The 55,759-nt window shown below is 60.8% G+C and carries 53 protein-coding genes, 8 tRNA genes and 1 riboswitch (1 of these 62 cut by a window edge); of the genes, 44 read left to right on the top strand and 17 right to left on the bottom strand.

Features of this window, described 5'->3' with window-relative positions:
- Positions 1-265 carry the 3' end of a membrane-targeted effector domain-containing toxin gene (locus A7D21_RS02215; protein WP_069550980.1) on the top strand. The gene continues 5,951 nt to the left of window position 1, outside the view, so the window shows 265 of its 6,216 coding nt (coding positions 5,952-6,216); its start codon lies beyond the left edge, outside the window; the stop codon is at positions 263-265.
- 47 nt (positions 266-312) lie between these two features.
- Here A7D21_RS02215 and A7D21_RS02210 read toward each other — a convergent pair whose 3' ends face one another.
- Positions 313-768 (bottom strand): VOC family protein, encoded by a 456-nt coding sequence (locus A7D21_RS02210; RefSeq protein ID WP_069550979.1) that lies wholly within the window; start codon positions 766-768, stop codon positions 313-315.
- A gap of 132 nt (positions 769-900) precedes the next feature.
- On the opposite strand from A7D21_RS02210, the gene A7D21_RS02205 reads away from it, so the two are divergent.
- Positions 901-1,644, top strand: a complete 744-nt coding sequence (locus A7D21_RS02205; RefSeq protein ID WP_069550978.1) for a BPL-N domain-containing protein — start codon at positions 901-903, stop codon at positions 1,642-1,644.
- A 60-nt stretch (positions 1,645-1,704) separates the two neighbouring features.
- Positions 1,705-2,163: a GNAT family N-acetyltransferase gene (locus A7D21_RS02200; RefSeq protein WP_069550977.1), complete on the top strand. Its 459-nt coding sequence runs from the start codon at positions 1,705-1,707 to the stop codon at positions 2,161-2,163.
- A gap of 392 nt (positions 2,164-2,555) precedes the next feature.
- Here A7D21_RS02200 and A7D21_RS02190 read toward each other — a convergent pair whose 3' ends face one another.
- The gene (locus A7D21_RS02190) at positions 2,556-3,425 is read right to left on the bottom strand and encodes a GyrI-like domain-containing protein (RefSeq protein ID WP_069550976.1); all 870 of its coding nucleotides are present in this window, start codon (positions 3,423-3,425) and stop codon (positions 2,556-2,558) included.
- Positions 3,426-3,548: 123 nt separating this feature from the next.
- Positions 3,549-4,094: a GNAT family N-acetyltransferase gene (locus A7D21_RS02185; protein WP_083272151.1), complete on the bottom strand. Its 546-nt coding sequence runs from the start codon at positions 4,092-4,094 to the stop codon at positions 3,549-3,551.
- A 417-nt stretch (positions 4,095-4,511) separates the two neighbouring features.
- Here A7D21_RS02185 and A7D21_RS02175 point away from each other — a divergent pair, with 417 nt between their 5' ends.
- From A7D21_RS02175 to A7D21_RS02160, 4 genes are all read left to right on the top strand, one after another.
- Positions 4,512-5,726 (top strand): aldose 1-epimerase family protein, encoded by a 1,215-nt coding sequence (locus tag A7D21_RS02175; RefSeq protein ID WP_053257118.1) that lies wholly within the window; start codon positions 4,512-4,514, stop codon positions 5,724-5,726.
- Between the two features lie 343 nt (positions 5,727-6,069).
- Positions 6,070-6,789 (top strand): SDR family oxidoreductase, encoded by a 720-nt coding sequence (locus tag A7D21_RS02170; protein ID WP_069550974.1) that lies wholly within the window; start codon positions 6,070-6,072, stop codon positions 6,787-6,789.
- 343 nt (positions 6,790-7,132) lie between these two features.
- Entirely contained in the window at positions 7,133-7,366 is a 234-nt protein-coding gene (locus tag A7D21_RS02165; RefSeq protein ID WP_053257116.1) for a hypothetical protein, read from the top strand.
- An 88-nt stretch (positions 7,367-7,454) separates the two neighbouring features.
- Positions 7,455-7,754 (top strand): hypothetical protein, encoded by a 300-nt coding sequence (locus A7D21_RS02160; RefSeq protein ID WP_053257115.1) that lies wholly within the window; start codon positions 7,455-7,457, stop codon positions 7,752-7,754.
- Positions 7,755-7,793: 39 nt separating this feature from the next.
- On the opposite strand, the gene A7D21_RS02155 is transcribed toward A7D21_RS02160, so the two are convergent.
- Positions 7,794-8,033, bottom strand: a complete 240-nt coding sequence (locus tag A7D21_RS02155; protein WP_053257114.1) for a DUF6124 family protein — start codon at positions 8,031-8,033, stop codon at positions 7,794-7,796.
- Between the two features lie 411 nt (positions 8,034-8,444).
- Between A7D21_RS02155 and A7D21_RS02150 the strand changes: the two genes are divergently transcribed.
- Positions 8,445-9,020, top strand: a complete 576-nt coding sequence (locus A7D21_RS02150) for a nucleotidyltransferase family protein (protein WP_069550973.1) — start codon at positions 8,445-8,447, stop codon at positions 9,018-9,020.
- Here the strand turns inward: A7D21_RS02150 and chrA are convergent.
- Complete coding sequence (gene chrA, locus A7D21_RS02145) at positions 9,007-10,218, bottom strand: chromate efflux transporter (protein WP_069550972.1); 1,212 nt, start codon at positions 10,216-10,218, stop codon at positions 9,007-9,009. The two genes, A7D21_RS02150 and chrA, sit on opposite strands and share 14 nt — an antisense overlap.
- Before the next feature lie 198 nt (positions 10,219-10,416).
- On the opposite strand from chrA, the gene A7D21_RS02140 reads away from it, so the two are divergent.
- From A7D21_RS02140 to A7D21_RS02125, 4 genes are read left to right on the top strand one after another with little or no spacing between them, the layout of a single operon-like run.
- Entirely contained in the window at positions 10,417-10,857 is a 441-nt protein-coding gene (locus A7D21_RS02140; RefSeq protein WP_053257111.1) for a TspO/MBR family protein, read from the top strand.
- On the top strand, positions 10,857-11,795 hold the full coding sequence (locus A7D21_RS02135) for an alpha/beta hydrolase (protein WP_069550971.1): 939 nt from the start codon (positions 10,857-10,859) through the stop codon (positions 11,793-11,795). Before A7D21_RS02140 ends, A7D21_RS02135 begins: the two co-directional genes overlap by 1 nt.
- Positions 11,796-11,852: 57 nt before the next feature.
- Positions 11,853-12,077 carry a hypothetical protein gene (locus A7D21_RS02130; RefSeq protein WP_053257109.1) on the top strand — a complete coding sequence of 75 codons (225 nt, stop codon included), beginning with the start codon at positions 11,853-11,855 and terminating at the stop codon, positions 12,075-12,077.
- Complete coding sequence (locus tag A7D21_RS02125) at positions 12,074-12,571, top strand: GNAT family N-acetyltransferase (protein WP_069550970.1); 498 nt, start codon at positions 12,074-12,076, stop codon at positions 12,569-12,571. Before A7D21_RS02130 ends, A7D21_RS02125 begins: the two co-directional genes overlap by 4 nt.
- A gap of 30 nt (positions 12,572-12,601) precedes the next feature.
- On the opposite strand, the gene A7D21_RS02120 is transcribed toward A7D21_RS02125, so the two are convergent.
- The 4 genes from A7D21_RS02120 to A7D21_RS02105 form a co-directional block, all read right to left on the bottom strand.
- Positions 12,602-13,366, bottom strand: a complete 765-nt coding sequence (locus A7D21_RS02120) for an ABC transporter ATP-binding protein (protein WP_069550969.1) — start codon at positions 13,364-13,366, stop codon at positions 12,602-12,604.
- Complete coding sequence (locus tag A7D21_RS02115) at positions 13,363-14,367, bottom strand: iron ABC transporter permease (protein WP_053257106.1); 1,005 nt, start codon at positions 14,365-14,367, stop codon at positions 13,363-13,365. Before A7D21_RS02115 ends, A7D21_RS02120 begins: the two co-directional genes overlap by 4 nt.
- Positions 14,364-15,374 (bottom strand): ABC transporter substrate-binding protein, encoded by a 1,011-nt coding sequence (locus A7D21_RS02110; protein WP_069550968.1) that lies wholly within the window; start codon positions 15,372-15,374, stop codon positions 14,364-14,366. The genes A7D21_RS02115 and A7D21_RS02110 overlap by 4 nt, the downstream gene beginning before the upstream one ends.
- A gap of 113 nt (positions 15,375-15,487) precedes the next feature.
- Positions 15,488-15,682, bottom strand: a riboswitch (cobalamin riboswitch).
- 187 nt (positions 15,683-15,869) lie between these two features.
- A complete protein-coding gene (locus tag A7D21_RS02105; protein WP_069550967.1) occupies positions 15,870-17,261 on the bottom strand; it encodes an aldehyde dehydrogenase family protein in 1,392 nt (463 codons plus the stop codon).
- Between the two features lie 103 nt (positions 17,262-17,364).
- On the opposite strand from A7D21_RS02105, the gene A7D21_RS02100 reads away from it, so the two are divergent.
- Positions 17,365-18,237 (top strand): LysR family transcriptional regulator, encoded by an 873-nt coding sequence (locus A7D21_RS02100; protein WP_053257103.1) that lies wholly within the window; start codon positions 17,365-17,367, stop codon positions 18,235-18,237.
- A gap of 106 nt (positions 18,238-18,343) precedes the next feature.
- Here the strand turns inward: A7D21_RS02100 and A7D21_RS02095 are convergent, their stop codons facing one another.
- Positions 18,344-18,553, bottom strand: coding sequence for a hypothetical protein (locus A7D21_RS02095; RefSeq protein WP_053257102.1), 210 nt, complete (start codon positions 18,551-18,553; stop codon positions 18,344-18,346).
- Between the two features lie 112 nt (positions 18,554-18,665).
- Complete coding sequence (locus A7D21_RS02090; protein ID WP_053257101.1) at positions 18,666-19,862, bottom strand: amino acid aminotransferase; 1,197 nt, start codon at positions 19,860-19,862, stop codon at positions 18,666-18,668.
- Positions 19,863-20,205: 343 nt separating this feature from the next.
- Here A7D21_RS02090 and uvrB point away from each other — a divergent pair, with 343 nt between their 5' ends.
- The 10 genes from uvrB (at position 20,206) to A7D21_RS02040 (ending at position 27,748) form a co-directional block, all read left to right on the top strand.
- Entirely contained in the window at positions 20,206-22,221 is a 2,016-nt protein-coding gene (gene uvrB / locus A7D21_RS02085; protein WP_053257100.1) for an excinuclease ABC subunit UvrB, read from the top strand.
- Positions 22,222-22,438: 217 nt separating this feature from the next.
- Complete coding sequence (gene gltX / locus A7D21_RS02080; protein ID WP_069550966.1) at positions 22,439-23,920, top strand: glutamate--tRNA ligase; 1,482 nt, start codon at positions 22,439-22,441, stop codon at positions 23,918-23,920.
- Between the two features lie 147 nt (positions 23,921-24,067).
- Positions 24,068-24,143, top strand: a tRNA-Ala gene (locus A7D21_RS02075).
- Positions 24,144-24,221: 78 nt separating this feature from the next.
- Positions 24,222-24,297 (top strand) — tRNA-Glu (locus A7D21_RS02070).
- Between the two features lie 50 nt (positions 24,298-24,347).
- Positions 24,348-24,423 (top strand) — tRNA-Ala (locus A7D21_RS02065).
- Between the two features lie 79 nt (positions 24,424-24,502).
- Positions 24,503-24,578: transfer RNA gene (locus tag A7D21_RS02060), tRNA-Glu, on the top strand.
- Positions 24,579-24,869: 291 nt separating this feature from the next.
- A complete protein-coding gene (locus tag A7D21_RS02055; RefSeq protein ID WP_053257098.1) occupies positions 24,870-25,409 on the top strand; it encodes a TetR/AcrR family transcriptional regulator in 540 nt (179 codons plus the stop codon).
- Between the two features lie 16 nt (positions 25,410-25,425).
- The gene (locus A7D21_RS02050) at positions 25,426-26,259 is read left to right on the top strand and encodes an alpha/beta hydrolase (RefSeq protein ID WP_053258010.1); all 834 of its coding nucleotides are present in this window, start codon (positions 25,426-25,428) and stop codon (positions 26,257-26,259) included.
- Positions 26,260-26,298: 39 nt separating this feature from the next.
- Positions 26,299-26,733 (top strand): thioesterase family protein, encoded by a 435-nt coding sequence (locus A7D21_RS02045; RefSeq protein ID WP_053257097.1) that lies wholly within the window; start codon positions 26,299-26,301, stop codon positions 26,731-26,733.
- A 55-nt stretch (positions 26,734-26,788) separates the two neighbouring features.
- Positions 26,789-27,748 (top strand): tRNA-dihydrouridine synthase, encoded by a 960-nt coding sequence (locus tag A7D21_RS02040; RefSeq protein ID WP_069550965.1) that lies wholly within the window; start codon positions 26,789-26,791, stop codon positions 27,746-27,748.
- A 50-nt stretch (positions 27,749-27,798) separates the two neighbouring features.
- On the opposite strand, the gene A7D21_RS02035 is transcribed toward A7D21_RS02040, so the two are convergent.
- Positions 27,799-31,077: an EAL domain-containing protein gene (locus A7D21_RS02035; protein ID WP_069550964.1), complete on the bottom strand. Its 3,279-nt coding sequence runs from the start codon at positions 31,075-31,077 to the stop codon at positions 27,799-27,801.
- Between the two features lie 66 nt (positions 31,078-31,143).
- Positions 31,144-32,034: a LysR family transcriptional regulator gene (locus A7D21_RS02030; protein ID WP_053257094.1), complete on the bottom strand. Its 891-nt coding sequence runs from the start codon at positions 32,032-32,034 to the stop codon at positions 31,144-31,146.
- 147 nt (positions 32,035-32,181) lie between these two features.
- Between A7D21_RS02030 and leuC the strand changes: the two genes are divergently transcribed.
- The 19 genes from leuC to A7D21_RS01935 all read left to right on the top strand — a co-directional run bounded on the left by leuC (position 32,182) and on the right by A7D21_RS01935 (position 51,197).
- Positions 32,182-33,600, top strand: coding sequence for a 3-isopropylmalate dehydratase large subunit (gene leuC / locus A7D21_RS02025; protein ID WP_053257093.1), 1,419 nt, complete (start codon positions 32,182-32,184; stop codon positions 33,598-33,600).
- A 10-nt stretch (positions 33,601-33,610) separates the two neighbouring features.
- Positions 33,611-34,255, top strand: coding sequence for a 3-isopropylmalate dehydratase small subunit (gene leuD / locus A7D21_RS02020; RefSeq protein WP_053257092.1), 645 nt, complete (start codon positions 33,611-33,613; stop codon positions 34,253-34,255).
- 147 nt (positions 34,256-34,402) lie between these two features.
- A complete protein-coding gene (locus tag A7D21_RS02015; RefSeq protein WP_069550963.1) occupies positions 34,403-35,167 on the top strand; it encodes a class I SAM-dependent methyltransferase in 765 nt (254 codons plus the stop codon).
- A gap of 52 nt (positions 35,168-35,219) precedes the next feature.
- Positions 35,220-36,302, top strand: a complete 1,083-nt coding sequence (gene leuB / locus A7D21_RS02010) for a 3-isopropylmalate dehydrogenase (protein ID WP_064453251.1) — start codon at positions 35,220-35,222, stop codon at positions 36,300-36,302.
- A gap of 64 nt (positions 36,303-36,366) precedes the next feature.
- Positions 36,367-37,479, top strand: a complete 1,113-nt coding sequence (gene asd, locus A7D21_RS02005) for an aspartate-semialdehyde dehydrogenase (protein ID WP_053257089.1) — start codon at positions 36,367-36,369, stop codon at positions 37,477-37,479.
- A gap of 248 nt (positions 37,480-37,727) precedes the next feature.
- On the top strand, positions 37,728-38,738 hold the full coding sequence (locus A7D21_RS02000; RefSeq protein ID WP_069550962.1) for an aspartate-semialdehyde dehydrogenase: 1,011 nt from the start codon (positions 37,728-37,730) through the stop codon (positions 38,736-38,738).
- 161 nt (positions 38,739-38,899) lie between these two features.
- Positions 38,900-41,506, top strand: a complete 2,607-nt coding sequence (locus A7D21_RS01995) for a FimV/HubP family polar landmark protein (protein WP_069550961.1) — start codon at positions 38,900-38,902, stop codon at positions 41,504-41,506.
- A gap of 157 nt (positions 41,507-41,663) precedes the next feature.
- Positions 41,664-42,488, top strand: a complete 825-nt coding sequence (gene truA / locus A7D21_RS01990; protein ID WP_053257086.1) for a tRNA pseudouridine(38-40) synthase TruA — start codon at positions 41,664-41,666, stop codon at positions 42,486-42,488.
- A gap of 63 nt (positions 42,489-42,551) precedes the next feature.
- Positions 42,552-43,184 carry a phosphoribosylanthranilate isomerase gene (locus A7D21_RS01985; RefSeq protein ID WP_053257085.1) on the top strand — a complete coding sequence of 211 codons (633 nt, stop codon included), beginning with the start codon at positions 42,552-42,554 and terminating at the stop codon, positions 43,182-43,184.
- Between the two features lie 245 nt (positions 43,185-43,429).
- Positions 43,430-44,350: an acetyl-CoA carboxylase, carboxyltransferase subunit beta gene (gene accD / locus A7D21_RS01980; RefSeq protein ID WP_053257084.1), complete on the top strand. Its 921-nt coding sequence runs from the start codon at positions 43,430-43,432 to the stop codon at positions 44,348-44,350.
- Positions 44,347-45,654: a bifunctional tetrahydrofolate synthase/dihydrofolate synthase gene (folC, locus tag A7D21_RS01975; protein WP_069550960.1), complete on the top strand. Its 1,308-nt coding sequence runs from the start codon at positions 44,347-44,349 to the stop codon at positions 45,652-45,654. Before accD ends, folC begins: the two co-directional genes overlap by 4 nt.
- Positions 45,638-46,294, top strand: a complete 657-nt coding sequence (locus A7D21_RS01970) for an SPOR domain-containing protein (protein ID WP_053257082.1) — start codon at positions 45,638-45,640, stop codon at positions 46,292-46,294. The genes folC and A7D21_RS01970 overlap by 17 nt, the downstream gene beginning before the upstream one ends.
- 248 nt (positions 46,295-46,542) lie before the next feature.
- Positions 46,543-47,100, top strand: coding sequence for a CvpA family protein (locus tag A7D21_RS01965; RefSeq protein ID WP_003212681.1), 558 nt, complete (start codon positions 46,543-46,545; stop codon positions 47,098-47,100).
- Between the two features lie 41 nt (positions 47,101-47,141).
- Positions 47,142-48,647: an amidophosphoribosyltransferase gene (purF, locus tag A7D21_RS01960; protein ID WP_053257081.1), complete on the top strand. Its 1,506-nt coding sequence runs from the start codon at positions 47,142-47,144 to the stop codon at positions 48,645-48,647.
- Positions 48,648-48,712: 65 nt separating this feature from the next.
- Positions 48,713-49,924: an O-succinylhomoserine sulfhydrylase gene (locus A7D21_RS01955; protein WP_053257080.1), complete on the top strand. Its 1,212-nt coding sequence runs from the start codon at positions 48,713-48,715 to the stop codon at positions 49,922-49,924.
- A gap of 11 nt (positions 49,925-49,935) precedes the next feature.
- Positions 49,936-50,700, top strand: coding sequence for an SDR family oxidoreductase (locus tag A7D21_RS01950; protein ID WP_069550959.1), 765 nt, complete (start codon positions 49,936-49,938; stop codon positions 50,698-50,700).
- Positions 50,701-50,807: 107 nt separating this feature from the next.
- Positions 50,808-50,883, top strand: a tRNA-Val gene (locus A7D21_RS01945).
- 55 nt (positions 50,884-50,938) lie between these two features.
- Positions 50,939-51,015, top strand: a tRNA-Asp gene (locus A7D21_RS01940).
- Between the two features lie 105 nt (positions 51,016-51,120).
- Positions 51,121-51,197: transfer RNA gene (locus A7D21_RS01935), tRNA-Asp, on the top strand.
- A 179-nt stretch (positions 51,198-51,376) separates the two neighbouring features.
- On the opposite strand, the gene A7D21_RS01930 is transcribed toward A7D21_RS01935, so the two are convergent.
- Positions 51,377-52,660, bottom strand: coding sequence for an FAD-binding oxidoreductase (locus tag A7D21_RS01930; RefSeq protein WP_053257078.1), 1,284 nt, complete (start codon positions 52,658-52,660; stop codon positions 51,377-51,379).
- Positions 52,661-52,844: 184 nt separating this feature from the next.
- Here A7D21_RS01930 and A7D21_RS01925 point away from each other — a divergent pair.
- Together A7D21_RS01925 and A7D21_RS01915 are read left to right on the top strand one after the other, a co-directional pair.
- A tRNA-Val gene (locus A7D21_RS01925) sits at positions 52,845-52,921 on the top strand.
- 203 nt (positions 52,922-53,124) lie between these two features.
- Positions 53,125-53,580, top strand: a complete 456-nt coding sequence (locus A7D21_RS01915) for a hypothetical protein (RefSeq protein WP_069550957.1) — start codon at positions 53,125-53,127, stop codon at positions 53,578-53,580.
- A 39-nt stretch (positions 53,581-53,619) separates the two neighbouring features.
- Here A7D21_RS01915 and A7D21_RS01910 read toward each other — a convergent pair whose 3' ends face one another.
- The 3 genes from A7D21_RS01910 to A7D21_RS01900 form a co-directional block, all read right to left on the bottom strand.
- Positions 53,620-53,844: a hypothetical protein gene (locus A7D21_RS01910; protein WP_069550956.1), complete on the bottom strand. Its 225-nt coding sequence runs from the start codon at positions 53,842-53,844 to the stop codon at positions 53,620-53,622.
- A 33-nt stretch (positions 53,845-53,877) separates the two neighbouring features.
- On the bottom strand, positions 53,878-54,594 hold the full coding sequence (locus A7D21_RS01905) for a hypothetical protein (protein WP_069550955.1): 717 nt from the start codon (positions 54,592-54,594) through the stop codon (positions 53,878-53,880).
- Between the two features lie 321 nt (positions 54,595-54,915).
- Positions 54,916-55,623, bottom strand: coding sequence for a recombinase family protein (locus A7D21_RS01900; protein ID WP_069550954.1), 708 nt, complete (start codon positions 55,621-55,623; stop codon positions 54,916-54,918).
- Between the last annotated feature and the right edge of the window lie 136 nt (positions 55,624-55,759).

Here is a 55,759-nt window from a genome sequence, read left to right as displayed (position 1 = left end):
CATGTCTGTTATTCCCACCAAGGCGCGGCAGCGTTCGCGGCTCAGAGAGAGCGGCGATTTTCTGATTGAGCGCATTTCATCGGGTCAATCCAACCTGCTGCACCGTTCCCGCAGTGGCGAAATTATTTCCACGCCGATTAAAGTTGACGCTGATGGGCAGTTGTTTATTGAGCGTTGGGACGATTTGAAAACGGCACGCTTCTCAAACCTTGGGCAATTGATCTTCGCCCTGAAGAGACAGAAGGGCATGTTGCCGGCCTTCTAATCCCACGATTCACGTTGGCCCTGCGCGCTGCAGGGCCAACGCGCCGCTCACGCAAACGCCGCCTCGATAAAGGCCTCCAACGCCTGCGCCTCCAGGATCTCGATAGAGAAATGCCCGAAGCGCTTGGGCAACCAGATAATGCGTTTGCCGGAGGGCGAACGCAGGTCCTCAAGTGTCAATGGCCGGCCGTTTTCATCCTCCGGCTGCACGCCGCAAGCGGCCAATTCGGCATAGGCCACCTCGATGTCCGGCGTCGTGTAGCAATGCCGATAAATCATCCCTTCGCCGTGGGCGTCCAACAGCTCGCGCAAGTTGCCTGCCAGTGGCTGTACCAACATGAAACGCTCCTGGCCCATCAACGCAATCGCAAAACGCACATGCAGGCCGCCGCGCTCCCACACCTGGGTGCTGGAGATGTTGGCGTTGAGGATCTTCGCGTAATACGCGCATGTCTCCTCAAGGTTGTTGACCAGCACGTCGACGTGGCTGAATTTCAGGTCCATTGCTTGCCCTCTGGCGGATGTGGGTACACGCGACAGTAGCCGATTTACAACTGTTAACGTATTCAAAACGGCATTCGATATACGCTCTGCCGGGTACAACCTGGATCAACCCTGTTTAACGAGCCCACGCCCATGCGCCTGCCTGTCACCACCGCTGTGCTGTTTGCGTTTGCCACCCTGCAAGCGTCGTTCGTCCACGCCGCTACGCCGATCACCCATGTCGCCATCTACCGTGGCCCAGCCGGCTGCGACGACTGTTCCGAGAGCGTGAAAAGCGCATTGCAGCGGCTCAGCCCGAACTATCAGATCGACTTCGTGGGCGCGGATGAACCCATCGACATCACGCCCCACACCCTGGCGCGCTATGACCTCTATGTGCAGCCGGGCGGCGGCCAGGATATCCCCGCGGCCCTCGACAGCCTGGGTAAGGCGCGCGCTGACGCCATTCGCGACTACGTCGCCAAGGGCGGGCGCTATTTGGGGCTGTGCATGGGCGCGTACCTGGCGGATAACAGCAACCTTGGCCTGATACCCCAGGACCTGGATTCCGAAGCCGGCAGGCCTGGGTTTGAAGTGGCGGGCATTGAGGATGCGGCGGTGCGGGTGGTGTGGGAAGGGAAGCCCGACCGTGTGTTTTATCAGGACGGGCCGTACTTTCCCAAAGCGCATGGGGCATCGCCTTACACAACCATTGCGACCTACCGCAACGGTGATGTGGCGGCGGCGCGGTATACGTATGAGAAGGGCGTGGTGGTGTTGAGCGGGCCGCATCCGGAGGCGGGGCAAAAGTGGTTTGAGGATGCTGGGATTGCGCTGAGTGAGAGGCCGCGCGGGGAGTTGTTTGGGGCGCTGATGCGTAGAGTGGGGCAGGAGTAGCGTTATCGCCGGCGCTGTCTCGGTGGTCGAAAGGTTAGATGATCCAAAGGAGCGTTACAGATGCTAAGCGTGGATTGGCTCGATAAACAAATGGACAAGTGCGACGTTATGGCCGAATGGCTTTATCGGGAATTCAGTTATGAATTTGCGCAGCAATCGCTGTCGAGTTGGCAACACGAGTTCTTTGATGGGCAGCGTGATGGCCGTTGGAAGTGTCTGATCGCAACGGAACAAGACCAGTTGCTAGGTGGCGCTACGCTTGCAGAAAACGACCTGCCCGAGCGGCCGGATCTAGGCCCGTGGCTTGCGTGTGTGTTCGTCACACCTGAAGCTCGAAAGAGAGGGCTCGCCGCGCAGTTGATCGAAGGCATCTGTGTTCATGCAAGGGACGCTGGGTTCACGGCCTTGTACTTGCACACCCACAGCCAGAGCGATTACTACACCAAGCTTGGCTGGAACGTCGTGGAGCGCTTTGAGGCGTGGGGGAAAGCGCAATACCTTATGTCACGGCGTTTATAGTCAACGCCGACTTCAAATTTCCGCGGTTTTTTTATGAGCGGCAAAACGCTGATTTGACGTCAGCGTTTTCACAGCTTGTCAGCTGATCTGAAAGATTTCAGAAATTGCACTCAGGGCTTTGTTGCCGTGAGATTCATACAGACCGTTCAGCCTCGTCTGGTCACTGAGGCAATGCAGTCGGAAGTGGTTGTAGAACGCCTGACCCAACCGCTGGTTGTTGAATTCACCTCTGTCCCAAAGCGCCAGGAACTCATCGTAGGCAGCCCGCTCAATGTTCGGTCTTATTGCACTGTCCAATGTGGCCCCCATTGACGGTGGGTGTTAGCAGGATCCTACAAAGGCAAAACGTCCTGTGCAAGGCACTCGACCCGGGTGACGTGTTCTTCGCCCCCTTACCGCAACGGAACATACACATCGGTTTCCCATCGGTCTTGCGGTGTGGGCGGATACACGCTCAGGTAGTGGAAGAACAGTGGCTGATCACGCAGTTCTTCACCACTGGCAGGCAGCCAATCGCGGTAGATCGGATAGATCGATTCGCCGATGTGGTCCGGCGACCCCACGTGCCGCCCGACGACGTAGCGTCCGCCAGCCATGAGCCGTTCGTGCACGCCGAACGCATTGGGTTCCACCGCCTCGTGAATCTCGCCGCAAATGGCGAAGCGGAATGCGTCTGCTGGCGTGGTGTCGGGGTTGCCGTAAGGGATGCCAAAGCTGCGACTCGATGCCACCGGCGACTGCCCGCTCTGCATGCGCCACTGGATGAACCTGCGCACGCTCTCACTGACAAGCCTGGGGGAGCCGCAATGTTCAAGCGCTGCGACGCGGACTTCGGGGACTTCGACGATTCGTACTTGCATGATGACAGTCCTGGAAAAGTGAGGGATGGCGAACACCGCATGCCAGACCTGCCAGTTCGGCGCCTTCCGGAACGCACTCGGCGTCATACCGACCGCTCGCTTGAACGCCCTGCAAAATGCCTCGGGACTGTCGAAACCGGCACCGAGTGCCGCCTCCAGTACCGAATGATCCGCAGCGGCAGCCAAGCGGTGGGCCGCGCGTCGTAGTCGCATGAGTTGCACATAACGTGAAACCGGCACGCCGACGAACGCGGTGAATTGGCGATGGAAGTGAAACGTCGAAAAATTCGCCACCTGGCTCAACGTCTTCAGCGACAGGTCACCTTCGAGATTCTCATCGATGTAGGTGAGTACGGCATTGAAGCGTTGTGTGTAAGCGACGTTGATCGGCGTGTCGGACACTGGCAAAAGCTCCTGGAGGTGGGGTCGGCAATAGAGTCGACGATCGCGACGGGAGCCTGCCTAGCCGGGTTTGCTCAACGTGGGTGTTGGGGTGGGCCTTGCATCGATAAGTGACCGCGCTTTTTACCCCGGCAACGTCTGCCAGTGAGCGCGCGTCAACCCGTAACACCTCGCCAAGGCCGGCGCGGCGGCTATTTTCAGTTCGGCGTCATACAAATGCACCGCGCCCAACTTCAGTATGGCCGTTTGCGAACGAATGTTCGTAGGCGCTATGTGGAAATAGACGCTGTCGTAAGCCCTGAATGCATGCGCCAGCATCAACTGCTTAAGCTCGCGGTTGGCTTCGCCACCCCACTTCGCACGCACCAGAAAGGTAAAGCCGATGGCAATGCTGTTCGGTAGATCCGGCGGCGTGTAGTAGCTTGACGTGCCAACGATATCCCCGCAGGCAATATCAACGACCGCGAGCGCCTTCTTCGTGGCGAGTAGAGAGGCGAAGTACGCCTCGAACACATCGCGTTTATAGCGATCCCTGGCGGGATGGCCGGCCCAGATGTGTGGATCAGCCGCTGCCTTAAACATACCTTCAAGATCACTGTCTTCCAGAGGTTTAAGCCTCAGGCTGCTACCGCGCAGATCGGGTTGGCAGTCGAAGTCGTCGGCAGTCATGGGGGGCTTTCCGAGTGGCCAGGGGGGTTGGCGCCAGTCTAGAGCGGCTGTTAGATAAAGAAAGATCCAATGTGACGGGTAATGAGGGGGCCATCGTTGTAGAAAAAAGGATGCCTTTATTTTCCGGTTGGAAAGCGCCCTCTGTGGGTCGGACGATGTTTAGTAAGCGTGTTCTGATCCCTGATTCCCGGATTTGGCGTCTGCATTTTCACACAGCCTCGGTTGAAAGCAGTCTGATGCGAGGGGCCGGTTTTGGCCGGTTGCTGCCTTTCGCGAAGCGCAGCTTAGGGGCGATTTTAGCCGGTCACAGAATGCAGAAATGGGCGATCAGCGACATCACCGTGTCTATCTTTTTAGCTTGCTGAAACGTTTCATCTTGTTTATAAAAATGGCACAACTCCAAGAAAGGCTGCCGCCATGACCCCGCTCAAACTTTTTGTTGCCATCAGCGCACTGTCCGCTGCCTCCCACGCCATGGCCTGGGATTACGTTCTGCTCGACACTGACAAAGCCGCCCAGAGCTGGCAAATCACCAGTCAGCACCTCGGAATAAAAACCGACAAACCCTTCAGCGTTACCTTGCGCACCTTGCACGGCGGTCGGCAGGAGGGCGTCAGCATCGTCGACATCGATAACGGCACGATGAAACTCTCGGTAGTGCCGACTCGCGGAATGAACGTCTTGCAGGCCTCAGTTGGCAATGTACGCATGGGCTGGGATTCGCCGGTCAAGGAAGTGGTCAATCCGTCTTTTATCGAACTCAATGGCCGTGGTGGTCTGGGCTGGTTGGAAGGTTTCAATGAGCTGGTCACCCGCTGCGGATACGAATGGGTCGGCCACCCCGGCATCGACAACGGCGAACTGCTGACCCTGCACGGTCGAGCCGCCAACATTCCTGCGAATAAAGTCACGCTGCATATCGATGAAAAACCACCGTACGCCATTACCCTGCGCGGCGAGCTCAAAGAGCAGGCGTTTAAAAAGGTCGACTTCTCGGTCGCGACCGAACTGGTGACCGAACCCGGCAGCGTTGTGTTCGCCCTCAACGACACGCTGACCAACAACGGCGACTATCCGAAGGAATACCAGGCGCTGTATCACAGCAACTTCAGCACCCCGTTCCTGGAGCAGGGCGCTCGTTTCGTCGCGCCGGTGAAACAGGTGTCGCCGTTCAACGACAAGGCCAAGGACGATCTGCCCGACTGGCAAACCTACCGCGCACCGACCAGGGACTACGACGAAACGGTGTACAACGTGGTGCCGTATGCCGATGCCAAGGGCGATACGTTGACCGTGTTGCATAACAAGGCCGGCAGCCTGGGCGTTTCGGTCGGCTTCAATACCCAGACACTGCCCGTGTTTTCCCTGTGGAAAAACACCGACACCGAAGGCCAGGGCTATGTCACAGGGCTGGAGCCGGGGACAAGTTTTTCCTACAACCGCCGTTATCAGCGGCCACTGAATCTCGTCCCTACCATTGGGCCCAAGGAACACAAGCAGTTCCGCATCAGCTATAGCGTGTTGGCGGATAAGGCGGCGGTGGATAGAGCCTTGAAGCAGGTTAGCGAGATTCAGGATGGGCGGGAGACTGAGGTGCGGCAGACGCCGTTGGTTGATCTTACCAAGGGTTGAAACGGGCTGGCGCATTGTTGGCCGATATTGCAGCCCCTCGGCCAAGTGTTCGCGTCTGATCCCGTCGGTTTGTTCAAGGTCCACCAGCGAGCGCGCGACTTTGAGCGGCGATGGGCTGCTCCCAACGATTAGGTCACTGTCCGCAGTTGGCCGAAAGCAGCCAGTCACGATTCACAGCTTTCGGCCATTTAGCGCGCGGTCGCTCTCCATCCGCCGCCGCCCAACCAAAATGACCGTCAGCTTTTTCCTACGAACATCAGGTAATAGTCTCTTTGTTGCTAAGCCATGAATCGTCTGCTTGCATACACGCCGCGCGGTCAGCATTCAGGTCAAGGAGACAATAATGAAAACCATGGTAGTCGGGGCAAGCAAGGGGTTGGGCAGAGCCCTGATTGACGGGTTGGGCGAGCATGGGGACACGTTGATTGGTGTCTCTCGTACCCGCCCCAAAGACCTTACGCATAACCCCGGCGTCGTTGTGAATTGGGTGGAGGCAGACCTTGGTGAACCCGTAAAGGCTGCTCGGATAATCGAGCAGGCCGTGGTGGAGGGCGGGCTTGATACCCTGATCTACAACTTAGGAATATGGGAGGCGTTTGCCTTTGATCCCGCCTACAACTTCCTCGCCGACAGCGACGACCAAGTGGAGGCTATCGTCAGCTGCAATATCACTTCGACCATCGTGCTGATAAAGCGGCTGCTTCCCGTTCTGCTCAGAAGTGCTCGCCCAAGGATCATATTGACCGGCTCGACTTCTGGCTTGCCGCAAAGTGGACGCTCAGAAGTCACCTTTGGAGCCTCCAAGTTCGCCCTGCGGGGTATCGCCGATGCTCTACGCGAAGGGTACAGGCAGCAACGCCTGGGCGTGACCTGTTTAAACTTGGGCTATCTGAATACCGAAGATCCAATGAGCACCCCGAGGGGGCTTGCCGAGCAGCGCGGTGAAGGCAACTCAATTCCTGTGCATGACGTCGTACAGGTAGTACGCATGGCCTTGAGCCTGTCTTCAGCAAGCTTCGTCAAGGAGCTTACCTTGCCCGCAATATTCGATGAGCGCTTCTGATGCCTGGCCAGTACATAAGCCTTAAGGTGACCAAAACCTACGCTCGGCTTACGTCTTTAGTGATGCTTGCACTGTCACACCCATGCTTGAAAAAGCCGGTTGGCAGAAAGGTGTTTGGCTAAGTTCGAATAAGGGGGGGGGCTGACCCCAATGTTTGCTATTGGTTTGAACGCCAGCGCTGATCATCTGCAGCGATTGGTCGAGCTCTGCCAAGCGTTAGAGGCAACAGGTCACGACCGTCTGCTTTTGACCGAAAGCCCCCCTTTCTGTGCCAACCGGTCTACCATGCCACCCCCGGCAGTGGTTCCACGCGCTACCGACCACTTTTCCTGAAGGTATCGCCATGTCCATCGACCAAATCTCCCTCCCCAAAGGCGTAGGCCCTCACGCCGCCAAGCTGCTCGACGCTATCACCGGCGCCTCTACCCACGAAGAGCTCAACCGCGCTGGCGGCAAGGCTGAAGGGTTTGTGTTGGGTCTGGAAGCCGCCAAAGCCATCAAAAGCCAAATCGCCGAGTCGCTGTATGTGGCTTATGACGATGCGGCGAGTAATCGGGCGGGTGAGTTGAAGGGCTGATCATTCGCTGGGCAGCGTGTTTCTCTGTGCGATTTTTTGCGCGCGGGTCGTTAGACTGGCGCCTCTGATTTCTCAGGATGAGGCTGTCATGTTTAAAGTTGCTCTGGCGTCAGTGTTGCTGACCTGTACCTTCTGCGCGTCGGCGGGTACGAGTGTTGATGTGTCGAAGATTTACGGCAATATCCAGTTCGTCGATAGCTACCCGGACTACAAGGTTCAGGTTGTCGATCACTACCCCGACCTCAAGGTGCAGAAGGTCGATCATTACCCGGACTCAGCGGGCAAATGGAAAACCGTCGATCACTACCCGGACTACAAAATCCAGATTGTCGATCACTACCCCGACTTCACTATTCAGTACGTGGATCACTACCCGGGCGCTAATTGAAGGCAGCGCCCTCGGCGGCGCTGCTTGAGGGGCGCCCACTCAGCCAGGGCAGGGCGCTTCGCGGTCGAGCAATTTGGCCGTGAGCAGCACGCCCAGTTCGCTCAGTTGGTGGATGGCCAGTGCGATGTCGCGGTGTTTGCCGCACAGGTCTTCGGACAGGTCGAGCAACAGCGTGCTGACGGAGGCGAAGGTTTCGTAGCTGTTGGTGATCAGGGTTTCGGTGCTGGCGTCGGGAACGACGCTGAAGAGGGCGGTTGAATCCGGTTTGACGTTAACCATAAAGATATCCTGGATTAGGCCGCCACCTGTCCGCTACTAAACGAATGGGTGGCAGCTGTGCGCAGGTTAGTAGACCGGTGGATATCTAAAGCCGGCGCGCCCGAGGGCGCCCTACGCACAGCCACCATCAAGTACAGACGCAATGTCTGATTGATGAAGCTCGCGCACTTACAGATACCCAGCTCAGGCTACTAAACCCGATCACTGAACAATTCAGCGACCGAGCCACCTTAGAGACGGCCACCCCAGCGCACAAGCCGGCGGATTCTGACGTAAGCGTAGGCAATGGAGCAAGGCGGCGACGTATCGTTGCGCACGCCAGAGCATTTGCCTACGCTGCGATTCATCATTCAGACTCCGCGCTGTTGTAAAGTCGGCCGCTGCAACCGGCCCGTTTCTCAAGGATTCAACATGACATTGACCGTCAAAACCCTGCTCGAAATCGCCATGGCCAACCCCATCAACGCCGAAATCACCGCGCGCCTGCCGGCCCTCGGCGTGGATCAGTGCATGCTGACCGCGGGCTGCCTGTTCCAGGCGGTGTGGAACCATCAATCCAACCGTCCGGTCGCTCAAGACGTGAAGGACTACGACGTTTTTTACTTCGATACGGACCTGTCCTACGAAGCAGAGGACCGGGTCATTGGCGCGGCCGAGCGGCTGTTTGAGGATTTGGGCGTCAACGTCGAGGTCAAGAACCAGGCGCGGGTTCATCTCTGGTATGGCGAGCGCTTTGGCCGGCCGTATCCGCAGTTGCACACAGCCAAGCAAGGCGTTGATCGCTACCTGGTGGCAGGCACGTGCATCGGGCTGGAGATTGCCACGGGCGAGGTGTACGCGCCCCATGGTTTGGCGGATGTGGAGCAGGGTGTGTTGCGGATCAATCCCCGGCACCCCGAGCCCGAGTTGTTTGAACAGAAGGCACGCAGTTATCAGGCGCGCTGGCCGTGGCTCAAAATCGTCGCGCCGGGGCCTAGCCCAGCGTAACGCTCAATAGCCACCCCACGCCGCCACTGCCGATCACCACCAGCCACGGCGGCAACTTCCACACCATCAACGCCACCAGTGCGAGCAGGGCCAGGCCGAAATCCCGCGCGCTGAAGATCGCGCTGGTCCATACCGGTTGGTACAGCGCGGCCAGCAACAGGCCGACCACCGCCGCGTTGACGCCCGCCAACGCGGCCTGGGTGCGGGCGCAGCGGCGCAGGGTTTGCCAGAAGGGCAGTGCGCCCATCACCAGTAAAAACGACGGCGCGAAGATCGCCAGCAGGCACAGTAGGCCGCCGAGCCAGCCCGTCGGGGCCGGCTGCATGGACGCGCCGAGGAACGCCGCGAAGGTGAACAACGGGCCGGGCATGGCTTGGGCGGCGCCGTAGCCGGCGAGGAATACATCGTTGCTCACCCAGTGAGTCGGCACGACCTTGGCTTGCAACAGCGGCAGCACCACGTGGCCGCCGCCAAACACCAATGAACCGGTGCGGTAGAACGCGTCGATCAGCGCCAGGCCTTGGCTGGGCGCCAGCTCGGCCAGTAGCGGCAAGCCGGCCAGCAACAGCACGAACAACGCCAACCACATCGCCCCCACGCGGCGGCTTAGCGTGATAGGCAGTGCATCATGCGCGGCGGACGGCGGGGTGTTTAGCCACATCAGGCCCGCCACCGCGGCGGCGCCGATCACGCCGACCTGGCCCCAGGCCGAGGTTTGCAGCAGGGCCACGCAGGCGGCGATCAGCATCAGGCTGATGCGCGGTGCATCGGTGCACAGGTTGCGCGCCATGCCCCACACGGCCTGGGCAACCACGGCCACGGCCACCACTTTTAGGCCATGCAGCACGCCGGGCGCGATGACGCCGCTGTGTTGCGCAAGGCCCAGCGCGAACAGAATCAGCAGCAGGGCCGACGGCAAGGTAAACCCGAGCCACGCCGCCAGCGCGCCGCCGTAGCCCGCCCGCGATAGCCCAAGGGCAATGCCCACCTGGCTGCTGGCTGGGCCGGGGAGGAATTGGCACAGCGCCACCAGGTCGGCGTAGCTGCGCTCACTCAGCCAGCGTCGGCGGGTGACGAACTCGTCGCGAAAGTAACCCAGGTGCGCCACCGGGCCGCCGAACGAGGTGAGCCCCAGGCGCAGGAAGATCAGGAAGACCGACCAGGGGCTGGCACGGTGATCAGTGGGTGAGGTGGCCAAGGCGGGCGGTCTCGATAAGGTCAAAACAGGCTAAGGTAGGCAGGCACCCTAGCGGATTTTGATGACGTGAAGAAGAGGCGCCGCTGTGCGCCAATTGCCACGTCGGATGGAATTTATGCGGGCGCGTTTGAGTCATTGAAAAGGGCAGGGAAAAACGCCCGCCCATCACACACAGCTGACTTCAGCTAAGGACAGACGATGACCTTCTTTATCTTCCTGCTGGCCTGCGCCGCCGCCGCCAGCACTGGCATTATTTTCAAACCGGGCGCGTGGTACGACGCGCTGGTCAAACCCAGCTTCACGCCGCCGAACTGGCTGTTCCCAGTGGCCTGGAGCCTGATTTACGTGCTGCTGGCCTGGGCGGGTTACCGCCTGACGCTGCTCCCCGGCAGCCAGGAAGTCCTGGCCTTATGGGCCGCGCAAATCGCCCTGAACACGCTGTGGACACCGGTGTTCTTTGGGGCACACCGGCTCTTCGCGGGCATGGTGATTATTGTGCTGCTGTGGCTCACGGTCGCCGCGATGCTGGTGCTGGCCATGCGCCTGGACGTGATCACCGGGTTGATCCTGTTGCCTTATCTGGCGTGGCTGTGTGTGGCGGCGGCGCTGAATTTCTCGATTTTGCGCAATAACCGCTGATGGCCTGCCAACGTTGGCCTGCCAGCGAGCCCGAGCTGGCCGAGATGCGGCGCTTCAACAAGAAGCTCGCTTGGCTGCCGCGCTTTAAAATCCGCAACCGCGTCACGCCACGTGTGATTCAGGCGCTGCTGCGCGTCGGTCAATCGCTCAAGACCGCGCCTGCCGCCGAGACCCGGCAGGTGAATGGCGTACCCGTGCGCATCTTGCGCCCGGCGGGCAAGGCCAAGGGCGTGGTGCTGGATATCCACGGTGGCGGCTGGGTCATCGGCAACGCACAGATGGACGATGACCTGAACCTGGGCATGGTGCGCGCCTGTGACGTGGCGGTGGTGTCGGTGGACTATCGGCTGGCGGTCGACACGCCGGTCGAAGGGCTGATGGAGGACTGCCTGGCGGCCGCGCGCTGGCTGTTGGGCGACTGCCCGGAGTTTGCCGACGTGCCGGTGTTTGTGGTGGGTGAATCCGCCGGTGGGCACCTGGCAGTGGCGACATTGCTGGCGCTCAAACCATGGCCGGACCTGCTCAAGCGCGTGAGCGGGGCGGTGTTGTATTACGGCGTGTATGACTTGAGCGGCACGCCGAGCGTGCACGCAGCCGGGCCGGACACGTTGTTGCTGGACGGTCCGGGTATGGTCGAGGCGTTGCGCATGCTCACGCCGGGGCTGACTGATGAAGAGCGCCGACAGCCACCGTTGTCACCGTTGTATGGCGATTTTAGCGGGTTGCCGCCGGCGTTGATGTTCGTCGGGGAATTGGACCCGCTCAAGGATGACACGCTGTTGATCGCCGAGCGGTGGGGCGCGCAGACGCCGGTTGAAGCGCACCTGTTAGCGGATTCTGCCCATGGGTTTATTCATTTTCCGGTGGCGATGGCGGGCCATGTGCTGATGCACACCCAGGCTTGGATAACCCAGCGATTGGCAGCAGTAGGAACTTAAAAGCTGATCGCTTGGTCAGGATAAGCAGTCACTCCTCTGCCCTCACAGGACCCCACCATGCGCGAATACACCCTGAACTACCTGTTCAACGACGAGCCCCGCACCCATGTGTTTGAACTGAAGCAGTCCGAGTTGCCCCTGCATGAAGCGGCGATGCACTTGCTGGCGTTGCATTTTGGCGATGCCGAAAACGGGTTGATCATGCCCCCTGCAGACGCGGGCCCCGAGGAGATTCTGGACCAGGCACGGGTGGTCGGGATCCGCCAGATCAAGGTCACATGAACCAGACTCCCATCCTTCAGTTCGTCACCGGCGCCGACGTTCCAGCAGTACGGGCCTTCGTCCTGCAGGCCCGCGCCGAGCTGTTTCCCACGCTCAGCGCCAGCGGCATGCCGGACGACCTGGCGCGGTTCGAGGCGGTCTACCTTCACGGCGACGGCCAGTTCCTGATCGCTCGCGCCGAGGGCCGAATCGTCGCCGCCATCGGCTACTTGCCCTACGACGGCCGTTTCCCCCAGCTGAATTATCAAGGCCTTAAAACAGTGGAAGTGGTGCGCCTGTTCGTACTGCCAGCCTTTCGCCGTTTTGGCTTGGCCGGTCAGTTGTATCGTGCCCTGGAAGCGCAGGCGCGGGCGGATCGGGTGGCGGTGGTTTACCTGCACACCCATCCGTTTCTACCGGGGGCGATTGATTTCTGGGCGCGCCAGGGGTTTGAGGTGGTGGACGTCGAGGCGGACCCGGTGTGGCGCACGACGCATATGCAGCGGCACCTGTAACCCCAGCACCTTTTCAAGCTGACTCACCTGTCAGTGTGAGCGCAGCCGTAGAATCTGCGCGCCATCAAACGGGTCAGTCAGGTAATGCGCCTGTACGCCAAACGTGTCCTGCAAGCGCTGCGGCGTGAGCACCTCCAGCGGTTTGCCCAGCGCCACCAACTGCCCGCGATCCAGCACTGCCAAACGATCGCAGGTCAGCGCCTGATTCAGGTCGTGCAGCGCAATCAAGGTGGTCACCGGCAGCGCCTGCACGCCTTTTAAAATCGCCAACTGATGCTGGATATCCAGGTGATTGGTCGGCTCGTCCAGCAATAAAATCTGCGGCCGTTGCGCCAGGGCGCGGGCGATGTGCACGCGTTGGCGCTCACCACCGGAAAGGCTGCGCCAGGCGCGCGTGCTCAGGTGGGTGGCGTCGACGTCATGCAAGGCCTGGTTGACGATGGTGTGGTCGTCTGCGGACCACGGGCTCAATGCCGACAGCCACGGTGTGCGGCCCAGCGCCACGGCATCGAACACGCGGATCGCGTCGTCGGTGTCGGCTTGTTGCTCCACCACGGCCAATTGCTGGGCGATGGCGCGGCGCGACAGGTCGCGCAAGCGTTGGCCGCTCAAGCGCACTTCGCCGCTGGCGGGCACCCGCAAACCGGCGAGCAGTTTGAGCAGGGTGGATTTGCCGGAGCCGTTGGGGCCGACGATGCCTAAGGTTTCGCCCAGCTGAACCTCAAGGTGAATATCGCGCAGTAACTCGGCCTCGCGCACCTTGAAGCCCAGCCCGGTGCAACTGAGCACGCTCATCGCGCATTTCTCCGGCCGATCAGAATCAGCGCAAACACCGGAGCGCCGACCAACGCCGTCACCACGCCAACCGGAATCACCTGACCCTTGATCAGCGTGCGCGACAGCACATCCGCCGCAATCAAAAACAGCGCGCCGCCCAAGGCACTAACCGGCAGCAACCGCGAATGCCCGGTGCCGACCAGCAGGCGCACGGCGTGGGGAATCACCAGCCCGACAAAGCCGATCGAGCCGACAATCGACACCATCACCGCCGTGACCAGCGCGGCGCAGCCCACCAGCACAAACTGCACGCGCCGCACCGGGATGCCCAGGGACGCGGCGGAGTCCGTGCCAAAGGTAAACGCATCCAGCGCGCGGCGGTGCCACAGGCACACCGCCAGGCCTGCGACCGCCACCGGCACCACCAGCCACACCGACGGCCAGCGCACGCCGCTGAGGTTACCCAGCAGCCAGAACAGGATGCCGCGGGCCTGCTCGGAACTCGCCGATTTGGTGATCAGGAACGCGGTAAGGGCATTGAACAGCTGCGAGCCGGCGATGCCAGCGAGGATGATCTGCCCGGTGCCGGTGGACGAGCCGCTGGCGCGCGCCAGCAAGGTCACCAGTGCAAAGGCCGCCATGGCCCCGACAAATGCGCCCGCCGACAACGAAACCAGCCCGCCGCCCACGCCGATCAGGGCAACCAGCACCGCGCCGGTCGATGCGCCGGCGCTGATGCCCAGCAGGTACGGGTCAGCCAACGGGTTACGCAACAACGACTGCAAAATCACCCCGCACGTGGCCAGCCCGGCCCCGCACGCCGCCGCCACCAGGGCGCGGGTCAGGCGGTAGTTCCACACCACCCCTTCGTCGATCGGGTCCAGTACGTAACCCGCCGCCCACAGTTTGTTGGCGAGCACCTGGAGCACGACCTGTGGGGAAATGGCGGTTTCGCCGATGGCCACGCCGGCAAGCACGGCGAGCAGTAACAGGGCGAGGGCGAGCAGGCTACGTATCATTTGCGCAGGTCGTAGCCGTCGATGGCGTGGGCCAGTTGTTCCAGGCCATCGAACGTGCGGATGCTGGCCTGCAAGGCCAGGGCGTCGAGGATGATGATGCGGTTGTGTTTGACCGCGTCCATATTGCGGGTCACCGGGTCGCTGCGCAGGAAGGCGAGTTTCTTTTCATGGTCGTCGGCCGGGTAGCGGCGGCGGTCCATGCGGGCGATCACCAGGAAGGTCGGGTTGGCCTTGGCGAGGGTTTCCCAGCCGACGGCGGGCCACTCTTCATCGGACTGCACAACGTTGTGCAGGCCCAGGGTTTCCAGGATGAATTCGGGCACACCTTTGTGGCCGGCGACGTACGGGTCGCTGGCCATCTCGGCGCTGGAGAACCAGACCAGTGCGCTGGCCTGCTTGAGGCCTTTGCTCTGCGCGGTGGCGACAGCGTTGGCCAGGCGCGCCTTGAGTTCGTCGTTCAGTTGCTGGCCGCGATCCTGTACATCGAAGATCTCGGCCAGTTGACGGATGCTTTTATAAATTGTGTCGATGCGAAACGGCTCCAGCCGCGTGCCGTCGGCACCCACCAGGTTGTCCTTGCCTTCGCAGTCGGAGGGCAGCAGGTAGGTGGGAATCTTCAGCTCGTGGAATTGCTCGCGGGTGCCAACCACGCCCTGTGGGCCGACCACCCATTCCAGCTCGGCGGCCACCAGTTGCGGGCGCTTGGCGATCACCGCTTCGAAGCTTGGCTCGTTATCGGCCAGGCGCTCGATGGTGTCGTTCTGCGCCTTGAACGTCGGCAGTACGCTGTTGAACCACAGCGAGGTGCCGACCACCGTGTTCGCCACGCCCAGGGCATAGAGCATTTCAGTGGCCGCCTGGCCGATGGTTACGCTGCGTGCGGGGGCTTGCGCGAAGGTCAGCGTGCTGCCGCAGTTCTGTACCGTCAGCGGGTAATGTGTGGGGGCCGCGTGGGCCAGGGCGCAGAAGCCCAGGCCGGTGAGCAGGGCGGTAATGCGAGGCAGCATGGGGCAATCTCCGTATGGACCGTACGTGGAACTGGAGCGGTACGGTTCGGAAACACCCCCTCGAAGGCTGCGGTTCAGGCAGGCGAGGACGTCCTTCCCGGACACCCCGCCGGTTAGTGAGTTACTGGGCCGGCAGGTCTCCTGACTGATGCGTCATCGCCTCGCTCCGGCCTTCCCGGGCAATGCCCAGTGGCGATGTGGAGCAGGCTCGGCACCTACAGTTGCGGGGGCAGTTTCGATTGGCGCGATGGGCTGCGCGTCGAATTCCCTATTAGTCCCCTTTGGGAACCGGCGCGGTATGGTAGTCGATCGTGACCGGCAGGGGGAGCCTGATCTGCGTACCCCATACCCGTCGATCAGCGGGGCCGCCGGGCGTGTGGTGGCAAGGCCAGCGCCAAACGCCAGGGCAAGGGCCGTAAGTTGCTGGCGAGCAGGGCACGCCCGCTCGCCACCGGTAGTTGGCTTGCGCCAACTATCACGGCCAGCCTCAGGGGCTTACTTGCGATCCAGCCACACCGTCTGCGCGTTGCAGAATTCGCGCACGCCAAAGTGCGACAACTCCCGGCCAAACCCGCTTTTCTTGATGCCGCCGAACGCGACCCGAGGGTCCGAGACGCTGAAGGCGTTGACGAAGATCCCGCCGGTTTCCAGTTGGTTGGCGATGTCGCGTGCCTTGGCCGAGTCGGTGGTGAAGACGCTCGCCGTCAGGCCAAACTCGCTGTCGTTGGCCAGGGCCACGGCGTGGTCGGCATCGCGGGCGTTGATGATCGAGGCCACGGGGCCAAACAGTTCCTGTTTGAACGAGGTCATCTGGTCGGTGACGTTGGCCAGTACGGTGGGCGCATAGTAGTTGCCGGCGCCGGGTACTTTGTGGCCGCCCAGCAGCAGGGTCGCGCCTTCGTCCAGGGTGGCCTGGACCTGGCCGTGCAACTCGTCGCGCAGGTCGAAGCGCGCCATCGGGCCGACGTAGGTGCTTGTCAATGTGGGGTCGCCCATGACCAGGGCGCGGCTGGCTTCGAGGAATTTAGCGGTGAAGGCTTCTACCACGCCGTCTTCGATGATCAGGCGCTTGGCGGCGGCGCAGACCTGGCCGCTGTTCTGGAAACGCCCGATCACGGCGGCCTGGACGGCGGCATCGAGGTCGGCGTCGTTGAGCACGATAAACGGGTCGGAGCCGCCCAGTTCGAGCACGCATTTTTTCAGCGCGGCACCGGCCTGGGAGCCGATGGCCATGCCGGCGCGGACGCTGCCGGTTAACGTGACGGCGGCGATGCGTGGGTCGGCGATGGCGGTGGAGACGCCGTCCTGGGTCACGTTGATCACTTCGAACAGGCCTTCAGCGAACCCGGCTTTCTGGAACGCCGCTTTCATCAGGTAGGCGCTGCCCATGACATTCGGCGCATGTTTGAGCACGTAGGTGTTGCCGGCGAGCATCGTCGGCACGGCGCCGCGCAGCACTTGCCAGACCGGGAAGTTCCACGGCATCACCGCGAGGATCGGGCCCAGCGGGCGGTATTCGATCTGGGCACTGCCGTTGTCCACCTGCGTTGGCTCCGGCGCGAGCATGGCCGGGCCGTGGGCGGCATACCATTCGCTGAGGTGTGCGCATTTTTCGATTTCGGCGCGAGCCTGGGCGATGGGTTTGCCCATTTCCAGGGTGATCATCTGCGCCATGTCTTCGGCTTGGTCACGCAGCGCACTGGCCAGGGCCAGCAGCCGCTCGGCGCGCTGGCTGACCGGCTGGCGGCGCCAGGTGCGGAAGGCGTCGGTGGCGCGGTTGAGCGCGGCGTCCAGTTGCGCCTGGGTTTCGTAAGGGTAGCTGCCGACCGTTTCGCCGTTGGCGGGGTTGATCGACAAGGCGTGGGTCTGTTGAGTCATCGCGTTCATGGCACCGTCCGGCTGAATGAGTGGAATGGGTTTAGCCTACGGGGCTGCATGTTTTCTGGAAACTGAATAATATTAAGCAATACGTTCACGATTGGAGAATGACTTGGATCTGGTGCAGCTGGAAATCTTCAAGGCGGTTGCCGAGCAAGGCAGCATCAGCGCCGCCGCGCAGTTGATTCATCGCGTGCCGTCGAACCTGACCACGCGTATCAAGCAACTGGAACAAGACTTGGGCGTGGAATTGTTTATCCGCGAGAAAAGCCGCCTGCGTCTGTCACCGGCCGGGTGGAATTTCCTCGGCTATGCGCGGCGTATTCTCGACCTGGTGCAAGAAGCCCGCGCGACGGTGGCGGGTGAGGAGCCCCAGGGCGCGTTTGCCCTCGGCTCGCTGGAGAGCACCGCCGCCGTGCGTATCCCGGCGTTGCTCGCGGCGTATAACCAGAAGTACGCCAAGGTCGAGTTGGACCTGAGCACCGGGCCGTCGGGCACGATGATCGAAGGCGTGTTGTCGGGGCGCCTGGCGGCGGCATTTGTCGACGGCCCGGTGCTGCATGCCACGCTGGAGGGCGTGGCGGTGTTTGAAGAGGAGATGGTGGTGATTGCGCCGCTGCATCACGCGCCGATCACCCGCGGGCAGGATGTGGCGGGGGAGAGCATCTACACCTTTCGCGCGAACTGCTCGTATCGCCATCACTTCGAACGGTGGTTCTCACAGGATGGTGCGGTGCCGGGCAAGATTTTCGAGATGGAGTCCTACCACGGGATGCTCGCCTGCGTCAGCGCCGGCGCCGGCCTGGCGCTGATGCCGCGCAGCATGTTGGAGAGCATGCCGGGGTTTACGGCGGTGAGTGTGTGGCCGTTGAGCGACGCGTTCCGCATTCTGCACACCTGGCTGATCTGGCGGCGGGGCACGGTGTCGCAGAGTTTGAACAGCTTTGTGAAGTTGTTGGAAGCGCGCGCTCTGCAAGCCAAGTAGCGCCAGTGTGGGCGCTGGCTTGCCTGCGATAACGGCGTAGCAGCGATAGAGGTATCGGCAGGCCTGGCGTAATCGCAGGCAAGCCGGCTCCCACAGGGGATCGCTGTCAGCCGCCGAACTGGAAGGTGCCCATCGCCAATTTGGCCATGATCGCCGTCGCGCCCAGTTGCACCAGCCACAAGGCCAGGCCGCCGAGGAACACGCCGAGGGCGACTTGCAGCACCAGGCTTTTCTGGCGCTTGGCTTGTGGCGCGCGCGGGGTGAAATCATCCAGTTCGTCGCGGTCGGCGCGCAGGTCCAGGTCGTCGTTTCTCATAGGGCTCTCACAGCAAAGGGGCAGTCGAGGTTCAGTCTAGGGGAGCGGGGTGTTTTGCGACAGGCATTAAAAAAGGGAAGCCGCGGCTTCCCTTCGTTCAGCACCGTCAGGTTTATAGAACCTGAACAATTGCCTTTGTTACCGCGCCAATGTTCGACTGGTTCAGCGCCGCCACACAGATGCGGCCAGTGTCCAGTGCATAGATACCAAACTCGGTGCGCAAACGGGTGACTTGCTCAACCGTCAGGCCGGAGTAGGAGAACATCCCGCGCTGGCGGCCGACGAAGCTGAAGTCGTGGCCTGGCGCTGCTTTGGCCAGTTCGGCGACCATCTGCTCGCGCATGCCACGGATGCGCAGGCGCATTTCAGCCAGTTCGGCTTCCCACTGGGCGCGCAGCTCAGGGTTGTTCAGCACTGCCGCTACGATGGCCGCGCCGTGGGTTGGCGGGTTGGAGTAGTTGGTGCGGATCACACGCTTGACCTGGGACAGGATGCGCGCGCTTTCTTCCTTGGATTCGCTGACGATCGACAGCGCGCCCACACGTTCGCCGTACAGCGAGAACGACTTGGAGAACGAGCTGGACACAAAGAAGGTCAGGCCCGATTCAGCGAACAGGCGCACCGCTGCGGCGTCTTCGTGGATGCCGTCGCCGAAGCCCTGGTAGGCCATGTCGAGGAACGGCACCAGGTTCTTGGCCTTGACCACGTCCAGCACGTTTTGCCAGTCGGCCGGGCTCAGGTCGACGCCGGTCGGGTTGTGGCAGCACGCGTGCAGCACCACGATGGACTGTGGCGGCAGGGCGTTGAGGTCTTCGAGCAGACCGGCACGGTTCACGTCGTGGGTGGCGGCGTCGTAGTAGCGATAGGTTTGCACCGGGAAGCCGGCTTTTTCGAACAGCGCCTGGTGGTTTTCCCAGCTCGGGTCGCTGATGGCGACGACGGCGTTGGGCAGCAGTTGCTTGAGGAAGTCGGCGCCGATTTTCAGCGCGCCGGTGCCGCCGACCGCTTGTGCGGTGATGACACGGCCGGCGCTCAGCAGCGGCGAGTCAGCGCCGAACAGCAGCGTTTGCACGGCCTGGTCGTACGCCACGATGCCGTCGATTGGCAAGTAGCCACGGGCGGCGTGTTGCGCCACGCGAATGGCTTCCGCTTCGGCAACGGCACGCAAGAGTGGAATCTTCCCCTCCTCGTTGCAGTAAACGCCCACGCCAAGGTTGACCTTGGTGGTTCGGGTGTCGGCGTTGAATGCTTCGTTGAGGCCCAGGATTGGATCGCGTGGTGCCATTTCGACAGCGGAGAACAGGCTCATTTTTGCGGCAGCTCTATGGGGGAATGGAGGGACGTGTCGCGCTCCAGCCGAATGCACTAGAGCGGTGCACAAACGGGGAGCTAGTATAGAGGCCATCCAGGCTGAGGGCGACAGCCGAAATGGCTTTTCGGCCAAGTTTTTCGGTTTATTTGCCGACCGTTAGTCTTATTGCAACATTGGTCAACCACGGCAGGTAGGACGATTGCCTTGAAACCCGTCACATTCGTCACCACTTCTACAGCTATCATGGTTTTTTCCTGCAGCCTGCGATAACTATTCGCGGGTTGCTGAGCTATTTCGTCCCTGGCGGTATTGAGTCTGGGGTGACTTCACGAGGTACGTTATGTCGGATTTCCAGCTCGTCACCCGTTTTGAACCCGCCGGCGACCAACCCGAAGCCATTCGCCTGATGGTTGAAGGCATCGAAGCCGGCCTGGCGCACCAGACGCTGCTCGGGGTGACCGGTTCAGGCAAGACCTTCAGCATCGCCAACGTGATTGCGCAGACCAATCGGCCGACCTTGGTGCTGGCGCCGAACAAGACCCTGGCCGCGCAGCTCTACGGCGAGTTCAAGGCGTTTTTCCCGAACAACGCAGTGGAATACTTCGTTTCCTATTACGACTACTACCAGCCCGAAGCGTATGTGCCGTCCTCCGATACCTTTATCGAGAAGGATGCGTCGATCAACGACCACATCGAGCAGATGCGGCTGTCGGCGACCAAGGCGCTGCTGGAGCGCAAGGACGCGATCATCGTCACCACGGTGTCGTGCATCTACGGCCTGGGCAGCCCGGAAACCTATTTGAAGATGGTGTTGCACGTCGACCGTGGCGACAAACTCGACCAGCGCGAGCTGCTGCGGCGCCTGACGAGCTTGCAATACACCCGCAACGACATGGACTTTGCCCGCGCCACCTTCCGCGTACGCGGCGATGTGATCGACATCTACCCGGCCGAATCCGACCTGGAAGCGATCCGCATCGAGCTGTTCGACGATGAAGTCGAGAGCCTGTCGGCCTTCGACCCGCTGACCGGCGAGGTGATCCGCAAGCTGCCGCGCTTCACCTTCTACCCGAAAAGCCACTACGTGACCCCGCGTGAAACCCTGATGGGCGCCATCGAGGGCATCAAGGTCGAGTTGGCCGAGCGCCTGGAATACCTGCGTGCCAACAACAAACTGGTGGAAGCCCAGCGCCTGGAGCAGCGTACTCGCTTCGACCTGGAGATGATCCTGGAGCTGGGTTACTGCAACGGCATCGAAAACTACTCGCGCTACCTCTCGGGGCGCGACTCCGGGCAGGCGCCGCCGACCCTGTTTGATTACCTGCCGGACGACGCCTTGCTGGTGATCGACGAGTCCCACGTCAGCGTGCCGCAGGTGGGCGCGATGTACAAAGGTGACCGGTCGCGTAAAGAAACCCTGGTGGAATATGGCTTCCGCCTGCCTTCGGCGCTGGATAACCGGCCGATGCGCTTCGACGAGTTTGAAAGCATCAGCCCGCAGACGATCTTTGTTTCGGCCACCCCGGGTAACTACGAAGCGGAGCATGCGGGGCGCGTGATTGAGCAACTGGTGCGCCCGACCGGCCTGGTGGACCCGCAAATCGAGATCCGCCCGGCGCTGACTCAGGTCGATGACCTGCTCTCGGAAATCACCAAGCGCGTGGCCCTGGAAGAGCGGGTGTTGGTCACCACGCTGACCAAGCGCATGTCCGAAGACTTGACTGACTACCTGGCCGACCACGGCGTGCGCGTGCGCTATTTGCACTCCGACATCGACACCGTGGAGCGCGTCGAGATTATCCGCGACCTGCGCCTGGGCACTTTTGATGTGCTGGTGGGGATCAACCTGTTGCGCGAAGGACTGGACATGCCGGAGGTGTCGCTGGTGGCGATCCTCGATGCCGACAAGGAAGGCTTCCTGCGTTCCGAGCGCTCGCTGATCCAGACCATCGGGCGTGCGGCGCGTAACCTCAATGGCCGGGCGATTCTCTACGCGGATCGCATCACCGGCTCCATGGAGCGGGCAATTGGCGAGACCGAGCGCCGCCGTGACAAGCAGATTGCCTTCAACCTGGAGAATGGCATTACGCCCAAGGGCGTGTTCAAGGACGTTGCCGACATCATGGAAGGCGCCACTGTGCCCGGCTCGCGCAGCAAGAAGCGCAAGGGCATGGCCAAGGCGGCGGAAGAGAGCGCCAAGTACGAGAACGAATTGCGCTCGCCGAGTGAGATCACCAAGCGTATCCGGCAGTTGGAAGAGAAGATGTACCAGCTGGCGCGGGATCTTGAGTTCGAAGCCGCTGCGCAGACACGGGACGAGATCGGCAAGTTGCGGGAGCGGTTGTTGGCTGTTTGATTGGCAGCGGCGGTGATGGCCTCTTCGCGAGCAAGCCCACTCCCACGGTTGACCGATTGCCAGCATGAGAATGCGGTCGAATGTGGGAGTGGGCTTGCTCGCGAAGGGCGGCACCGCGGTCCACCAGAATCACCCACGCTGGAGCCCAAGCACCCCAGGCTGTTACCATTCGCCCCTTGTTTGAATTTTCAGTTTTATCGCCCATTCGAGACCTGCCATGACCACCGTCCGCACGCGCATTGCGCCATCGCCTACTGGGGATCCCCACGTCGGCACTGCTTACATCGCCCTGTTCAACTACTGCTTTGCCAAGCAGCACGGCGGTGAATTCATCCTGCGGATCGAAGACACCGATCAACTGCGTTCGACCCGTGAGTCGGAGCAGCAGATTTTTGATGCACTGCGCTGGCTGGGCATTACCTGGGCGGAAGGCCCGGACGTCGGTGGCCCGCACGGCCCGTATCGCCAGAGCGAGCGCAGCGAGATCTACAAGCAGTACACCCAGCAATTGGTCGACATGGGCCATGCCTTCCCGTGCTTCTGCACCGCCGAAGAGCTGGACCAGATGCGCGCCGAGCAACAGGCGCGTGGCGAAACCCCACGCTACGACGGCCGCGCGCTGCTGCTCTCGAAAGAAGAAGTGGCCCAGCGCCTGGCTGCCGGCGAGCCTCACGTTATCCGCATGAAAGTGCCGAGCGAAGGCGTGTGCGTGGTGCCGGACATGCTGCGCGGTGACGTCGAGATCCCGTGGGACCGCATGGACATGCAGGTGCTGATGAAGACCGACGGCCTGCCGACGTACTTCCTGGCCAACGTGGTCGACGACCACCTGATGGGCATCACCCACGTGCTGCGCGGCGAAGAATGGCTGCCGTCGGCGCCCAAACTGATTCTGCTGTACGAGTACTTTGGCTGGGAACAACCGCAGTTGTGCTACATGCCGCTGCTGCGTAACCCGGACAAGAGCAAGCTCTCCAAGCGCAAGAACCCGACGTCGGTGACGTTCTACGAGCGCATGGGCTTCATGCCTGAGGCGATGCTCAACTACCTGGGCCGCATGGGCTGGTCGATGCCGGACGAGCGCGAGAAGTTCTCGCTGCAGGAAATGGTCGATAACTTCGACCTGTCCCGTGTCTCTTTGGGCGGGCCGATTTTCGATATCGAGAAGCTGTCGTGGCTCAATGGCCAGTGGCTGCGTGACCTGTCGGTGGAAGAGTTCGCCAGCCGCGTGCAGCAGTGGGCGTTGAACCCCGAGTACATGATGAAGATCGCACCGCTGGTGCAGGGCAGGGTGGAGACGTTCAGCCAGGTCGCACCGTTGGCCAGTTTCTTCTTTGCTGGTGGCGTGAACCCGGATCCCAAGCTGTTTGAATCCAAGAAGCTCTCGGGTGACCAGGTTCGCCAGTTGATGCAGTTGATCCTGTGGAAGCTCGAAAGCCTGCGTCAGTGGGAGAAAGAGGCGATTACTGCGACGATCCAGGCGGTGGTCGAGTCCCTTGAGCTGAAGTTGCGCGATGCCATGCCGCTGATGTTTGCCGCTATTACCGGGCAGGCCAGTTCGGTATCGGTACTCGATGCGATGGAAATTCTCGGCCCGGACCTCACGCGTTTCCGTCTGCGCCAAGCCCTTGATTTGCTTGGTGGTGTGTCGAAGAAAGAAAACAAAGAGTGGGAAAAGTTGCTGGGCGCTATCGGCTAAGCAACCGGTTGTAACGGCCAAACCCCGGTTTTCCGGGGTTTGGGCGGTAAGTGATTGTTATCCCGGCAAAAAATTTTGGAAATTGTTGAAAATAAATTTGACACACTTCCAAACCGCCATTAAGATTCGCCCCGTCCTCACCGATGAGGGGCTATAGCTCAGCTGGGAGAGCGCTTGCATGGCATGCAAGAGGTCAACGGTTCGATCCCGTTTAGCTCCACCAATTTACAGGTTCAAGGTCTGGCCACACCGGCCTTGAATTGATCAGTTCTCAGCGCTGATCGGTTGTACAGAAGGTTTTGTCCCCTTCGTCTAGTGGCCTAGGACACCGCCCTTTCACGGCGGTAACAGGGGTTCGAGTCCCCTAGGGGACGCCAGTTTCAACAAGCAGCTCGCAAGGTCTGCTGCGCCGCGAGGCGAAAAATCCGGGGCTATAGCTCAGCTGGGAGAGCGCTTGCATGGCATGCAAGAGGTCAACGGTTCGATCCCGTTTAGCTCCACCAATTTACACGTTCAAGGTTCCGGCCACACCGTCCTTGAGCTGATCAGACTCAGCCTGATCACGTTGTATAGAAGGTTTGTGTCCCCTTCGTCTAGTGGCCTAGGACACCGCCCTTTCACGGCGGTAACAGGGGTTCGAGTCCCCTAGGGGACGCCACGATTACCCGCTCTGCGGGATTTTTAAGGGTCATTCAATTATTGAATGGCCCTTTTGTTTGTCTGGCGTTTGGGTTTTTTACACCCACCCCAAATCTCCCCATCGAACCCGCACATATTGGCGCACAAGGCTTCCAGTCAGTTGGCCTCGGCTCGCCGCATCGCAAACGGTGGCGGCAGGCGCTTTATTCCATGCGTTCTCATCGGTGCTGCTCGGACGAGCGGTTAGGTGGGTGGCTTGTAAAATATTATTATGGTAATAATATTTAACCCATGACAGACGGAGGCAACGATGAGCGATAAAAAAGCGCAAACCCGCGAACGCATTTTGCAGGCTGCCAGCGCGGCGTTGATCCAGCGCGGCCCTGCCGAGCCGAGCGTCGGTGAAGTCATGGGTGCAGCCGGGCTCACGGTCGGCGGGTTCTACGCGCACTTTGAAAGCAAAGACGCGTTGATGCTGGAGGCCTTCACGCAGTTGCTGGCCCGGCGTCGTGCCTCCATTGACGACATGGACGCAAGCCTCACCGGCGAGGAACGCAGAAGCCTGGTGGCGGCGTTCTACCTGTCGCGCAAACACCGCGACTCGACGGACCAGGCCTGCCCGATCCCGGCAACGGTGGGCGAGATGAGCCGCCTGCCGGATGAGTTTCGCCTGGCGCTCAACGAACATACGGAGTTGATGGCCGCCCAGTTGGCCGCCAGCCCGGAGGACACCGACAAAGCTCTGGCGGATATGGCCCTGATGATCGGCGGCCTGGCCTTGGCGCGGGCTCTCGGCCCGGGCGAATTGTCGGACCGCGTGTTACGCGCTGCCAAGTCGGCGGTACGTTAAAAAGGGGAGTCGCATGATGGGCGCATTAACCTGGATTCGTGGTTTCAATGGCACCGTCGGCCGCTTGGCGCCGCGCACGGTGGCGAGTAAGTTGCGCCGCACGTTCATGACGCCTCGCAACCTGCCGCCGCGTGATTGGGAGTTACCGCTGCTGGCGCAATCGGAGCGCATCACCCTGCGTTTTGGTCTGTCGGCGTTGCGCTGGGGGCAAGGGCCCGCCGTGTTGCTGATGCACGGCTGGGAAGGGCGTCCCACGCAGTTCGCCAGTCTGATCACCGCGCTGGTGGATAACGGTTATTCGGTGATTGCCCTGGATGGGCCGGCCCATGGCCGTTCGCCTGGGCGTGAAGCGCATGTGCTGCTGTTTGCTCGCGCGATGCTCGAAGCCGCCGCGGAGTTACCACCGCTGCAGGCGGTCGTGGGGCATTCCATGGGCGGCGCCAGTGCGCTGCTGGCGGTGCAGTTGGGGTTGCGTACCGAGGCGTTGGTCAGCATTGCGGCACCGTCGCGGTTCCTCGATGTGCTGCGGGGGTTTGCCGGTATGGTGGGCTTGCCGGCCCGTGCGCGCGCCGCGTTTATCCGCGAAGTCGAATTGACTTTCGGCATGCCGCTCAAGCACTTGGACGTCGCTCACTACCAGATGAACCTTCCGGGCCTGATCGTGCACGCCGAAGACGACACCTTTGTTCCGGTCAAAGCTTCGCAAGCCATTCATGACGCCTGGTTCGACAGCCGTCTGCTGCGCCTGGAGCAGGGCGGCCATCAGAAGGTGCTGGCCGACCCGCGGGTGATCGACGGCGTACTGACGCTCCTGGCCGGCTGCCGTTTACAGGCGCGGCAAACCGCCTGATACACTGCTCCCGCCGACATTAATCGACTGGAGCAAGGCATGGGCTGGGATTTGGCAACGCCGTTTATCATTGATCTGCAGGTCGCCGCTGAAGACATCGACGGCCTGGGGCACGCCAATAACGCGGTGTACGTGTCCTGGTTGGAGCGTTGCGCCTGGCGCCATTCCCAGCGGCTGGGGCTGGACCTCACCGAGTACCGCCGCCTGGACCGCGCGATGGCCGTGGTGCGTCATGAGATCGACTACCTGGCGGCGGGCTATGAGGGCGACGAGCTGCAACTGGCCACCTGGATCGTCGACTGGGACCAGCGCCTGAAAATGACCCGCCGCTTCCAACTGGTTCGCCCCCGCGACGGCGCGACCTTGCTGCGCGCGCACACCACCTTTGTCTGCATCGAGCTGTCCAGCGGCAAGCCCAAGCGCATGCCGGCTGAATTTCTCGACGGCTATGGTCCCGCCCTGACAGGGGGTTAACGGTTACGCTGGGAAACCCAGTAAACTGCGCCACGATTTTTGTTGAGTGTTTTCCATGCAAATTGCTTTGGCGCCCATGGAGGGGTTGGTCGACAACATCCTGCGGGACGTGTTGACCCGCGTGGGCGGTATTGACTGGTGCGTGACCGAATTTATTCGCGTCAATGACCGCCTGCTCACGCCGGCCTATTTCCACAAGCTCGCCCCGGAACTGCTGGACGGTGCCCACACCGCAGCGGGCGTGCCGCTGCGCGTGCAGTTGCTGGGTTCCGACCCGGTCTGCCTGGCGGAAAACGCGGCGTTGGCCTGTGAGCTGGGTTCGCAGGTGATCGACCTGAACTTCGGTTGCCCGGCCAAGACCGTTAACAAATCCCGTGGCGGTGCGGTATTGCTCAAGGAGCCGGAGCTGCTTAACCAGATTGTCGAGCATGTACGCCGCGCAGTGCCTGCGCATATTCCGGTCACCGCCAAGATGCGCCTGGGCTTCGACAGCCCGGACGGTGCGCTGGTGTGTGCCACGGCCCTGGCTGAAGGCGGTGCGGCACATATTGTGGTGCATGCACGGACCAAGGCCGATGGCTACAAGCCGCCCGCTCACTGGGAGTGGATCCCGCGCGTGCAGGACGTGGTCAAGGTGCCGGTGTTCGCCAATGGCGATATCTGGAGCGTCGAAGACTGGAAGCGTTGCCGCGAAATCAGCGGCGCCGACGACATCATGCTCGGCCGTGGCCTGGTGGCACGTCCCGACCTGGCGCGGCAGATTGTGGCGGCGAAGGCGGGTGAAGAGGTGGTGGAAATGACCTGGGCCGAAATGCAGCCGATGCTCCAGGAGTTCTGGCGCCAATCGGTGGCGCAGTTGACCGAAAAGCAGGCGCCGGGTCGTTTGAAGCAATGGCTGGCGATGCTCACACGCAATTATCCCGAGGCGGTGGAGCTGTTCACCGTGATGCGTCGGGAAACCGACTTGCAACAGGTCGGTCGTTTGTTGGGCATGCCCGCTCCGGCTGCTGCTTGATCGTTTGATGGCCGCGGATTGACCGAGACAGGCAATGAGGCGGATGCGCCTCAGATCAACAACCGCCTGAAGTCCTCGATCGGCAATGGGCGGCTGTGCAAATACCCTTGGAACAAATGGCAGCCCAGCTTTTGCAGGAACGCCAGTTGTTCCGGGGTTTCCACGCCCTCGGCGATCACCTCCAGGTTCAGGCTGCGGGCCATGGCCACAATGGCGCGGATGATTTCTGCGTCGTTGGGGTCATGGGTCGCGTCGCGTACAAAGGACTGGTCGATCTTCAGCGCATCGACCGGCAGGCGCTTGAGGTAGGTCAGCGACGAATAGCCGGTGCCGAAGTCGTCCATCGCAAAGCTGACGCCGAGTTTTTTCAGGCGGCGCATCTTGGCCACGGTATCGTCGAGGTTCTGGATCACGATGCCTTCGGTGATTTCCAGTTTGAGCAGGCTGTGGGGCAACTGGTACTGCTTGAGGCTGTGCTCCACCCGCTCCACGAAGTCGTTCTGGCGAAACTGCCGGGGGCTGATGTTCACGCACAGGCTGAAATTCAGTGGGTCGACCAATCCGTCGGCAATCAGTTGTGCAAACGCGCCGCAGGCTTGATCGAGAATCCAGGTGCCGACTTCCAGGATCAGGCCGCTGTCTTCCAGGACCTTGATGAATTCGGACGGTGACTGCGCACCCAACTGCGGATGCTGCCAGCGCACCAGCGCCTCGGCGCCGACGATTTTGTTACCGCGCGCATCCACTTGCGGCTGGTAATGCACGCTGAATTCGCCGCGTGACAGGGCCAGGCGCAGGTCGGTCTCCATGCGCAGGCGCTCGCTGGCGGTTTTTTGCATGCTGTTGTGGAACATTTGTATGGTGTTGCGCCCCGAGTCCTTGGCGCGATACAGGGCAATGTCGGCGCGTTTGAGCAGGTCGGCCGGCGTGGAGCCGTGGTCGGGAATCAGCGCCACGCCAATACTGGGCGTGACCTGCAAGCGGTGGCCATCGAGGAACATCGGCTCCGAGAGCAATTCGCGCAAGGTGTCGGCCAGCTCCTGCACTTGGGCGCTGACTTGCGCCCGCGTACCTTCCAGGCCACTGAGCAATACCACAAATTCATCCCCACCCAGGCGCGCAACGGTGTCCTCCATGCGCACGCTGGCTTCCAGGCGCGCGGTGACGATTTTCAGCACGGTGTCGCCCACCGGGTGGCCGAGGGAATCGTTGATGTGTTTGAAGTGGTCGAGGTCGAGGAACAGCAACGCGCCGCGCAGGTTATGGCGCTTGAGCAGGGCGATCTGCTGGCTCAGGCGATCCATCAGCAAGGCGCGATTGGGCAGGTTGGTCAGCGGGTCGTGGTAGGCCAGGTGACGAATCTGCGCCTGGGCGTTTTTCAGCAGGCTCACGTCCCGCGCGGTCAGCAGCAGGCACGGCGTTTCATTCAGGGTGATTGGTTCTACCGAGACTTCTACGGCCAATACCTCGCCACGTTTGTTGTGCCAGAGCATTTCCAGGTGATGGATACGGCCTTTGATCTGCAGTTCGGCCAACAGCGCAGCGCGCTGGTTTTCATCGGCCCAGATGCCAATCTGGTACAGCGTGAGGCCAATGGCTTCTTCGGCGCGATACCCGGTCAGGCGGCAAAAGCCGTCGTTGACTTCGACATAGCGGCCAGTGTCACGTTCGGTAATCGAAATGGCGTCGGGGCTGGAATGGAAGGCCTTGGCGAATTTTTCTTCACTGGCCTTCAGCGCGGCCTCCGAGCGTTGTTGCTGGGTGATGTCGCGCAGGGTGGTGACGATACACGATTGGGTTCCAACCGTGATCAGCCGGCTGGCGATCATGCAGGTCAGGCATTGGCCATTCTTGTGGTGCACCACGATCGCCACATTGCTCAGCGCCTGCTCGCGAATCACCTGTTCGATGCGCTGCAGGCGCTTGCTCGATTCATCCCACAGGCCGATTTGATCAGCGCTTTTGTCGATGACCTCGGCGACCGTCCAGCCAAAGGTCTGGGTGAAGGCGGGGTTGATTTCAATAAAGGCGCCACTGTCCAGGCACGTGACGCAGATCGGGTCGGGGCTGGCCTGGAACAGGCTGGCGAATTTCTCTTCGGACGCGGTGAGGCGTTGTTCGCGCTCCACCTGGTCAGTGATATCCAGCAACGTGCCGGCCATGCGCAGCGGTTTGCCGGAGTCGTCGCGATACAGACGGGCGCGACTTTCCAGGTAACGAGGAATGCCGTCCTCTGTGAGTACGCGGTAGGTCAACTGGTAGTTACCGTCCTGGCCTTCACGCAAACTGCGGTAGGCATTGCGCATGCCTTCGCGGTCGGCATCGGACATGCCCTCAAAAAATGCATCGAAGGACTCGTGGAAGGGTTCCGGTGGGAGCCCGTGCAGTTGGGCGGCACGGGCCGAGCCGTAGAGCATGCCCGTGGGAATGTGCCAGTCCCAGGTGCCCAGTTGCGCCGAATCCAGGGCGAGGTCGAGGCGCTCCTGGCTGTCCTTGAGGGCTTGTTCGGCGTTTTTGCGTTCGGTGGTGTCGAGAAAGGTGCTGATCAAGTAAGCCTCGCCCTCCAGCTCGACTTTCTGCGCGCTGAGGGTGCCATCATGGATCTGGCCGTGGCTGTCGCAGAACTGCACCTCCATGGTGATGGGTTCGCCTTTGCGCTGCGTGGCCTTGACCAGCAGCGCACGTTCTTCAGGGTGTCGCCACAAACCCAGCTCCAAGGTGGTGCGGCCGATGGCGTGAGCCAGGGGCCAGCCGAAGTGCATCTCGAAATACTGGTTGGCTTCGCTGATCAGCCCGTCGGATTGACGGGTCAGCAGGACCATGTTGGGGCACAGGTGAAACAGCGTGGCGAAGCGTTTTTCCGACTGCATGAGGGCACGTTCGCGCTCGTGCTGGCGGGTGGTCTCGCGGATCACGCCGATCATGCGGCGCCGACCGCTCTTGTCCAGTGTCAGGCTGCCACTGATTTCCAGCCAGTGATCGCTGCCATCCGGCCACCGTATCTGGTGGTGCATGGCCTGCTCGAATGGCTCTCCCGCCAGCACCGCATGAAAAGCGCGCACAACCCGCTCACGGTCCTGCGGGGCGAGCAGGTCGAGGTATTCCAGGTCCTTGGGTAACGGTTGCCGGGGGTCGTAGCCGAACAGCGCCTGAGTGCCCCTTGACCAACTGATTCTGCCGGTGTCGATTTCCCAGTACCACGCGCCCAGCCGGGCGGCGTTGAGGGCCGCCAGCAATTGCGGGGCGTTGTCCCAGCTTTTTTCCGCCTCCTGAGGGTCCAGGGCGTAAATGCGGGGCAGGGGTGGCACGGAGTCGACGGGGTTGCGCATTATCACGGGGCCTTGGCTCAATGGGCGGTCAGCGCGAGTTGTTTCAGACCTTGAGGGCGCACAGTTTCATGCCGGTAGCCCTGGCAGATCGACCTGTGCATCCAATAGGCTCATGAACGCCCGCGCAGCGTTCGACAGCGTCCTTTCGGTGTGCACGATATAGCCTAGCTGGCGACTGAGCTGTATGCCCGGCAAAGCGATACTTGCCACTTGATCATCGAGCATGGTGCGCGGCAGCACGCTCCAGGCCAGGCCGATAGACACCATCATCTTGATCGTTTCCAGGTAGTTGGTGCTCATCGCGATGTTCGGCGTCAGGCCCTGGGCCTCGAATAGGCGGCTGACGATATGGTGGGTAAAGGTGTTGCCGCCCGGGAACACCGCCGGGTGCCTGGCAATATCGGCCAGATTGACGGTGCCGTTGCCGGTCAAGCTGTGCTCCGGTGCCACGACGAAATCCAGTGGGTCATCCCACACCGGCGTGGCGCGGACCAAATTGTGCGGGTCAGGCGCCAGGGTAATGACCGCCACTTCGGCGCGACCATGGAGGATTTCTTCGTAGGCCACTTCCGAATCGAGGAACTGAATATCCAGCGCCACGTTGGGGTACTGGCGGGTGAAGGTACGCAGGATCGGGGGCAGGCGGTGCAGGCCGATATGGTGGCTGGTGGCCAGAGTCAGCCGGCCGCTGACTTCGCCGGTCAGGTTAGTGAGGGCGCGGCGCGTATCGTCCAGCACGTTGAGGATCTGATAGGCGCGCGGCAGCAAAGCCCGCCCGGCTTCGGTCAGGCCGACTTCACGGCCCAGGCGATCGAACAGGCGCACCTTTAATTGTTGCTCCAGGCCGGCGATGCGCTTGCTGATGGCCGGTTGGGTCAGGTGCAGGCGTTCACCGGCGCCGGAGAAGCTTCCGGTCTCGGCGATGGCGATAAAAGCGTTGAGGTTGGCCAGGTCCATGGTGGTATTCCAGTTGGTAATCCAAAGCATAAAAAATATGAATTTGAGTTATTTAATGTAGCGCCATACCATCAGCCTCACAAGCCAAAGGGTTATTGAATGTCTCAAGGCCCGGGGCATAGAAAGACCGATGATGAGGACCGACTGATGGCCGGCAAAACGCTTTACGACAAGCTTTGGGATTCCCATGAAGTGAAACGGCGCGACGATGGCTCGTCGCTGATTTATATCGACCGTCACATCATCCATGAAGTGACCTCGCCACAAGCGTTCGAAGGCCTGCGGCTGGCCGGGCGCAAGCCTTGGCGCGTCGACTCGATCATCGCCACCCCTGACCACAACGTACCGACCACGCCTGAACGCAAGGGCGGCATCGACGCAATCGTTGACACCGTGTCGCGCCTGCAAGTGCAGACCCTCGACGATTACTGCGACGAATATGGCATCACCGAATTCAAAATGAATGACGTGCGTCAAGGCATCGTTCACGTGATCGGTCCGGAGCAGGGCGCGACCTTGCCCGGCATGACCGTCGTCTGCGGCGACTCCCACACCTCCACCCACGGTGCGTTCGGCGCGTTGGCCCATGGCATCGGCACGTCCGAGGTGGAACATGTGTTCGCCACCCAGTGCCTGGTCGCCAAAAAAATGAAGAACATGTTGGTCTTGGTTGAAGGCACGCTGCCGTTCGGCGTGACCGCCAAGGACATCGTGCTCGCCGTGATCGGCAAGATCGGCACCGCCGGTGGTAACGGCCATGCCATCGAGTTCGCCGGCAGCGCGATTCGCGACCTCTCCATCGAAGGCCGCATGACCATCTGCAACATGTCCATCGAAGCCGGTGCCCGCGTGGGCATGGTGGCGGCGGACGAGAAGACCGTTGAATACGTCAAGGGCCGCCCATTCGCGCCGAAAGGCGCCGATTGGGACGCCGCCGTCGAAGCCTGGAAAGACCTGGTCTCCGACGCCGATGCGGTGTTCGACACCGTGGTCGAGCTCGACGCTGCGCAGATCAAGCCGCAAGTCAGCTGGGGCACCTCGCCGGAGATGGTCCTGGCCGTCGACCAGAACGTGCCGGACCCGGCTAAAGAGGCCGACCTGGTCAAGCGCGGTTCGATCGAACGCGCCTTGAAATACATGGGCTTGAAAGCCAATCAGGCGATTACCGACATCCAGCTGGACCGCGTGTTTATCGGTTCCTGCACCAACTCGCGGATCGAAGACCTGCGTGCCGCGGCGGTGATCGCCAAAGGCCGTAAAGTCGCCTCGACCATCAAGCAAGCCATCGTGGTGCCAGGCTCGGGCCTGGTCAAAGCCCAGGCCGAAGCCGAAGGCCTGGACAAGATCTTCCTCGAGGCCGGTTTTGAGTGGCGTGAGCCGGGCTGCTCGATGTGCCTGGCGATGAACCCGGACCGTTTGGAGTCGGGCGAGCATTGCGCGTCGACCTCCAACCGTAACTTCGAAGGGCGTCAGGGCGCCGGTGGGCGTACCCACCTGGTCAGCCCGGCCATGGCCGCCGCGGCTGCCGTCAACGGTCGTTTCATCGACGTTCGCGAATTGATCTGAGGAAAACCCGATGAGAGCTTTTACCCAACACACAGGTCTTGTAGCGCCGTTGGACCGTGCCAACGTTGACACCGACCAGATCATTCCCAAGCAGTTCTTGAAGTCGATCAAGCGCACCGGCTTTGGCCCCAACCTGTTCGACGAGTGGCGCTACCTGGACGTGGGCTACGCCTACCAGGACAACTCCAAGCGCCCGCTGAACAAGGACTTTGTGCTCAACGCCGAGCGCTATCAGGGCGCCAGCGTGTTGCTCGCCCGGGAAAACTTCGGTTGCGGCTCCAGCCGTGAACACGCGCCGTGGGCCCTGGAAGAATATGGCTTTCGCAGCATCATCGCGCCGAGCTACGCGGACATCTTCTTCAACAACAGCTTCAAGAATGGCTTGCTGCCGATCATCTTGAGCGACGCTGAAGTGGATGAACTGTTCAAGCAAGTGGAAGCCGATGTGGGCTACCAGTTGACCGTCGACCTGGCTGCGCAGACCGTTACGCGCCCGGACGGCAAGGTCTATCACTTTGAAGTGGACGCCTTCCGCAAGCACTGCCTGCTCAATGGCCTGGATGATATCGGCCTGACCCTGCAGGACGGCGATGCGATTGCCGCGTTTGAAACCAAACACCGGGCCAGCCAGCCCTGGTTGTTTCGCGACGCGTGATTCTATGTAGACCGGACTGGCCCCTTCGCGAGCAAGCCCGCTCCCACATTTGATCGCATTTCAACGGAAGGAACTCGGTTGAATGTGGGAGCGGGCTTGCCCGCGAAGACGGCAGTACAAACAACACAAGTCTCAAGGAAGCTCACCATGACCCGCACCGCCCACACCCAAGTCGTGCAAAAACAATTCGGCGAGCAAGCCTCGGCGTACCTGAGCAGTGCCGTGCACGCCCAAGGCACCGAATTCGCGCTGCTTCAGGCCGAACTGGCCGGGCAGGGCGCAACACGACTGCTGGACTTGGGCTGCGGTGCCGGTCATGTGAGTTTCCAGGTAGCGCCGCTGGTCAAAGAAGTGGTCGCCTACGACCTGTCCCAACAGATGCTCGACGTGGTCAGTGCCGCCGCTGTGGATCGCGGCCTGAATAACATCCGCACCGTATGCGGCGCCGCCGAACGCTTGCCATTCGCCGACGGCGAGTTCGACTTCGTGTTCAGCCGTTACTCGGCGCACCACTGGAGTGACCTGGGCCTGGCCCTGCGTGAAGTGCGCCGCGTACTCAAGCCAGGCGGCGTGGCGGCCTTTGTCGACGTCTTGTCACCGGGCAGCCCGCTGTTGGACACTTACCTGCAAACCGTCGAAGTGCTGCGCGACACCAGCCACGTGCGCGATTACGACGCCGCCGAGTGGATGCGTCAACTCAGCGAGGCCGGCCTGCATGTGCGCACCAGCAGCCGCCAACGCCTGCGCCTGGAATACACCTCCTGGGTCGAGCGCATGCGCACTCCGCAGGCCTTGCGCACCGCGATCCTTGAGCTGCAGCAGGCGATGGGGCAGGAAGTGCGCGATTACTACGAGATTCAGGCCGACGGCACCTTCAGCACCGACGTGCTGGTGGTTTTTGCCGAACGTTGATTAATTTTCCCGACCTGCCTGCGGGCAGGTCGCTTGATGAAATGAGGAACGCATGAGCAAGCAGATTCTGATTCTTCCTGGCGACGGTATTGGTCCGGAAATCATGGCCGAAGCGGTCAAAGTCCTGGAGTTGGCCAACACCAAGTACAGCCTGGGCTTCGAACTGAGCCACGATGTGATCGGTGGTGCGGCTATCGACAAGCATGGCGTGCCGCTGGCCGACGAGACGCTGGACCGCGCCCGTGCTGCTGATGCGGTGTTGCTGGGGGCTGTGGGTGGCCCGAAGTGGGACAAGATCGAGCGTGATATCCGCCCTGAGCGCGGCCTGCTGAAAATTCGCGCGCAACTGGGCCTGTTCGGCAACCTGCGTCCGGCCATCCTCTATCCGCAACTGGCCGACGCGTCGAGCCTCAAGCCGGAAGTGGTGGCGGGCCTGGATATCCTTATCGTGCGCGAGCTGACCGGTGGTATCTATTTCGGCTCGCCACGCGGTGTGCGCGAGTTGGAGAATGGTGAGCGTCAGGCCTACGACACCCTGCCGTACAGCGAGAGTGAAATCCGCCGTATCGCCCGTGTCGGTTTCGACATGGCCCGTGTGCGCGGTAAAAAGGTCTGCTCCGTCGACAAAGCCAACGTATTGGCTTCCAGCCAGCTGTGGCGCGAAATTGTCGAAGAAGTGGCCAAGGACTACCCGGACGTCGAACTGAGCCACATGTACGTCGATAACGCCGCCATGCAACTGGTGCGCGCACCCAAGCAGTTTGACGTGATCGTCACCGATAACCTGTTCGGCGACATCCTGTCCGACCAGGCCTCGATGCTCACCGGTTCCATCGGCATGCTGCCGTCGGCGTCCCTGGACACCAACAACAAAGGCATGTACGAGCCTTGCCACGGTTCGGCGCCGGATATCGCAGGGCAAGGCATTGCCAACCCATTGGCGACCATTTTGTCGGTGTCGATGATGCTGCGTTACAGCTTCAACCTGAGCGACGCGGCCGATGCTATCGAGAAGGCCGTAAGCCTGGTGTTGGATCAGGGTTTGCGCACCGGTGACATTTGGTCACAGGGTTGCACCAAAGTCGGCACGCAAGAAATGGGCGACGCAGTAGTCGCCGCGCTGCGGAATCTGTAATCTCTCGGGCCCGCTTGCAGTTGTTGCTGCAAGGCGGCCCACTTTTTAACAAGGTGTAGTTGCGATGAAACGTGTAGGTCTGATCGGTTGGCGCGGTATGGTCGGTTCCGTGCTCATGCAGCGGATGCTGGAAGAGCAGGATTTCGATCTTATTGAGCCGGTGTTTTTCACCACTTCGAACGTAGGTGGCCAAGGGCCGTCCGTGGGCAAGGATATTGCCCCGCTCAAGGACGCCTACAGCATTGAAGAGCTGAAAACCCTCGATGTGATTCTGACCTGCCAGGGTGGCGACTACACCAGCGAAGTCTTCCCCAAGCTGCGCGAAGCCGGCTGGCAGGGTTACTGGATCGACGCCGCCTCCAGCCTGCGCATGCAGGACGACGCGGTGATCATCCTCGACCCGGTCAACCGCAAGGTCATCGACCAGCAGCTGGATGCGGGCACCAAGAACTACGTCGGCGGCAACTGCACCGTCAGCCTGATGCTGATGGGCCTGGGCGGCTTGTTCGAAGCGGGTCTGGTCGAGTGGATGAGCGCCATGACCTATCAGGCGGCGTCCGGTGCGGGTGCGCAGAACATGCGCGAACTGATCAAGCAAATGGGCGCGACCCACGCGGCCGTTGCCGATCAACTGGCCGACCCGGCCAGCGCGATCCTCGACATCGACCGCCGTGTGGCCGAAGCCATGCGCAGCGAAGCCTACCCGACCGAGAACTTCGGTGTGCCATTGGCCGGTAGCCTGATCCCGTGGATCGACAAGGAACTGCCGAACGGCCAAAGCCGCGAAGAGTGGAAAGCCCAGGCCGAAACCAACAAGATTCTGGGCCGCTTCAAGAGCCCGATCCCGGTGGACGGTATCTGCGTGCGTATCGGCGCCATGCGCTGCCACAGCCAGGCGCTGACCATCAAACTGAACAAAGACGTGCCGATCGCGGATATCGAAGGGCTGATCAGCCAGCACAACCCGTGGGTCAAGCTGGTGCCGAACAACCGCGAAATCAGCATGCAGGAGCTCAGCCCGACCAAGGTTACCGGCACCCTGAATGTACCGGTTGGCCGTCTGCGCAAGCTGAACATGGGCACCCAGTACCTGGGCGCGTTCACCGTTGGCGACCAGTTGCTGTGGGGCGCGGCTGAACCGCTGCGCCGCATGCTGCGGATTTTGCTGGAGCGCTAATCGCTGCTGGTAAACAAGAAACCCGCGTTCTGGTGACAGGCGCGGGTTTTTTGTTGTTCGTTACAGCCCCATTGCGGGCAAGCCCGCGCCGACAGTCGAGCGCATTTGAGCGTTGGAACTCGGTCAAGTGTGGGAGCGGGCTTGCTCGCGAAGGGGTCATCAGCCACGCCGCAAACCCCCGGTTAATTGCCTCACCCCCAGCCACCCGGTAAAGTGCCGCTCCCCCCGCAATGCCCGAGGCAGCCCCCATGACCCAGACTTTTGAAATTGCAGTGATCGGCGCCACCGGCACCGTGGGCGAAACCCTGGTGCAGATTCTTGAAGAGCTGGATTTCCCGGTGGGCACCTTGTACCTGCTGGCGGGCAGCAACTCGGCCGGTGCGTCAGTTCCGTTTCGTGGCAAAAACGTGCGGGTCAAGGAAGTCGATGAATTCGATTTCAGCAAAGCGCAATTGGCGTTCTTCGCAGCCGGTCCGGCGGTAACCTTGAGTTTCGCCCCGCGTGCCACGGCCGCCGGCTGCTCGGTGATCGATCTCTCCGGCGCCTTGCCGGCCGAGCAGGCGCCCCAAGTGGTGCCGGAAGCCAATGCCCATGTGCTGGACGGTCTGAAAAGGCCGTTCCAACTGGGCAGCCCAAGCCCGTCCGCCACCAACCTGGCGGTAGTCCTGGCGCCGCTGCGCGGTTTGCTGGAGATCCAGCGCGTCAGCGTCACCGCCAACCTGGCTGTCTCTGCCCAAGGCCGTGAGGCTGTCAGCGAGCTGGCCCGACAGACCGCAGAGCTGCTGAACGTACGCCCGCTGGAGCCCAAGTTCTTTGATCGGCAAATGGCCTTCAACCTGCTGGCACAAGTCGGCACGCCCGACGCCCAAGGCCATACCGCCCTGGAGCGACGCCTGGTCCACGAATTGCGTGCGGTACTGGAAACTCCTTTACTGAAGATTTCCGCAACCTGCGTTCAAGCACCGGTGTTTTTTGGCGATAGCCTGACTGTGTCGTTGCAATTGGGCGCGCCGGTCGATCTGGCGGCGGTCAACCGCGCACTCGAGGCGGCACCGGGCATTGAGCTGGTCGAAGAGGGCGATTACCCGACCGCCGTGGGCGATGCGGTCGGCCAGGACGTGGTCTACGTGGGCCGAGTGCGTGCGGGCGTGGATGACCCGGCGGAACTAAATCTATGGCTGACGTCAGATAACGTACGCAAAGGCGCCGCATTGAATGCCGTGCAACTGGCGCAGTTGTTGATAAAAGGCCTTGCGTAAAAGATACTTGGCGGCAATTTGTAGATTGATTCTAGCCAAGCGCTATGCTTGGTCCCTAGCAGAACAGAAGCGCGTCGGTAACCTATCGGCTCGCCATGCCTTATGGCAGCGGTTACCAACCTTCTCGCAGGCCGGGGAGTGTTCAGACAAAGGATGAGGCTATGGTTCAAGTTCGCAAACTGGTGTTAGCAATAGCGGCCGCCTCGGCGCTGTCCTCCGGTATGGCGCAAGCGCTGCAGCTTGGGGAGATGACCCTCAAGTCGAAGTTGAACCAGCCGTTGTCGGTGGAAATCGAATTGCTTGATGTCGGTGGCCTCACCGCTGCCGAGATTACGCCCAGCCTGGCCTCCGACCAGGCATTTGTAGACGCAGGCGTTGATCGCCAGGCGTTCCTCAATGACCTGACGTTTACCCCGGTGGTCAACCCTAGCGGGCGCAGCGTGGTGCGTGTCACGTCGAGCAAGCCGCTGCCGGATTCCTATGTGCGTTTCCTGCTGCAGGTGCAATGGCCCAATGGCCGCCTGATGCGCGACTACAGTGTGCTGCTCGACCCGGCCAAGTTCGAACAGCCAGCACCGACTCCGACCGCGAGCGCACCCGCGCCGCGTTTGAGCGCGCCGACCGGCGCTGCGCCGACTGTCAGCAAATCCGCTCAGCACACCACGACTTCTCGCGACACCCTGTGGGAAATTGCTGAGAAGAACCGTAATGGTGCTTCGATCCAACAGACCATGCTGGCTATCCAGGCGCTCAACCCTGACGCCTTTGTCGACGGCAATATCAACCGTCTGAAAACCGGCCATGTCCTGCGCCTGCCGGACCGCCAGCAAGCCACCGCCTTGGCGCAACCCAAGGCGATTGCCGAAGTGAGCGCGCAAAATGCGGCCTGGCGCCAGGGGCGCCGCACGGCCAACAATCAGGCGGCGGGCAAGCAGCAACTGGACGCGACCAAGCGCGCGCAGGCGGGCAATGCGCCCTCAAGCACCACCGCCACGGACAACTTGAGCCTGGTTTCTGCTGAATCTGCCAAGAAAGGCGCGAAGGGCAAGGCCGGTGACGGTCGCGCGCTGAACGACAAGCTTGCGATGACCCAGGAACAACTGGATACCACTCGCCGCGACAATGCCGAACTGAAAAGCCGCGCGGCGGATCTGCAAAGTCAGTTGGACAAGCTGCAAAAGCTGATTCAACTGAAAAACGATCAACTTGCCAGGTTGCAGGCAGCAAACGGCGCCCCGGCCGCGCCGGCAACGGCGGCAACGGCGGCGATGCCCGCTCAATTGGCCGGCGAGCCAGTCACTGCGCCAGCCGCTGTTCCAGCAACGCCCGAGGTGGCGCCGGCTGCTGCTGCGACACCGGCACCGGCACCTGCCGCACCCGAGCCAATCAAGCCGGAGGCCGCGCCTGATACCACCGAAGGTAAATTCAACGAGCTGCTGACAAATCCGATCGTCCTGGGTGTGATCGGCGGTGCGGCGGGCTTGTTGGTGTTGTTGCTGCTGTTGTTGTGGGCACGTCATCGCAATGCGCGCCTTGAAGAAGAAAAGCACCTACGTATGGCGCGGGCCCTGGCTGAAGAGCCGGTATTTACCCCGAACATTGATCACGACCTGCCACCGGACAGCTTCGAAGGCCTGGAAGTCACGCCACCGAACGTCAAGTTGGCAGCTGCGCCCGCACCCGCGGCGGCGGTTGAGCCGGTCGTGGTGGCGCCGACGGTTGCCTCGGTACTCTCGCCGTTGGCGGTTGCTGTCGCTCCTGAGAATTCCAGTGATGCGCTGGCACAAGCTCAATCTCATATCGACCGTGGTCACCTGAACCAGGCGGCTGATGTGCTGGAGCAGGCGATCAAGCGCGAGCCCAAGCGCAGCGATCTGCGTTTGAAGTTGATGGAAGTTTATGGCCTGCAGAGCGACAAGGACGGCTTCGTTACCCAGGAGCGTCAACTGGTGGCCAATGGTGAGAACCATGCCCAGGTCGAGCAGCTCAAAAGCCGCTTTCCGGCCATGGCTGTGTTGGCGGCGGGCGTCAGTGCTGCGGTGGCTGCTGCGGCCCTGGACGCGCAATACGTCAAGAACCTGATGGAAGACAAACCCGTCGCGCCAGCCCCGGAGCCAGAGGCGTTCGATACCGATTTCGACCTGAGCCTGGATGACCTGGAAGCCGCTTCACCGGCCGTGGTCAGCCCGAAAGACGCGCTGAGCTTCGAGTCGGTGCTGCAACAGCAGACGGAAGCCAAAGCCAGCCCGGACGATTTGTCGGACTTCGATCTGGACCTGCAACTGGAGGATCCGGCTTCCACGCAGTCGGATGACGACTTCCTTTCGGGTCTTGAAGACCAGATGAAGGATGTCCCGGCCGTTGAGCCGCCGACCCTGACGCCTGCCGCGCTGGACGACTTTGACCTGCCGGAAGATTTCGACCTGTCCCTGGCGGACGAGCCGCAAGCGCCCGCCGCCGGCAAGCCCGAGGTCTTCGCCTCGGAGCTCAATGATGTCAACGCTGAGCTGGATCGCCTGTCCCAAAGCCTGGAACATCCGCCGATCGAACCTTCCTTCACCGCTGAAGAGGCGGCGTTGGGTGGTGATGAGCCGGAATTCGACTTCCTGTCCGGTACCAATGAGGTCGCCACCAAGCTGGACCTGGCCCAGGCCTACATCGACATGGGCGATGCCGATGGCGCGCGGGACATCCTTTCCGAAGTGCTGACTGAGGGCGATGAAGCCCAGCGCGGTGAAGCCAAGGAAATGCTTGGCCGGCTGGCGTGATCGTCAGCTGTTAACGCAACGGCGGCCCTTGGGCCGCCGTTTTGCTTTCCAGCCTTACAAACCATGGCGTCTGCGGCTCAGCGCCTTATAATGGGCGCCTTTGCGCAACTCATCGGGCTCTCAGTTCTTGGCAAATATAGATAACGCGGCCGCCGAAATGGCGGCCGCAGGCTTTTACCGCATCGCCCTCGGCGTGGAATACAAAGGTTCGCGCTATCGCGGCTGGCAGCGCCAGGCCTCCGGTGTGTTGACGGTGCAGGAAACCCTGGAAAACGCTTTATCGAAAGTCGCCGACTCGCCGGTGTCGCTGATGTGCGCCGGGCGTACTGACGCGGGCGTGCACGCTTGTGGTCAGGTGGTGCACTTCGATACCCAGGCCGAACGCACGATGAAAGCGTGGGTAATGGGCGCCAATATCAATTTGCCCCACGACGTCAGCGTCACCTGGGCCAAGGTCATGCCTGCGCATTTTCATGCGCGATTCAAGGCGATTGCCCGGCGCTACCGCTATGTGATCTATAACGATCAGATCCGCCCGGCGCACCTTAATCAGGAAATTACCTGGAACCACCGTCCCCTGGATGCCGAGCGCATGGCCGAGGCGGCACAGCATTTGGTGGGTGTGCATGACTTCAGCGCCTTCCGTGCCGGCCAGTGCCAGGCCAAGTCGCCGATCAAGGAAGTCCATCACCTGCGGGTGACCCGCCACGGCAAAATGATCGTGCTGGACATCCGTGCCGGCGCCTTCCTTCATCATATGGTGCGTAACATTGCAGGCGTGCTGATGACCATCGGCACCGGCGAGCGTCCGGTGGAGTGGGCCAGAGAAGTGCTGGAAAGCCGCATCCGCCGCACGGGCGGGGTGACGGCGCATCCGTTCGGCTTGTACCTGGTGGATGTGGAGTACCGCGATGAGTTCGAGTTGCCGGATCGCTTCATCGGGCCACACTTCCTCACAGGTTTCAGCGAACTTGGCGGCTGACGCCCGGAAAAGCTTTTGTTACCATCCGGGACTTTCTCGGTTCAACCCTGAGGTTTCTACGACATGTCAGCCGTTCGCAGCAAGATTTGCGGGATTACCCGCATAGAAGACGCGCTGGCGGCAGTCGAGGCGGGGGCGGATGCCATTGGTTTGGTGTTTTACGCCAAAAGCCCGCGGGCGGTGAATGTGTTGCAGGCGCGGGCAATCATCGCCGCGCTGCCACCGTTCGTGACCACCGTGGGGCTGTTCGTCAACGCCAGTCGCTGCGAACTCAACGAAACCCTGGATGCCGTGCAGCTGGACATGCTGCAGTTCCATGGCGATGAAAGCCCCGCCGAGTGTGAAAGCTACCAGCGCCCGTATATCAAGGCGCTGCGCGTCAAGGCGGGGGATGACATCGCTGCCGCCTGTGCGGCCTATACTGGCGCTCGCGGGATTCTGTTGGACACCTATGTCGAAGGTGTGCCCGGCGGAACGGGTGAGGCCTTCGACTGGACGCTGATTCCCGAAGGCTTGAAGACGCCGATCATCCTCGCAGGCGGGCTCACCCCGGCCAATGTCGGGGCGGCCATCGAGCAGGTCCGGCCGTACGCGGTGGACGTGAGCGGTGGGGTGGAGCAGGGCAAGGGCATCAAGGACCACCACAAGATTCGCGCATTCATGCAGGCCGTGCGCAACAGCAGTGGCGTGATGTGACGGCTGGCAGTCTGCCGCCGTCCATAACTACCACTGTGTAAAACAGCACCGGCGCCGCCTGCGGGAGGCCCGGAAATGAAGTGGCAACCCTGCGCTGGCAGGTTGTCTGGAAGGCTGAGGAGGCATGCGGGAAATGGCCGGTCGAACGTCTGACCCCGTCCAGCATGTGTCATCGCCACATATGAATTTAGCTCAAGGGCATACGCGGGGCTGTGTTCAAGCCACCGGTACTGGAGAAAGAAAGCATGAGCAACTGGTTAGTAGACAAACTGATCCCTTCGATCATGCGTTCCGAGGTGAAGAAAAGCTCGGTTCCTGAAGGTCTGTGGCACAAGTGCCCATCCTGCGACGCGGTGCTGTACCGCCCGGAGCTGGAAAAGACCCTGGATGTTTGCCCCAAGTGCAACCACCACATGCGTATCGGCGCCCGCGCCCGCATCGACATTTTCCTCGACGCCGATGGCCGTAACGAGCTGGGTGCCGACCTGGAGCCGGTTGACCGCCTCAAGTTCCGCGACGGCAAGAAGTACAAGGACCGCCTGACCGCTGCGCAGAAGCAGACCGGTGAGAAGGACGCGCTGATCTCTGTCAGCGGCAAACTGCTGGGCATGCCGGTTGTCGTGTCCGCGTTTGAGTTCTCCTTCATGGGGGGGTCGATGGGTGCCATCGTGGGTGAGCGTTTCGTACGTGCCGCCAACTACGCCCTGGAAAACCGTTGCCCGATGATCTGCTTCTCCGCCTCAGGTGGCGCGCGTATGCAGGAAGCGCTGATCTCCCTGATGCAAATGGCCAAGACCTCCGCGGTACTGGCGCGTCTGCGTGAAGAAGGCATCCCGTTCATCTCCGTGCTGACCGACCCGGTCTACGGCGGCGTTTCCGCCAGCCTGGCGATGCTGGGTGATGTGATCGTCGGTGAGCCCAAGGCCCTGATCGGCTTTGCCGGCCCGCGCGTGATTGAACAAACCGTTCGCGAAAAACTGCCGGAAGGTTTCCAGCGCAGCGAGTTCCTGCTTGAGCACGGCGCTATCGACATGATCATCGCCCGTGGCGAGCTGCGTCCACGCCTGGGTAACCTGCTGGCGCAAATGATGGGCCTGCCGACGCCGGTGTACATCGCGCCTAAAGTCGAGCCAATCGTCGTGCCGCCGGTGCCTGCAAACCTATGACCCAACGTACCCTGGGCGAATGGCTCGCCTACCTTGAGCAGTTGCATCCGTCCGGCATCGACATGGGCCTGGAGCGCTCGCAACAGGTAGCGGCCCGCCTTGGGTTGGGCCGGCCGGCACCGCGCGTGGTCACGGTGACCGGCACCAACGGCAAAGGCTCTACCTGCGCCTTTGTCGCGGCGCTGCTGCAAGCCCAAGGGCTGAAGGTCGGCGTGTACAACTCTCCGCACCTGCTGCGTTATAACGAGCGGGTGCAGCTCAATGGCGTCGAAGCCACTGACGAGCAGCTCTGCGAAGCCTTCGCCGCACTGGATGTCGGGCGTGGCGAGATATCCCTGACGTACTTCGAGATGGGCACCTTGGCGGCGTTTTGGCTGTTCGAGCGTGCGCAATTGGATGTGGTTGTCCTGGAAGTTGGCCTGGGTGGGCGTCTGGACACGGTCAACGTGGTGGATGCCGACCTCGCGCTGGTCACCAGCATTGGTGTTGACCATGCCGATTATCTCGGCAATACCCGTGAGTCGGTGGCCTATGAAAAGGCTGGCATCTTCCGTCAGGGCAAGCCTGCGCTGTGTGGCGACCTGAACCCGCCGCAGCCCTTGCTCGACAAGGTGCGCGAGCTGGATTGCCCGTTTTACCTGCGCGGGCGCGAATTCACGCTCGAGATTGGCAACCAGCATTGGCAATGGCGCGGGTGTGATGCGCGTGGGCAGGTTGTAGCGTTGCGTGACTTGCCGTTGCTGAACCTGCCGATGGAAAACGCTGCGCTCGCGCTGCAAGCCTACCTGTTGATGGATTTGCCGTGGAATGCCGAGCAGATTGCTGCGACATTGCTGGCGACCCGGGTGGTTGGGCGGCTGGATCGCCGCGCGTTTGAATGGGCGGGCAAGCGTCTGAACCTGCTGCTGGATGTGGGGCATAACCCGCATGCCGCCGAGTACCTGGCGCAGCGCCTGGCGCGTACGCCACCGGCTGGTCGCCGCCTGGCGGTGTTCGGGCTGTTGGCCGATAAAGACCTGGACGGCGTGGTTGCGCCGTTGCTGAGCAATGTTCAGGCGTGGGCAGTTGCGCCACTGGATACGCCGCGCAGTCGTCCGGCCGCCGAGCTGGAAGTCGCCTTGCAGAACCTTGGTGCATCGGTGGCGTCGTATACAAGCGTCACCGCCGCGCTTGAAGCGCAATGTGCGGTGGCCACGGCCGAGGACGAGATTCTGTTGTTCGGATCATTTTATTGTGTTGCCGAGGCGCTAGAGTGGTTGGCCCGGCGCTCCACGGAGGAAGCTGCACATGGCATTACTGGATAGCGCATACAAGCAGCGAATGGTTGGGGCCCTCGTATTGGTGGCGTTGGCGGTGATTTTTCTGCCGATGCTGTTTTCCCGCCAGGACGAACAGCGCCAGGTCGTCGTCGAGGCGCCGGCCGCGCCCCAGGCGCCGACGATCCCTCAGGTTCAGGTTGAGCCGGTGGTGGTGCCCGAGCCGCAGGCGTTGCCGCAAGAGCCGGTGCCGACTGACGAGGAAGTCGCTGCACAGCAGGCGCCAACTCAGCCGATACAGCCGAGTGTGCCGGTGGTCAAGCCTGCTCCGGCCCCGGTCGTTGCCGCCAAGCCTGTTGCGCCTGCGCCTGCGCCCAAGCCAGTGGCGCCGCAGCCGGCCGCACCGGGTAAGCCTGATGTGGGCCAGAGCCGTATCGATCCCAACGGCTTGCCGATCAGTTGGTCGATCCAGCTCGCCAGCCTGGCCAACCGCGAAAGCGCCGAAGCCTTGCAGAAAAAGCTGCGTACCCAGGGCTACAATGCCTATATCCGTAGCGCCGACGGCAAGAACCGGGTGTTTATCGGGCCACTGATCGAGCGTGCCGAGGCGGATCGCCTGCGGGACTTGTTGGGCCGTCAGCAGAATCTGAATGGATTTGTGGTGCGTTTCCAGCCTGAGCGCGGCTGATTTTAAGCGGATAATACGGTTCAAATGTGGGAGCGGGCTTGCTCGCGAATACGCAGTGTCAGTCACTGAATGTGTATCTGGCACTCTGTATTCGCGAGCAAGCCCGCTCCCACATTGGTTTTGTGCTGGTCTTGGCAGGGCGTTATCTATGGGCAACCCATTGATTTGCAAAGCACCCGCAATCACAGCTTACCGATAGCCGAGCGCTCTGCTAAAATGCGCCGCCTTATCCGTCCGTAGGCTGCACTGTGCCATTTACCTGGGTTGATTGGGCGATCGTTGCAATCGTCGCCATCTCCGCTTTGATCAGTCTAAGCCGCGGCTTCGTAAAAGAAGCACTGTCGTTGCTGACCTGGATCATCGCAGGAGTCGTAGCCTGGATGTTCGGTGGTTCACTGTCGGTTTACCTGGCCGGGTATATCGAAACACCTTCGGCTCGCGTTATCGCGGGCTGCGCCATCATGTTCATCGCCACGCTGCTGGTGGGGGCAATGGTCAATTATCTTATTGGCGAGTTGATACGTGTCACCGGCCTCTCCGGGACCGATCGATTCCTCGGCATGGCCTTCGGCGCCGCGCGTGGCGGGCTGCTGGTGGTGGTGGCGGTCGGGCTATTGAGCCTGGGGCCGGTACAGCAGGATTCGTGGTGGCAGGAGTCGGTACTCGTGCCAAAATTTCTATTGGTTGCAGACTGGTCCAAGAACCTCATTCTGGGGTGGAGCAGTCAGTGGCTGGCCAGCGGAATCAGCGTACCCGCTGATCTTCCGTTCAAGGAACACCTTTTACCGGCCAAAACGCCTCAGTAAGCTGTGTTCAGTCAAGATTCATTAAGTAGGGGTTGCGTCGCATGTGTGGCATCGTCGGTATCGTCGGTAAGTCGAACGTCAATCAGGCGCTGTATGACGCGCTAACCGTCCTCCAGCACCGCGGCCAGGACGCTGCCGGTATTGTGACCAGCCACGACGGCCGGTTATTCCTGCGCAAGGACAATGGTCTGGTGCGTGACGTGTTCCATCAGCGTCACATGCAGCGCCTCGTCGGGCACATGGGCATTGGCCATGTGCGTTACCCGACTGCCGGTAGCTCGACCTCGGCCGAAGCTCAACCGTTTTACGTCAACTCGCCTTACGGCATCACCCTGGCGCACAACGGTAACCTGACCAACGTTGAACAGCTGGCCAAGGAGATTTACGAATCTGACCTGCGCCACGTCAACACCAACTCCGACTCGGAAGTGCTGCTTAACGTGTTCGCTCACGAGCTGGCCCAGCGTGGCAAGCTGCAGCCGACCGAAGAAGATGTGTTCGCGGCCGTCACTGACGTGCACAACCGTTGCGTCGGTGGCTACGCGGTAGTGGCCATGATCACCGGTTATGGCATTGTCGGTTTCCGCGACCCGCACGGCATCCGCCCGATCGTGTTCGGCCAGCGTCACACCGACGAAGGCGTCGAGTACATGATCGCTTCCGAAAGCGTGTCCCTGGACGTGCTGGGTTTCACCCTGATCCGTGACCTGGCGCCGGGCGAAGCGGTGTACATCACCGAAGATGGCAAGCTGCACACCCGCCAGTGCGCAGTGGCCCCGAAACTCACCCCGTGCATCTTCGAACACGTCTACCTGGCGCGTCCGGATTCGATCATCGACGGCGTTTCGGTGTACAAGGCGCGTCTGCGCATGGGTGAGAAGCTGGCCGAGAAGATCCTGCGCGAGCGTCCAGAGCACGATATCGATGTGGTGATCCCGATTCCGGACACCAGCCGTACCGCTGCACTGGAACTGGCCAACCATCTGGGCGTCAAGTTCCGCGAGGGTTTCGTCAAGAACCGCTACATCGGCCGTACCTTCATCATGCCGGGCCAGGCAGCGCGCAAGAAGTCGGTCCGCCAGAAGCTCAACGCCATTGAGCTGGAATTTCGTGGCAAGAACGTCATGCTGGTGGACGACTCCATCGTCCGCGGCACCACGTGCAAGCAGATTATCCAGATGGCCCGCGAAGCCGGTGCGAAGAACGTGTACTTCTGTTCCGCCGCACCTGCTGTGCGTTACCCGAACGTCTACGGTATCGACATGCCGAGCGCCCACGAGCTGATCGCCCACAACCGTTCGACCCAGGATGTGGCCGACCTGATCGGCGCTGACTGGTTGATCTATCAGGACCTGCCGGACCTGATCGAGGCGGTCGGTGGTGGCAAGATCAAAATCGCCGAGTTCGACTGCGCCGTGTTCGACGGCAAGTACGTGACCGGTGATGTCGACGAGGCTTACCTGAACAAAATCGAGCAGGCGCGTAACGACTCGTCGAAGATCAAGACCCAGGCGGTCAGCGCGATCATCGATCTGTACAACAACTGAGTAAACACCGGCCCTGAGGGGCCGGTTTTGTATCTTAAATAAAGCATTGAGTAAGGAGTCGCAGCATGAGTCAGGAATGGGATGCCGGTCGGTTGGACAGCGACCTCGATGGCGTAGCGTTCGATACCCTGGCTGTGCGCGCCGGGCAGCACCGCACCCCCGAAGGTGAGCACGGTGACCCGATGTTCTTCACCTCCAGCTATGTGTTCCGTACTGCCGCCGACGCTGCCGCGCGTTTCGCCGGTGAAGTGCCGGGCAACGTTTACTCGCGCTACACCAACCCGACCGTGCGTGCGTTCGAAGAGCGTATCGCGGCGCTGGAAGGTGCCGAGCAGGCGGTGGCGACCGCGACCGGCATGGCAGCCATCCTGGCGGTGGTGATGAGCTTGTGCAGCGCTGGCGATCATGTGCTGGTGTCGCGCAGTGTGTTCGGCTCCACCATCAGCCTGTTCGAGAAGTACTTCAAGCGCTTCGGCATCGAAGTGGACTATGTGCCCCTGGCGGATCTGTCCGGCTGGGATGCTGCGATCAAGGCCAACACCAAGTTGCTGTTCGTCGAGTCGCCTTCCAACCCGCTGGCTGAGTTGGTGGATATCGCTGCATTGGCCGAAGTGGCCCACGCCAAGGGCGCGATGCTGGTGGTCGACAACTGCTTCTGCACCCCGGCGCTGCAACAGCCGTTGAAGCTGGGCGCGGACATTGTTGTGCACTCGGCCACCAAGTTCATCGACGGCCAGGGCCGTTGCATGGGTGGCGTGGTTGCCGGGCGCAGCGAGCAGATGAAGGAAGTGGTGGGCTTCTTGCGCACCGCCGGTCCGACCCTGAGCCCGTTTAACGCGTGGATCTTCCTCAAGGGCCTGGAGACCCTCAGCCTGCGTATGAAGGCCCACTGTGCCAATGCCCAGGCCCTGGCCGAGTGGCTGGAGCAGCAGGACGGGATTGAGAAAGTTCATTACGCCGGCCTCGAGAGCCACCCGCAACACGCGTTGGCCCAGCGTCAGCAGCGTGGTTTCGGTGCCGTGGTGAGCTTTGAAGTAAAGGGCGGCAAAGACGGCGCCTGGCGCTTTATCGACGCGACGCGCCTGATCTCCATCACGGCCAACCTGGGTGACAGCAAGACCACCATCACCCACCCGAGCACCACCTCCCACGGGCGCCTCGCGCCACAGGAACGTGAAGCTGCCGGCATTCGCGATAGCTTGATCCGTATCGCGGTCGGCCTCGAAGACGTCGCCGATTTGCAAGCTGACCTGGCTCGCGGGCTGGCGGCCTTGTGATCGAGTGGTCCATGGAGGCTGCGGCGGTCAGTAACGGCCGCGTCGCACTGGTGACGGGCGCGGCCCGAGGCATTGGCCTTGGGATCGCGGCGTGGCTGATCAGCGAAGGCTGGCAGGTGGTGTTGACCGACCTGGACCGCGAGCGCGGTTCCAAGGTGTCCAAGGTGTTGGGTGACAATGCCTGGTTTATTACCATGGACGTGGCCGACGAGAAACAGGTCGCCCAGGGTGTTGCCGAAGTGCTGGGGCAGTTCGGGCGCCTGGATGCGTTGGTGTGCAATGCGGCGGTGGCCGACCCGCGCAATATCACCCTGGAGAGCCTTGACCTGGCTTACTGGAACCGGGTGCTGGCGGTGAACCTCAGTGGGCCGATGTTGTTGGCCAAGCACTGTGCGCCGTATCTGCGTGCCCACGGCGGTGCCATCGTCAACCTGGCGTCGACCCGGGCCCGCCAGTCAGAGCCCGACACCGAAGCGTACGCGGCGAGTAAGGGCGGCCTGCTGGCCCTGACGCACGCCTTGGCCATGAGTCTGGGGCCAGAGGTGCGGGTCAACGCTGTCAGCCCTGGCTGGATCGATGCGCGTGATCCTGCTGCTCGGCGTGCCGAGCCTTTGACCGATGCCGATCACGCCCAGCATCCGGCGGGCAGGGTGGGTACGGTTGAGGACGTGGCGGCGATGGTGGCGTGGTTGCTGTCGCGTCAGGCGGGGTTTGTCACCGGGCAGGAGTTTGTGGTGGACGGTGGCATGAGCAAGAAGATGATTTACAGCGAGTAGGGCCGATCGCCGTCTTGAAGCAATTTTGTCTTTTTCAGAAAAACTTCAAGCGGGCTATTGACTTAGGTCCGCTACCTGCGTAAATTTCGCGGCCTCAACGAAGCAAAGGGTGATTAGCTCAGCTGGGAGAGCATCTGCCTTACAAGCAGAGGGTCGGCGGTTCGATCCCGTCATCACCCACCACTTCTTGAGAGTTTTGCTTCAGGGCAAGACGCAACGTTAAAGGTTGCACCGACGCGCAGCGGTAGTTCAGTCGGTTAGAATACCGGCCTGTCACGCCGGGGGTCGCGGGTTCGAGTCCCGTCCGCTGCGCCATATTTTCCGGGTTCGACTTGTCGGGCTTGAGATCGAACAGCCAAGGCTGATTGATCAGATGTTTAAAGACGGTTGAGCGTTTACGCGCAGCCGGTCAAGCGATACGCAGCGGTAGTTCAGTCGGTTAGAATACCGGCCTGTCACGCCGGGGGTCGCGGGTTCGAGTCCCGTCCGCTGCGCCATATCTGCCTCAAGGCCCACTGAACGCCTTGAAGCACAAAGCAAGCGTTAAGCTTTCTTTGATCCGATAGCAAAGACCCTGGTCGAAAGACCGGGGTTTTTTGTGTCTGCAATTTGGCTCCGGCTGTTCCTCGGTCAGAAATGTGGGAGCGGGCAAGCCCGCTCCCACAATCAGGTCGGCTCAGAACCCCAGCTTATCCCGCAGCCCGTAGTACCACGCGCCCAGCGCAGCAAACGGTGTGCGCAACAGTTGCCCACCCGGGAACGGGTAGTGCGGCAGATCGGCAAACGCATCAAAACGCTCAGCCTGGCCTCTCAACGCCTCCGCCAGTACCTTGCCAGCCAAGTGCGTGTACGTCACGCCATGGCCGCTGCAGCCCTGGGAGTAATAGATGTTGTCCCCCAGACGACCGACCTGCGGCAGGCGCGACAGGGTCAGCAGGAAATTGCCGGTCCAGGCGTAGTCGATTTTCACATCTTTGAGCTGCGGGAACGCTTTGAGCATCTTCGGGCGGATGATTGCTTCGATGTTGGCCGGGTCGCGTGCGCCATACACCACGCCGCCGCCGAAGATCAGGCGCTTGTCGCTGGTGAGGCGATAATAGTCCAGCAGGTAGTTGCAGTCCTCGACGCAGTAATCCTGCGGCAGTAACGTCTTGGCCAGTTCGTCGCCCAGTGGTGCGGTGGTGATGACCTGAGTGCCGCATGGCATCGACTTGGCCGCCAGCTCCGGCACCAGGTTCCCGAGGTAGGCGTTGCCCGCGACGATGATGAACTTGGCCCTGACCTTGCCCTCGGCGGTATGCACCACCGGGTTGGCGCCGCGCTCGATACGCACCGCTGCCGATTGCTCGTAGATCGTACCGCCCAGGGATTCCACAGCCGCCGCCTCACCCAGCGCCAGGTTAAGCGGATGAATGTGTCCGCCGCTCATGTCCAGCAGGCCGCCGACATAGTTGTCACAGGCCACCACTTCGCGGATACGGCGCTCGTCCAGTAACTCCAGTTGCGTATGGCCATAGCGCTCCCACAGGCGCTTCTGTGACTCCAGGTGGCCCATATGCTTGCTATTAAGCGCGGCGAACACGCCACCGTCCTTCAGGTCGCACTGGATCTGATATTTGGCCACGCGCTCGCGAATAATCTTGCCGCCTTCAAATGCCATCTGCCCAAGCAACTGTGCCTGCTTGGGGCCGACGCTACGCTCGATCACATCGATATCGCGGCTGTAGCTGTTGACGATCTGCCCACCATTGCGGCCCGAGGCGCCGAACCCCACTTTGGCGGCTTCCAGTACAGTGACGCGAAAACCGTTCTCCAGCAGAAACAGCGCGCTTGAAAGGCCTGTGTAGCCGGCGCCGATTACGCACACATCGGTTTCGACTTCACCTTGGAGTACCGGGCGAGGCGGAACCGCATTCGCGGATGCGGCGTAATAGGACTGGGGGTAGGGGGTGTTCGCCATCCTGGAACCTCTGTTTTATATTTTTTACGAGTGCGCCGATCCTACCTGAGTTGAAAATTGCCTGCCAGCCACCCGAAAACCTCGGGTGTGCCCAGCGCCAATAAATAATTCGCATATTCATAGGGTTAGCTGCAAAAAAGATGTTGACACCCCTCCGGAATTCCGTAGAATGCCGCCTCACAGCAGGCACGTAGCTCAGTTGGTTAGAGCACCACCTTGACATGGTGGGGGTCGTTGGTTCGAGTCCAATCGCGCCTACCAAACAAAATCCGCTCTGCTGGGCGGTCTAGAAGGGCTCACCGAAAGGTGGGCCCTTTTTTGTTGCCTGGATTTCATACAGAACGTTCACAAAATATAGGGTTCGTTCACACTGAGCAATGTGAATGCCGATGACGCGATGGTGGGCGGCTACGGCGGTCGGTAACATAGCTTGCGAAATGCCTAGCTTCCATTGAGGGATATCCATGAGTTTTGTAATCCCGACGCTGATCGGAGTTTTTGTTTTCCTGATCGGACAATACCTACTCAAGATGGTGATTGAACCCATACAAGTCTTCAGAGCTGCACTGGCTCGGCTTTCCAACACAATCCTTAGGCACCAAGCCAAGATTACCAACGCAGCCGTCGATGATGAGTTGTCGGGAAAGATATCTGATCATTCGGCAGAGATAGTCTCTGCTGCTGCTACGATCATGTTCTATCGTGCAGCGAGATTGTTCTTCCGCCTACCCAAAAAAACCGGAGTTACCCTGGCAGCGCGAAGCCTGAACCACATCGCCTATTCGCTGAATGCGAGCGCGAGAGAGTGGGAGGCAAGCCCAGCATACAATAGTGCAAAACCTGATCATGTCCGGTACGTATATGATGCGTTGACGGTGATAAGCCAGCAACTTGGTATCAAGACTAGTTACGAAGACTAGCTAGGCGTATCCGATAGCTAGTAGCTATCGGATCATAAATCACCCTTGAGACTGCTTAACGGCAATGTCTCGGATGGTCTGGATATTCTGGTGGATTGCTGAGAGTACAAACCACACACCAGAGCCTAGGCAGCCAACGGCGAAGCCTATTAAGGCTCCGATATACTCGTAGTTACCCTTCATTGCAAAGTATCCCACTACCGTTGCCACAACGATCCCTAGCCAAGCGAAGAAATTCACTACGGTAATCACGATGTCTTTCATTGCGATTGCTTCCTGCATGAATTGAAAATCTTGTCACTCAATCGCTGGTGGGGTGGCATCATTTTCCAGCATTGGTGGTTCTGTTCCTGATGGCAGATTCTCAGCACGTGCTTGCGTATTCCAAGATATGCCGGTCAGTTCTTTTATCCGATCCACTATCGGCTTGGCGTTCTCGCCTACTTTTTTGAGAACTACGCTTGCTTCGACCGCGAGACCGTAGAAAGCATTAAGGTCAGATACCTTTTTATGGATTTCCGACTGCATCTTCTCCAGGCGTTTCAGTAAGCGGCGTTTGTGGTCTTCATCGAGTTCTGTGTTTTCGGTTATCAGTTCGCGTAACTCATTAATTAGCGCCCGAATACGCTTTAAGTCCCCATCCGTAAACTCGTAGCCAAATGTATTGTTGAGAGTGAGAGAGAAGTGGTTCTTAAATTGATCGAATCTGTGTTCGTTAGTCAGGTCTCGGTGCTGAGTTTGCAGCTGTTCTTTGACGCCATCTACAAACTGGCTAAGGCGTACACAAATATTTGGGAAGGATGCTTTCAGATCTGGAGCATCTTCAAGATATGAGATTCGTCCTGCTTCCTTCAAGCTGAATAATAGGGCGTAAATTTCAAATAGGAGTTCTTCGTCGGGAGGTAGCCAGGAACTGCCATTATTGAACTCCGCCTCTACAAACTCGCAGGCTGCAATTGCTCCGGTTGTCGGGTTGTCCTTTATCTGCTCTAAAATTTCCTGTGGTATCCGCATGCTTCGTCCTTATCTAACTGGCCTAGGGGGTGGGCGTATGGTGGCAGTGTGCTTTGATTGTTGTCCAGATGTCTAGCGAGCAGATCGTTGGTAGAGCGTCAGCATCCATGGTGAAAAGCCGGCCTTTTTTCCAGCTCTTTTCCTAAATCCCCCGCCAAAAATAAGTGAGCGTCTGTAGTCTTTTCTAAGGGGGCAGAAGGAAAAATAATGGAGCCTTGAATCAGGTTTGAGCACGAGAAGTGCTAAGCACGTCACGAGTAGGCCAAATGGCAGTCTGCGGAATATAGAAATAAGTTGGGCGGCACTGAAGCTCTCACGGCTTCAGAATGAGACGTTGAAGGCGAGCATGAGGCGACGTACTGCCGTTGGTGTGAACGTGGCGCCACGGGCTGTACGCAAGCCTTTGGTATTGAGGCAATCAGCTACGGCCTGAAGCGTATTCAACTTGTTGTACAGGCACGCCAGTAGGTGGGGCTGTACCGCCGCTTGATGTGCGTTCACGTTCTTCATGCGTTGATCATTGGCGACTGTAATGTCAGCGACAGCACGGCCTTTGGCGAGCGCCTGAGAGCGGTTGTTGATCTTCTGCAAGGCAACGGCATCACCATCGTCAGCACGCTTCTGAAGGGACGCCAGAGCCTCACGGGTACGGCTAGCGATGAACTCACGTTCTTGCTGTGCCAATGCGGCGAATAGGTGGAGTTCAAAGGTCTTTGCTTGAGGCATAGTGGCGACTTTGAACTCTGTCTGCTCCATCAATCGTGCGATGTGGTGGACCGAGCGTGAGAGTCGATCCAGCTTGGCTACCACCAACTGCGCGTTCTGTTCCTTGCACAGAGCCAGAGCCTTAGCACCTTCAGGGCGATCCTCGATTGCCAGCTTGCCCGATACCACGTCGATGAACTCGCCAACAATGTGCCATCCATTCTGATCAGCGGCACGAGTGATGTAGTCGCGTTGTGCATCCAGGCCCAGACCACTATCACCTTGGCCTTTTGTAGAGACTCGAATGTAGGCGACGACTTTCATTTTCTGATCCTTGGCTCGCTGGCTGAGGTTCAATTGTCAGACTGAGGTCAATATTTGTCAATTCGAAGAACGACCATTCCTGCAAATGATAAATGCGGATTTGATGGATTTTGCGAACGGATTGAAGGGGGGGGGG

The sequence above is a fragment of the Pseudomonas sp. AP19 genome, from assembly GCF_001728855.1.
GTDB classification, from domain to species: Bacteria; Pseudomonadota; Gammaproteobacteria; order Pseudomonadales; family Pseudomonadaceae; genus Aquipseudomonas; species Aquipseudomonas fluorescens.
Note: the sequence above shows the minus strand (reverse complement) of the source record. Positions and strands in the feature narration are given on the sequence as shown.

Bases quoted from the DNA above. Each gene is read 5' to 3' on its own strand.
- A7D21_RS02000 (WP_069550962.1), top strand. From the start codon at position 37,728: ATGACCCAGACTTTTGAAATTGCAGTGATCGGCGCCACCGGCACCGTG.
- A7D21_RS02110 (WP_069550968.1), bottom strand. From the start codon at position 15,374: ATGCTGCCTCGCATTACCGCCCTGCTCACCGGCCTGGGCTTCTGCGCC.
- A7D21_RS02155 (WP_053257114.1), bottom strand. From the start codon at position 8,033: ATGGTTAACGTCAAACCGGATTCAACCGCCCTCTTCAGCGTCGTTCCC.
- A7D21_RS02115 (WP_053257106.1), bottom strand. From the start codon at position 14,367: ATGATACGTAGCCTGCTCGCCCTCGCCCTGTTACTGCTCGCCGTGCTT.
- A7D21_RS02175 (WP_053257118.1), top strand. From the start codon at position 4,512: ATGACCCCGCTCAAACTTTTTGTTGCCATCAGCGCACTGTCCGCTGCC.
- purF (WP_053257081.1), top strand. From the start codon at position 47,142: ATGTGTGGCATCGTCGGTATCGTCGGTAAGTCGAACGTCAATCAGGCG.
- A7D21_RS02210 (WP_069550979.1), bottom strand. From the start codon at position 768: ATGGACCTGAAATTCAGCCACGTCGACGTGCTGGTCAACAACCTTGAG.
- A7D21_RS02165 (WP_053257116.1), top strand. From the start codon at position 7,133: ATGTCCATCGACCAAATCTCCCTCCCCAAAGGCGTAGGCCCTCACGCC.
- A7D21_RS01985 (WP_053257085.1), top strand. From the start codon at position 42,552: ATGTCAGCCGTTCGCAGCAAGATTTGCGGGATTACCCGCATAGAAGAC.
- A7D21_RS02095 (WP_053257102.1), bottom strand. From the start codon at position 18,553: ATGAGAAACGACGACCTGGACCTGCGCGCCGACCGCGACGAACTGGAT.
- A7D21_RS02150 (WP_069550973.1), top strand. From the start codon at position 8,445: ATGACATTGACCGTCAAAACCCTGCTCGAAATCGCCATGGCCAACCCC.
- A7D21_RS01970 (WP_053257082.1), top strand. From the start codon at position 45,638: ATGGCATTACTGGATAGCGCATACAAGCAGCGAATGGTTGGGGCCCTC.
- A7D21_RS02050 (WP_053258010.1), top strand. From the start codon at position 25,426: ATGGGCGCATTAACCTGGATTCGTGGTTTCAATGGCACCGTCGGCCGC.
- accD (WP_053257084.1), top strand. From the start codon at position 43,430: ATGAGCAACTGGTTAGTAGACAAACTGATCCCTTCGATCATGCGTTCC.
- A7D21_RS02205 (WP_069550978.1), top strand. From the start codon at position 901: ATGCGCCTGCCTGTCACCACCGCTGTGCTGTTTGCGTTTGCCACCCTG.
- A7D21_RS02090 (WP_053257101.1), bottom strand. From the start codon at position 19,862: ATGAGCCTGTTCTCCGCTGTCGAAATGGCACCACGCGATCCAATCCTG.
- A7D21_RS02130 (WP_053257109.1), top strand. From the start codon at position 11,853: ATGCGCGAATACACCCTGAACTACCTGTTCAACGACGAGCCCCGCACC.
- A7D21_RS01950 (WP_069550959.1), top strand. From the start codon at position 49,936: ATGGAGGCTGCGGCGGTCAGTAACGGCCGCGTCGCACTGGTGACGGGC.
- A7D21_RS02040 (WP_069550965.1), top strand. From the start codon at position 26,789: ATGCAAATTGCTTTGGCGCCCATGGAGGGGTTGGTCGACAACATCCTG.
- A7D21_RS02200 (WP_069550977.1), top strand. From the start codon at position 1,705: ATGCTAAGCGTGGATTGGCTCGATAAACAAATGGACAAGTGCGACGTT.
- A7D21_RS02055 (WP_053257098.1), top strand. From the start codon at position 24,870: ATGAGCGATAAAAAAGCGCAAACCCGCGAACGCATTTTGCAGGCTGCC.
- A7D21_RS02160 (WP_053257115.1), top strand. From the start codon at position 7,455: ATGTTTAAAGTTGCTCTGGCGTCAGTGTTGCTGACCTGTACCTTCTGC.
- A7D21_RS02185 (WP_083272151.1), bottom strand. From the start codon at position 4,094: ATGACTGCCGACGACTTCGACTGCCAACCCGATCTGCGCGGTAGCAGC.
- A7D21_RS02140 (WP_053257111.1), top strand. From the start codon at position 10,417: ATGACCTTCTTTATCTTCCTGCTGGCCTGCGCCGCCGCCGCCAGCACT.
- A7D21_RS01910 (WP_069550956.1), bottom strand. From the start codon at position 53,844: ATGAAAGACATCGTGATTACCGTAGTGAATTTCTTCGCTTGGCTAGGG.
- A7D21_RS01915 (WP_069550957.1), top strand. From the start codon at position 53,125: ATGAGTTTTGTAATCCCGACGCTGATCGGAGTTTTTGTTTTCCTGATC.
- truA (WP_053257086.1), top strand. From the start codon at position 41,664: ATGGCGGCCGCAGGCTTTTACCGCATCGCCCTCGGCGTGGAATACAAA.
- A7D21_RS02135 (WP_069550971.1), top strand. From the start codon at position 10,857: ATGGCCTGCCAACGTTGGCCTGCCAGCGAGCCCGAGCTGGCCGAGATG.
- A7D21_RS01995 (WP_069550961.1), top strand. From the start codon at position 38,900: ATGGTTCAAGTTCGCAAACTGGTGTTAGCAATAGCGGCCGCCTCGGCG.
- leuD (WP_053257092.1), top strand. From the start codon at position 33,611: ATGAGAGCTTTTACCCAACACACAGGTCTTGTAGCGCCGTTGGACCGT.
- A7D21_RS01905 (WP_069550955.1), bottom strand. From the start codon at position 54,594: ATGCGGATACCACAGGAAATTTTAGAGCAGATAAAGGACAACCCGACA.
- A7D21_RS02120 (WP_069550969.1), bottom strand. From the start codon at position 13,366: ATGAGCGTGCTCAGTTGCACCGGGCTGGGCTTCAAGGTGCGCGAGGCC.
- folC (WP_069550960.1), top strand. From the start codon at position 44,347: ATGACCCAACGTACCCTGGGCGAATGGCTCGCCTACCTTGAGCAGTTG.
- leuC (WP_053257093.1), top strand. From the start codon at position 32,182: ATGGCCGGCAAAACGCTTTACGACAAGCTTTGGGATTCCCATGAAGTG.
- A7D21_RS02045 (WP_053257097.1), top strand. From the start codon at position 26,299: ATGGGCTGGGATTTGGCAACGCCGTTTATCATTGATCTGCAGGTCGCC.
- gltX (WP_069550966.1), top strand. From the start codon at position 22,439: ATGACCACCGTCCGCACGCGCATTGCGCCATCGCCTACTGGGGATCCC.
- A7D21_RS02015 (WP_069550963.1), top strand. From the start codon at position 34,403: ATGACCCGCACCGCCCACACCCAAGTCGTGCAAAAACAATTCGGCGAG.
- asd (WP_053257089.1), top strand. From the start codon at position 36,367: ATGAAACGTGTAGGTCTGATCGGTTGGCGCGGTATGGTCGGTTCCGTG.
- A7D21_RS02170 (WP_069550974.1), top strand. From the start codon at position 6,070: ATGAAAACCATGGTAGTCGGGGCAAGCAAGGGGTTGGGCAGAGCCCTG.
- leuB (WP_064453251.1), top strand. From the start codon at position 35,220: ATGAGCAAGCAGATTCTGATTCTTCCTGGCGACGGTATTGGTCCGGAA.
- A7D21_RS02030 (WP_053257094.1), bottom strand. From the start codon at position 32,034: ATGGACCTGGCCAACCTCAACGCTTTTATCGCCATCGCCGAGACCGGA.
- A7D21_RS02125 (WP_069550970.1), top strand. From the start codon at position 12,074: ATGAACCAGACTCCCATCCTTCAGTTCGTCACCGGCGCCGACGTTCCA.
- A7D21_RS01900 (WP_069550954.1), bottom strand. From the start codon at position 55,623: ATGAAAGTCGTCGCCTACATTCGAGTCTCTACAAAAGGCCAAGGTGAT.
- A7D21_RS01955 (WP_053257080.1), top strand. From the start codon at position 48,713: ATGAGTCAGGAATGGGATGCCGGTCGGTTGGACAGCGACCTCGATGGC.
- uvrB (WP_053257100.1), top strand. From the start codon at position 20,206: ATGTCGGATTTCCAGCTCGTCACCCGTTTTGAACCCGCCGGCGACCAA.
- A7D21_RS01930 (WP_053257078.1), bottom strand. From the start codon at position 52,660: ATGGCGAACACCCCCTACCCCCAGTCCTATTACGCCGCATCCGCGAAT.
- A7D21_RS02035 (WP_069550964.1), bottom strand. From the start codon at position 31,077: ATGCGCAACCCCGTCGACTCCGTGCCACCCCTGCCCCGCATTTACGCC.
- A7D21_RS02105 (WP_069550967.1), bottom strand. From the start codon at position 17,261: ATGAACGCGATGACTCAACAGACCCACGCCTTGTCGATCAACCCCGCC.